Genomic DNA, 57,671 nt, shown 5'->3' with positions numbered 1-57,671 from the left:
CGTGTTCGAGAGCACGGCCGAGGGCGTGCTGATCACCGACACCCAGCAACGCATCAGCATGGTCAACCGCGCCTTCACTGAGATCACCGGTTTTTCCGAACAGGAAGTGCTGGGCGAAACCCCTCGCCTGCTCGCCTCGGGCCAGCACGACAGTGCGTTCTACATTGCCATGTGGCATCGCCTGGCCGCCGAAGGGCATTGGCAGGGCGAGATCTGCAACCGGCGCAAGAACGGCGAGCTGTACCCCAGTTGGTTGACCATCAGCTCGGTACGCAACAGCGAAGAGGCCATCACCCATTTCGTCGCCGTGTTCGCCGACATCTCCAGCCTCAAGCACGCTCAGGCGCGGCTGGACTATCAGGCGCACCACGACCCGCTCACCGGCCTGCCCAACCGAACCCTGTTCGAAAGCCGTCTGGCCGCCGCCCTGGCCAACCAGACCGAAGCCGGTGGCCAAGGCGCGGTGCTGTTCCTGGATCTGGACCGCTTCAAGCACATCAACGACAGCCTCGGCCACCCCGTAGGCGACCTGCTGCTCAAAGGCATCGCCCAGCGCCTCAAGGAACAGGTACGCGACATCGACACCGTGGCGCGCCTGGGCGGCGACGAGTTCATCATTCTGCTGCCGGGCCTGGCCCACGCCAGTGATGCGGAGCACATTGCCGCCAAGGTCTTGGCCTGCTTCGCGGCGCCCTTCCAGGCCGGTGACCATGAGTTCTTCACCAGTGCCAGTATCGGCACCAGCCTGTATCCCCAGGACGGCACCGACGTCGCCACCTTGGTGAAGAACGCCGATGCTGCCATGTACCGCTCCAAGGCCAAGGGCCGCAACCGCGTGGAGAGCTACACCCGCGACCTCACCACTCAGGCGACCATGCGCATCGCGCTGGAGCACGAGCTGCGTCGGGCGATCGAGCGCGACGAACTGAGCCTGAGCTACCAGCCCAAGTTCAGCATCGACTCGGATCTGCTGGTCGGTGCCGAAGCGCTGATCCGCTGGAAGCACCCCAACTTCGGCGACGTGCCGCCCGAGCAATTCATTCCGCTGGCCGAAGAGAACGGCATGATCCTGCAGCTCGGCGATTGGGTGCTGGAGCAGGCCTGTCGGCAGCTGCGCGAGTGGAAACAGCTCTACCACGAGTTCGGCCCGCTGTCGGTCAACCTGGCCGGCGCGCAACTGCGCCAACCCAACCTGCTCAAGCGCATCGAAGGCCTGCTGGCCGACAGCGATCTGCGCCCGCAGTCGCTGCAGCTGGAGATCACCGAAAACTTCATCATGAGCCAGACCGAGGAAGCACTGGTGGTGCTGCATCAGCTCAAGCGCCTGGGTGTGCAACTGGCCATCGACGACTTCGGCACCGGCTACTCGTCGCTGAGCTACCTCAAGCGCCTGCCGCTGGACATCCTCAAGATCGACCAGTCCTTCGTCCGCGGCCTGCCCGACGACCCCCACGACGCCGCCATCGTACGCGCCATCATCGCCCTGGGCCGCAGCATGCAACTGACCGTCATCGCCGAAGGCGTGGAAACCACCGCGCAGCAAGCATTCCTGGCCCGCGAAGGCTGCGAGCAGATCCAGGGCTACCTCGTCAGCCTCCCCCTGCCCCCCGACCGATTCGCCGCGACCTTTCTTCGTATGCGCCTTACAGATTTTTCGGATAGCACTCCCTGCAATCCATCGCTATAATCGGCGGCCTTCTGGGGCCTATAGCTCAGTTGGTTAGAGCAGGGGACTCATAATCCCTTGGTCGCAGGTTCGAGTCCTGCTGGGCCCACCAAGATTTTAGAGCCGCGCTTTGCGCGGCTTTTTTATTTCTGGCGAGATCATTCCAATACGATCCCGTGGTGCAACGCTGCAAGGTGAATTCTCGACCCAGCATGGAGGAGGATTCATGAAAGATTTTCGACTTGTGATCCCTTGATCAAATCGGCGAACGCAGCTTTCGACGCCACTGAAACATCCTGAACCAATTTATCCGTTGACTCCTCTATCTGGACTGTAACGCCAGCGAATGTCCTGTTCTCTCAAGGACGCGGCTGCCGATGCGATCTCATAGACCATTTGGATAAACCCCCATGACACAGACACCTCTGCTCATCGGCTTCGTCATCATGTCGCTTGCCTCCTTGGCTATCTATGCCAAAGGTGCTCACCGCGGGCCGCTGCGCGGCCATACGCTGATCCATGCAGCTGTGCCGTTCATCGCCGCTACGGCGTATCTCGCCATGTACCTGGGTGTCGGCAATCTGATCAAGCCGGACGACAGCATCACTTATGTCGCTCGCTACTTCGATTGGCTTCTGACTACGCCCCTGCTGTTGGCAGGCGTTGTCAGCTCGGCGTATCTGGGGGCTCGCGAGCGTGATGGTCAGGCCGGTTTCGTGGCGTCCATCGTGACCTTGGACGTGATGATGATAGTGACAGGCCTGGTTGCCTCCCTGGCGCTCTATGGCACCATCAAATGGGTCTTCTTCGCCTGGTCATGCGTCGCATTCGTCGGCGTGCTCTATCTGATCTGGAAGCCACTGGCGGCGCTTTCCGAAGCGTCTCCGGCAATCGGCGCGGCCTATCGTAAAAACAGTGGTTTTCTCACCGTGCTCTGGCTGATCTACCCCGTTGTCTTTGCCGTCGGACCGGAAGGCATCTGGGCGATCAGCGATGCAGCGACCCTCTGGATCATTCTGGTACTCGACGTGCTGGCCAAGGTTGTCTACGCCTTTACCTCCGAGCGCAATCTGCGCGCGGCGCTTGTTCATTCCGGCGCCTGAAAATGAACCGGAGCGGCTGGTTGGCATTGCTGTTGACCGCCGCAATGGCCAGCGTAGACGAGGGATTGGGACAGCTGACGTTTGCGCTGGCCGTAGGGCTGGGCTTGGGGCTCCTGCACGGCGTCAGCGACCTACACCTTGTGGCACCAGCCCGGCGCTGGGGTTTTTTGTGCGCTTATCTGGCGGTGGCTCTGGGCTGCCTGGTCTTTTGGCAACTCGCAAGCGGGACGGCACTGCTGCTGTTCTTGCTGCTCTCGGTCTGGCATTTTGTCCACGAGGATGAAGTGTTTTCCGATCGGCTGACTTCGCTGGCATTGGGCGTTTTCATCGTCGGTGGCCCGGCGGTGATGCACGAGGCAGAGGTCACTCGGTTGCTGGCGTTGAGCATGGGCTTGGGCGAATCCAATGCCCTCGCAGAGTGGCTGACGTGGTTACTCGCCGCAGTTGGCAGCATGGCGCTGCCGATACTGCTGCTGGCTTCATGCCGACGACGCTGTCTTTGGTTGGCGATCACCTTACTTGGGGTAGTGCTGGCACCCCCGCTGGTGGGCTTTGCGCTGGGTTTCTATCTACTGCATGCCGCGCCCCAGACCCGGGTTCGTCAACGAATGCTGGGCGTACCTGATTTAGCGGCCTATCTACGGCTCACCTGGCCAATACTATTGGGCGCAGCGCTGTTCACCTTGGGTGGTGGCCTGCTCTTCCTCCTCCAGGAGCACACTGGCATCCGTGCCTTGTTCGCTGTGCTGACTGCCTTTGCAGTGCCGCACATGCTTGTCCTGCCGCGCTTTTTGCCCGCAACTGGCACTGCTGGCCAATCCGGTGAGGGAACTCGACTCGTTGGGAGATAACTTTCCGAGGAGCATTGAAGGCATCATCGACTACTTCGATCACCCCATCAAAACAGCCGATTGGCCTTTTCCCACCCCGCTCCGTAACGTGACCACCCGGTGCGACAGATGCGCGCACCGCCTGAGCTTGTCGTTCCCCCTGCTCAGCCCACGATCACGCACGAGCCCGCCATGTCTTTGAATACCCCGCAGCAAATTGCCGAAATTGCCGTCGAAAGCGGCGTCAAGAAAGCTCACCTGAGCCTCTCTTCGTTGATGATCCTTGGATTTCTGGCGGGCGCTTTCATCGCCTTCGGATTTCTTCTCGACATTCATGTGAGCACCATGATCCCCAGTGATTGGGCGTCGCTGGGTAACCTGCTGGGCGCTGTGGTGTTTCCGGTGGGGTTGATTCTCGTGGTGCTGGCCGGCGGCGAGTTGTTGACCGGCAACATGATGAGCCTGCCCATGGCGCTGTTCGCCGGGCGTATCGGTTTGAGCCAACTGCTGCGCAACTGGGCGCTGGTGACGCTAGCCAACCTGATGGGCGCGCTGTTCGTCGCCTACTGTTTCGGGCACTTGGTCGGGCTGACCGAAGGCGCCTTCATGGGCAAGACCGTGGCTATCGCCAATGCCAAGGTGTCGGCCAGTTTCGAGCAGGCGTTCATTTCCGGTATTGGCTGCAACTGGTTGGTGTGCCTGGCGGTGTGGCTCAGCTACGCGAGCAAGGATGTGGTCGGCAAGGTGGTGGGCATGTGGTTTCCGGTGATGGCTTTTGTCGCGATCGGCTTCCAGCACGTTGTTGCCAACATGTTCGTCATACCGGCGGCGATCTTTGGCGGGGCGTTGAGCTGGGCGCAGTTCGCCGATAATTTCGTGCCGGTATTCCTGGGTAACGCCGTTGGCGGCGCGGTCTTCGTCGGCTTGGCCTATCATGTGGCGTACTTCAAGACGGCAACCGGCTCCGAAGCGTCGTCCACGGCCAGTGGCGCGCAAACGCCGAAATAATCCAGCCAGGCTGGATCAGTACTGTCATCAAGGTTGAGAAATGGACTTCACACCTCTCATCGCCCAGCTCTGGGGAACGCTGAGCTGGGCGCTACCGCTGCTGTTGCTGATCACGCTGTTCAAATCGCCATGGGCCAAGGGTCATATCGGCGAGTTGTTGGTGCGCCTGTTTGCGCACTGGCAACTGGACGGGCAGATCTACCGCCGCTTGCATAACGTCACCTTGAACACGCCTGACGGCACGACGCAGATCGATCATGTGTTTCTCTCGATCCATGGCATTTTCGTGCTGGAAACGAAGAACATGAGCGGCTGGATTTTCGGCACTGAGCAACAAGCGCAGTGGACGCAGAAATTTCCCAGGCGCAGTTTTAAATTCCAGAATCCCCTTCGGCAGAACTACAAACACCTGAAGGCATTGGAAGCTGCTTTGGGTGTCAGCCCTGCACACCTGCATTCGGTCATCACGTTCGTTGGGGGCAGTACGTTCAAGACCCAGATGCCGGCCAACGTGACGCGGGGCATTGGCTTCATCCGCTATATCAAGTCGTTTCGGCAGGCGGTTTTCAGCGAGGCTGAAGTCGATGAGATGTTGCAAGCACTGAAGACCGGGCGTCTGGCACCGAGCCTTGCGACTCATCGCGAACACGTGCAACACCTCAAGCGTCGCAGTGATCCCACCGCTGAACGTTGTTGCCCGAAGTGCGGCAGTGCGCTGGTCATTCGCACGCGGAAAACAGGAGCCAATGCCGGGCAGCAGTTTTGGGGATGTTCGGCGTTTCCCAAGTGTAGAGTCATGCAAAATCTCTAGGGTGCTGCCCTCCACTAGACTCCGCATCGAGAAGCGAACTACCCAAATGTTTGCCTGAAGGGATCGGCACTTTTCTGTATTGCGGTGACCACGTGCTGCGCTTGCTCCGTCACCTCACCCGAGCTCGCCAGCACCTGCTCCAACGCCTGCAGTTGCGTGCGGATAACTTCTTGCGGCTGCTCTACAGCACAGAGCTGGGCGAACTCCAGCAGCCCCTGCCGCGAGGCAAACATGGATTTGTTGCCGATCAGGTCCAGTGCCAATACATCGTCAGGGATATAGGCTGTGGTGTTGACGATGTCGTAGGCGGGTGCAAGTCGTGCATCGCCTAGGGCGGGATTGGCGTAGAGCAGTCCGAAGTTTTTCAGATGAGCATCGCCGTTGCCGACGATGCAGCTGAGAGTCACGATAGCGAATAGCTGAGACAGTGAATGCTCTATCCGGTCAGGGGCGCAGAACATCCGGATAGCTCTGGCAATGGACGAGTAGCTCTTGCTGTACTTCTGTTCGGCAGCCAGGCCCATGAGGGCTGTCATGTCCTCGAAGCCAATGGGGTTGAGCTGCTCGTCCCGATCAAAGCGGCGCATGACGAACAGTTTGGTGTTATCGGACAAGTAGAATTCCGGCACGACGATGCCGGCTGCTTTGGCCACGGACATGCAGAGAAACTCGTTGATCGCCAGGCCAGGGAATTCATCTCGGCCGCTCTTGATGATCAGTTCCGACGTTTTCGAAGTGAATCGCTGCGGAGCGTGGTTTTGATGCTCAGGTACCAGCACCTTGGGTTGCACCCCTGAGATGCCGGCACGCAGGATGTACCGATCAACCAGGCTGGCGAAGATGTCCTCGGCACCATCCCAAGCGAGGATCTCATCCAGCCTTTCTCCGGGGAACTGTTGGCGTTGCAACAGCGCATCGACTTCCGGCGATTTGACTGCGACTCGCCCGATGGGCGAACTGCTGCCTGAAAGTGCCAGGAGTAGCATTGGATCGACGTTTGTCACCTTGGCCAGGCGATTACGCAGTTGCTCCAGCACGTAACCCTCAGGCAGATTCATCTGGAAGATGGGATGAAGTTCGCGATGGCGGTAGTCATCCATACGCGGGGGCATGAGCAAACTGATCGCCCTGTGGGCACTAGCGTCATGGCGATAGCGGAAGATGTAGTCATCTTCGCTGCGCATCACTCTTCCGCTCTCTCCTTCCGGGGTTGAAACCTGCAGTAGGGACGGCATCAGTCGAATATCCCGTGAATTTCATCCAGCGTGGGCAGCACGGCAGGTTTGACCGTGAGTTCGCAATTCAGCGCAGCGAGCACGCGTGCATAGGCAGTCATGCCGACCGAGTGGTCGCCCTTCTCGATCGCAATGACCTTCTGCCGAGTTACAAAAGCCAATGCGGCGAGCCCGGCTTGAGTCATGCCACGATTGAGGCGGCGTTGCCGGATTTGCGCGCCCAGACGGGTAGCAATGAGCTCGTAATCCATGTTCTGTATACGTGACAAATTGAGGTCAATGTAACGTATACCTAACCCTTGTGAAAATAAAGCTTCGCCTGACACAAAGTGCAGCCTTTAGGCTCCCTGGAAACACTCACTTTGCCTGCAGGCGAAACCCCAGCAAATTTTCCTGCAGCCGGTACTGCTCGCCAATGTTCCCGCAAAAGCTGGTGCGTGGCAGGAACGCGCCCGCGCCGTTCAGGTAGGGCGGGATGTCGGTGCTCTGTTCGCAGCCTTGCAGGATGCGGCCGCGTAGCGCGCCGTTGGCCTGGGCCGAGCGCAGGGCGCCCAATGGGGTCGGGTCGGCGACGACCAGGGCGCCGGGGGGCACCAGGGTTTCGTAGGTGCGGGCGAACTGTTCTGCGGAGCGGTCCTGCAAGTAGGGCACCAGGTAGTAGCGGATATCGTTGCGAAACGGCAGCGCTTCGGTGTGAGTCGGCAGCTTGACCCAACCATTGGCGTGCAGCCCCCACATCGACAGCATGGCCGCCGGCCCGGCCACGACCGAAAGGTAGAGCACGGCGACGCCGAAGCGATTGCCAGGCAGGTACCTGGCCAAGTGAACGACGCCCAGGATGCTGGCCAGGGCGATGCCGGGCAGGAACAGGGTGAAGCGGTCGAATACGCCGTAGGACACGGCGAACAGGAAGTTGAGCAGCAGCGCGGCCCACAGCACTTGCAGGGCGCGGGTTTTCGGCCATACGAGCAGGCCAATGAGTTGCGGGCCGATCAGTGACAAACCCAGCAGCACCACGGCGTTTTTTTCGTGCCACATGTCGTCGAAACGCCACAGCGTGTCGTTGCGGCCGCCGGGAATGATCGCCAACTGGTCAGGACCGGCCAGGTAACGGCGAGCGATCTCGAACAGGCTCATGCCGCTGTCCAGGTCGCCGATGACAGCGGGCAAAGCGGGTGCAAACCCCAGCGCAATTGCAGGCAGGACGAGCAGCAGGCGCAGTCTGTGCTGCATGGCCAGATGCACGTACATCGGCAACAGCACCACCAGCGTCAGCGGGTGTATTGCCAGGGCCAGTCCATTGAGCACACCGATGGCCAGCAAGCGAGCGGTGGTACCCAGTCGTGTCGGTGTGGCGAAGCACAGCCAGTAGGCGCCGATGATCAGGACGGCATGCAGCACATAGGGCTCGGCCTTGGTGGACGCCCAGAACACGGCGTGGGCCAATACCGTTGCCGTGGCCGACAGCAGCGCCAGATGGCGGGATGCGCCGACGCTGACCGACAGGCCATGCACGACCAGCACCAGTGGCAGCAACAGGATGGCGTTGAGCAGGCTGAGCAGGTGCATGCCCAGCAGCGCGTGGACGACACGGCTCACCAGGGCGTGGAACGGATGACTGACCGGCCCCAGGGAAGTGCTGAAGAACGAGCCGTGGGCGGCCTCGGCAAGCATCAGGCCGTTGTCCATCCACTGAATCGGACCACTGCTGGCCAAGAAGCTGGCGATCACGGCGCAGGCCAGCATCAGAGCAGCCACTACGGTGGGCAGGTGCATGCCACGGGTTGAACTCATGTTCCTTGCTCTCCATGGCCGCGAGCAGCGGACTGTTTGGTCAGGGGATGAAAGGGGCGTTGTTCGGCAGGCGAACTATAGAGGGATTAATTGTTTTGCCACTTCAATTTAATCAATCCACTGCACTGCGTCTGCCGTTCGCCTGACGCCAGAAACAGCAAGTTGCAGCGGACTTTTCATCCGTTGCGTCAAACTTTCCATTCAACTAACGCAACGAGGAGCAACAGCGGTTGAAAGACCTGAAGGATCGCCCTTGGCAACATTGCTTTGAGCCGGGCGTCGATAAGTGGCCTAATGCGCCGCACTGACTTGCCTATGGAGCCCCCGCCTTGTCCGACCGTCACCCGCTTGCCCTGGATTCCATAGATCGCCAATTGATTGCCGCGCTGCAGCTCAATGCCCGCGAGAGTGTGGCGATGCTCGCGCGCGGATTGGGCATCGCGCGCACGACGGTCACGGCGCGGCTGGCTCGGCTGGAAAGCTCCGGGGTCATCAGCGGGTACGGTGTGCGGCTCGGCCAGCACGCGTTGGACGGCGGGCTGCAGGCCTACGTCGGCATCACCGTGCAGCCACGCTCGGGCAAGGACGTGATACGGCGCCTGAGTGGCATGGCGCAGGTGCAGCAACTGTGCGCCGTGAGTGGCGAGTTCGATTACGTGGCCTGGCTGCGCACCGACTCGCCAGAGCAACTGGACCAACTGCTGGACCAGATCGGCAGCGTCGACGGGGTGGAGAAAACCACGACGTCGATCATCCTCAGCAACAAGGTCGACCGCCGGGATTGACCCCCCCGCTTTGCACAATGCAGCGCCGACACGTCTTTACGACCGATAAAACGTCAGATCGACGACACTTTGTGTCTTATTAACCTCATCACCCTTGCCTAGAATGAACCTGCGTTTTCCTCGTTCAGCCAAGGTCCCGCCATGAGCCCAACTTCGCGTCACCCCGCCGACGGCAAGAAGCCCGTCACCGTATTCGGTCCGGATTTTCCCTTCGCCTTCGACGACTGGATCGAGCATCCGGCCGGGCTGGGGGTGATCCCCGAACACCACCATGGTGCCGAAGTGGCCATCGTCGGCGCCGGGATCGCCGGGCTGGTGGCGGCCTACGAGCTGATGAAGCTGGGGCTGCGGCCCGTGGTCTATGAGGCTTCGAAAATGGGCGGACGGCTGCGTTCGCAGAAGTTCGAAGGCACCGAGGATATCGTCGCCGAACTGGGCGGGATGCGTTTCCCGGTGTCGTCTACCGCGTTCTACCACTACGTCGACAAGCTCGGCCTGCAGACCAAGCCCTTCCCCAACCCGCTGACCCCAGCCTCGGGCAGCACGGTGATCGACCTGGAAGGCGAGACCTACTACGGCCAGACCTTGGCCGATCTGCCGGCGCTGTTTCAGGAGGTCGCGGACGCCTGGGCCGACGCGCTGGAAGAAGGCGCCCGTTTCGGCGATATCCAGCAGGCGATCCGCGACCGCGACGTGCCGCGCCTCAAGGAGCTGTGGAACACCCTGGTGCCGCTGTGGGACGACCGCACCTTCTATGATTTCGTGGCCACGTCCAAGGCTTTTGCCCAGCTGTCGTTTCATCACCGGGAAGTGTTTGGCCAGGTGGGTTTCGGCACCGGCGGCTGGGATTCGGACTTTCCCAATTCGATGCTGGAAATCTTCCGTGTGGTGATGACCAACTGCGACGATCACCAGCATCTGGTGGTCGGTGGCGTCGAGCAGGTGCCATTGGGTTTGTGGAAGCATGTGCCTGAGCGCTGCGCCCACTGGCCTGCCGGCACCAGCCTGGCGTCGCTGCACCGCGGCGCGCCGCGCGGTGGAGTGAAGAAGATCGCCCGGGCCGCAGATGGCCGCTTTGCGGTTACCGATCACTGGGACGACACGCGGCATTACGCGGCGGTGCTGACCACCTGCCAGAGCTGGTTGCTGACCACTCAGATCGAGTGCGAGGAAACGCTGTTTTCGCAGAAGATGTGGATGGCCCTGGACCGTACCCGCTACATGCAGTCCTCGAAGACCTTCGTCATGGTCGACCGGCCGTTCTGGAAGGACAAGGACCCCGAGACCGGCCGCGATCTGATGAGCATGACCCTCACCGACCGCCTGACCCGTGGCACCTACCTGTTCGACCACGGCGACGACAAACCGGGGGTGATCTGCCTGTCGTACGCTTGGATGAGCGATGCCCTGAAGATGCTTCCCCATCCTGTGGAGAAGCGCGTCAAGCTGGCCCTGGATGCCTTGAAGAAGATCTACCCGAAGGTCGACATCGCCGCGCGCATCATCGGTGATCCGATCACCGTGTCGTGGGAAGCCGATCCGTATTTCCTCGGCGCCTTCAAGGGCGCCCTGCCCGGCCACTACCGCTACAACCAGCGCATGTATGCGCACTTTATGCAAAGCGCGTTGCCTGATGCACAACGCGGTATCTTCATCGCCGGTGACGACGTGTCGTGGACGCCGGCCTGGGTCGAAGGCGCGGTGCAGACGTCGCTGAACGCGGTGTGGGGCATCATGACCCACTTCGACGGCTACACTCACCCGGAAAACCCCGGGCCTGGGGATGTTTTCGATGAACTGGGGCCCATTGCCCTGTCGGATTGACCGCTTCCTTGATCGCAACAGGAGCCCGCATGCGCATAGCCTTGTACCAATGCCCGTCCCAACCGCTCGACGTCGAGGGCAACCTTGCCCGCTTGCAGGCGCGCGCCCGTGAAGCTGCACAGTGGGATGTCGAACTCTTGGTACTGCCGGAGATGTTTCTGAGCGGCTACAACATTGGCGCGGGCGTGGCCCGCAACCTGGCCCAGGCCAGCGACGGTGCCAACGCCGAACAGGTCGCGCAGATCGCTCGGCAATTCGGCCTGGCCATTGTGTACGGCTACCCGGAGCTGGATGAACAGGGCAACGTGTACAACTCGGTGCAGTTGATCGACCGCACCGGTGAGCGCCTGGGCAACTACCGCAAGACCCACCTGTTCGGCGACGCCGACCGCGCCATGTTCAGCGCAGGCGAACAGGCACCTGCGGTGCTCGAGCTCAATGGCTGGAAGCTGGGCCTGCTGATCTGCTACGACCTGGAGTTTCCGGAAAACGCGCGTCGATTGGCGGCAGCAGGGGCGGAGCTGATTCTGGTGCCCACCGCCAATATGGTCCCCTACGGATTCATTGCCGAGGTGACCGTGCGCAGCCGGGCATTCGAGAATCAGTGCTACGTGGCGTATGCCAACTATTGCGGCAACGAGATGGAGTTCGAGTACTGCGGGCTGAGCAGCATTGCCGGTGCCGATGGGCAGCAGATTGCCAAGGCAGGTCGGGATGAGGCGTTGATCGTCGGCACGTTGGACAAGGCCTCCCTGGCATCGGCGCGCAGTGCGTTCACCTATCTGAACGACAGGCGGACCGAGCTTTATTGATGTTGCCGATTTGTAGGCGGGGTCCTGGACCCTGAAAGCTTGACTGGGGAGTGTCTGACACACCGGAGTGTCTTTTCGCGGCCGCTAACCGCGCCTACGAGGATGGGGGGTGTGGCGGGACGGGGTGAGTGAGTGAGTGAGTGATGTCAATAAACCATCATGGGCGTGCTTTGTGGCCCATGGTGGTTTTTTTTTGACGACGGTAAATAGTCGTCTTTTGTGTGAATTTTACTGTTCTACCCCGCTTGCGAAATGATCGGGCCCAGTAACTGCGCGGGTTTGCGGTCCACTGACGGGCTCCCCAGCTGGAAAACTTCAAAAACGTCAAAGAAAGCAGCAATATGCCAGCGCCAAAAATAAATTACCTTATAAATCAATGCCATATGTAATTCTTCCAAGGCGATCCCAATCGGCGCGCTATTTTTGACGAAAGCAATTGACAGTCCTCCCGCCAAAGCCGATATATCACCCCATCTGCCGCCAACACAGCAGTTGCAGCGACGCCGAAGAGTGTCGCGCAGACCCGACGACTACCCCATTGCCCTGTAAGCGCTGACCTCAATGAGCGGTCCGCGCCGTGTGCTCTGGCCTATGCAGTCCGTCATGTTCATTGCAGTACGCGAAGTTGGAAGTTGCACATTTCAAGGATCGTCGAGTACGAACCGGGCGGTAGCTTTGCCCAAACACAGAGAACGTTAGTTATGGCGTTCAATCAACCGCGTGTCCAAGGAGGGTTCTTCCTCATGTCACATTTGTTCAACCTGGATGAAAACACGTCGAGCCGCCTGGCGGTCGACATGAATGAACAGGGCTATGCCGTACTGGAAAACGCTTTGGCGCCCTACGTGCTGGAAGAACTTCGTGCTTATGTGGATGACCAGGCCGCGCGCCATAACCATCAGTACTTCGCCTATCACGGCAATGCGCCGCTGGTGGGCAGCCGCTTGGCGGCCACGGCGATGTCGAGCGAGTTTCGCCAGCACCTGGCGCGCCTACATGAGCAGGGCCAGGGCCATGCTGCGCCCAGCGACCAGGTGTTCCCGGTATTGCGTTGCGTGCAAGGCCACAGCGGCCTGAAGGAATCCAACGCGTTTCACTTCGATGCCACCCTGCTGACCATGCTGGTGCCGATCTTCATCCCCGAGCAGGGCAAGGATCGCGGCGACCTGGTGCTGTTTCCCAACCTGCGCAAGGTGCGGGGCAGCGTGCTGTTCAACGCTGCCGAAAAAGTGCTGTATCAGAACCCGCTGTGCCGACGCCTGATGGGTTGGTGCATCGAGCGCGGCTGGCTCAAGCCGCTGTTGCTGCGCATGAAGCCTGGCAACGTGTATTTCTTCTGGGGCTACCGTTCGCTGCATGCCAACCAGCCGTGCGATCCGGCGCACCGGCGTGCCACTGCGCTGTTCCACTACGGTGACCCTCATGCCGGCAGCCTGACCACACGGATGATCCTGCGACTCAACCAGCACCGCGCCCGACGCGCAGTCGCCCGCAGCAAAAGTCAGGCGTCCTGAGCGGACAATAACGTGTTGGATACCACGGGAATGGCGAGCCGCCAGGGAGCAGCGAATGATCAACGTAACCAAGGCCTATCTAGGCGACATCGACAAGTTCAAGGCCTATGTGGACCGTATCTACGCGTCCCACTGGCTGACCAACCACGGTCCGCTGTGCTGCGAGCTGGAGGAGCGCCTCAAGGATTACCTGGGCGTGCGCCACTTGATCCTGACCAATAACGGCACGCTGGCGCTGCAAGTGGCCTACCGCGCCCTGGGCCTTTCCGGTAGCGCCGTGACCACGCCGTTCAGTTTCGTGGCCACCAGCAGCTCGCTGCACTGGGAAGGTATTCGTCCGGTGTTCGCCGACATCGACCCGCATACGTGGAACCTGGACCCGGAGCAGATTCCAGGCAGCCTGCAGGCCGACACCAGTGCCATCGTCGCCACCCACGTGTTCGGCAACCCCTGCGCGGTGGAACGCATCGAAGAGATCGCTCGTCAGTACCGCCTCAAGGTGGTGTACGACGGCGCCCACGCCTTTGCCGTGAAGCACGCCGGTCAGTCCGTGTACCACTGGGGCGATGCCAGCACCCTGAGTTTCCATGCCACCAAGTTGTTCCACACCATCGAGGGTGGCGCGATCGTCACCAACGACGATGAAGTCGCGGCGCGGGTGCGCAAGCTGTGCAACTTCGGCATCACCGACGTGGACAAGATCGAGGGCCTGGGCACCAACGCCAAGCTCAACGAATTCTGCGCCGCCATGGGGTTGAGCGTGCTCGACGACATCGACAACATCCTCGAGCGTCGCGCCGAGATGGGTCATTACTACCGCCAGCGCCTGGGTGGCTATCTGGACCTGCAACGCCAGGCCGACGACAGCCAGGTCAACTACAGCTATTTCCCGGTGGCCTTGCAGAACGAAACTCAGGTGCTGGCCATGCGCACCGAACTGCAAGCCGGCGGCATCAATCCACGGCGTTATTTCTACCCTTCGCTCGACACCCTCGAATATCTGCAGCCGCAAGCGGTCCAGTACCAATCGCGCAGCCTGAGCGAGCGAGTGCTCTGCCTGCCCATCTACCCCGGCCTGGCGCGGGCGACTCAGGACCAGGTCGTCGACACCCTGCTGCGCGGCCACGAACTGAGTTACCCACAATCCGTTTCATGGGCCACCGCTGTATGAAAACAGGCATGAATTCGTTGAACCAGGGCACGCGTCGATGAAGAAGCTTTCGGTCATCCACAACACGGCCCTCAGCTACCTGGGCCAAGCCTATGCGCTGGTGATCGGCATCTTGATCATGCCGTTCTACCTCAGCCATCTGGGCGCCGAGGCCTATGGCTTGATCGGCTTCTATGCCGTGATGCAGGCCTGGCTGCTGCTGCTCGACGCCGGTGTGTCGCCGTCGCTGGTGCGCCAGATCGCTCATCACCAAGGCAGCAGCGACAGCGCAGCGGCCAAGCGTATCGGCGGCTGGTTGATGCGCTCCTTCGAGCTGGTGTTTCTGCCCATGGCACTGATGTGCGCGTTGGGTGTGTACCTGGCCAGCGACTGGATGGCCGCCCATTGGCTGCAGGCCCAGGCACTGGAGCCGCAGACCATCGTCAACTGCGTGATTCTGATGGGGGTGATGGTTGGCCTGCGCCTGTTCGCCACGCTGTACAAGAGCGGCCTGCAAGGCCTGGAGATGCACGCCTGGTTGAACAACGCCAACGTGGTCATCGCCACGCTGCGCTACTTCGGCGGCCTGGTGCTGGTGACCTGGGTGTCGCAGGACGCGCAGGTGTTCTTCGAATTCCAGCTGTTCGTGGCGCTGGTCGAGACCTTGATCTTCGCCGCCAAGGCCTACCGCCACTTGCCCGCACCGACCCCGTTGAGCGGGTTCAACTGGGCGCTGGTCAAGCCGATCCTGCCGTTCGCGGCCAGCGTATCGCTGACCGCCGTGGTGTGGATCGTGCTGACCCAGCTGGACAAGGTGCTGTTGTCCAAAGTGCTGCCGCTGGCCGAATACGGTTACTTCTCGCTGGTCGCCCTGCTGACCACCGGGATCATGATGATGATCAATCCGCTGGTGCAGACCCTGCTGCCGCGCATGACGGTACAGGTCGCCGAAGGCCGTGAAAGCGACATGCATGCCCTGTACCTGGGCGCCAGCCGCTTCGTCAGCACCTTCCTGTTCCCCCTGGCGGCGATCATCGCGTTCCATGCCGAGCCGCTGTTGTTTGCCTGGAGCGGTGATACACAGGCCGCTCAGTGGGGTGCACCGATTCTGTTCTGGTACGCCCTGGGCAGCGCCATCCTGGCGGTCAGCGCGTTCCAGTACCACCTGCAATACGCCTACGGCGAAATGCGCCTGCACATCGGCTACAGCGTGGTGTCGGCCGTGATCAGCGTGCCGGCGATGATCATCGCGGTGTATGGCTGGGGCGCCCTGGGCGCGGCCGTGACCTGGTTCATGCTGCGCCTGGTGTCGTTCGCGCTGTGGCCACAAGTGGTGCATCGGCGCCTGGCGCCGGGCCTGCACCGGCCCTGGTTGCACGACATTCTGCGCATCAGCCTGAGCACCGTGTTCGGCGTGCTGCTGACCCATCCGTTGTTCAAGGCCATTGCCGGCGGCTCCAGCGACCGCCTGGTGATCTTCGTCGCCCTGGCCGTGTGTGGCGTGCTGACCCTGGCCCTGGTGGCCGCCACCTACAAACCACTGGCCCTGCGGGTCTTCCTCAAGTTGAGCAGAGCGAGCGCCGAACGATGAAACGGACCGAACAACAGATCATGCAGGCCTGGCCACAGGGGCAGGAGCCGTTGCTGTCGATCACTTGCCCGGCCTACAACCAGGTCGACTACATCGAGCAGACCCTGGACAGCTTTCTGGCGCAACGCACCACGTTCGCCTTCGAGATCCTGATCAACGACGACGCCTCCAGCGACGGCACGACGCAGATCATCGAGCGCTACGCCGAGCAGTACCCGAACCTAATCAAGCCGGTGATTCATCAGCACAACCAGTACCAGTTGGGGCGCTGGTGCTTTCCGGCGCTGTTCAACCGGGCCCGCGGCAAGTACATCGCCTATTGCGAGGGCGACGATTACTGGATCGACCCGCTCAAGTTGCAGAAGCAGGTGAACTTCCTCGAAGCCAACGCCGATTACGTGCTGACCTACCACGACGCCATGGCGTTCGACAGCGAAGGTGAACGGGGCATCCAGCTGACCGGCAAGTACCAGGCCGATGCCAGCGCCATGGACCTGCTCAAGGCCCGCCCGATCTCGACCCTGACCACCTGCTTTCGCAACGTGCTGCACGAGCTGCCCCGCGAGCTTGCGCAAGCGCCGGTGCTGGATCTGTGCTGGTGGTCGATGCTCGGTGCCCACGGCAAGGGCAAGTACCTGGCTGACATCGCTCCGGCACGCTACCGCCTGCACCCTGGCGGGATCTTTTCCCAGCGCCCGGGCCAGAACAAATTGCAGATGACCCTGCACACCTACGCGTGCCTGGCCAACTACTACTTCCGCCAGGGCGACCGCGTGCTCTACGAGCACTTTCTGGTGCAGGTGTCCGGCATGTGTGTGGCGGCGATCCGTCCGGTACAGAAATTCCGCGCCCTGCTGCATGTGTCGGGCAATGTCAGCCGCAACCTGATACGGCGCCTGACGCCGGCCGCGGCGAGGGGCTGAAGACGACATGATCAACAAGGTTCTGGTGATCTGCATCGGCAACATCTGCCGCAGCCCCATGGCAGTGGCGCTGTTGCGTCACCACGCGCCGCACCTGCAAGTCGAATCGGCGGGCCTGAGGGCCTGTGTCGGCGAAGACATGGACAGCCTGACCGCACAGGTACTGGCCGACAACCAAGTGCCACGGCCGGCGCACGCTGCCTGCCAGCTGACCGACGAGCAGGTGCGTTGGGCCGATCTGATTCTGGTCATGGACCAGCGCCAGTTGCGCAGCATCACCGACACGGCCCCGCATACGCGCGGCAAAACGTTTCTGATCGGCAAGTGGCGCGACGATTTCGAAATCGACGATCCCTATCGCCGCCCCATTGCCGCCTTTCAAAGGACCTACACCGAATTGACTCGGTGTATCGAAGGCTGGCTGCCCTACCTGAGTTCCGAGGATCGACAAAGATGACCGCGATGAACCGTTCAAACCTGGAGTACTACAAGGACACCCAGATCGATCTCGCGACGATTCTTCGGACCTTGTTCGATCACAAGAAACTGATTGCCGGGGTCGTGGCCCTGTTCACGCTGCTGGGTGCTTTCTACGCCGTGGTCGCCACGCCGGTGTACCAGGCCAACGCCATGATCCAGATCGAACCGAAGAAGGTCGGTCTGGATGCGACCCCACAGCTCAACACCAAGCCGTCCTCGGTATCGGAAGCGGTGACCGAGATCGAGCTGATCAAGTCGCGTACCGTGCTGGGCCAGGTGGTCAGCGACCTCAAGCTGGATGTGGTGGCCACGCCGCGCTACTTCCCGGCGATCGGGCGCTACATGGCGCGCGAATTCACCCCGACCGGCAACCAGACACTGGCCGCGCCGCTGTTCGGTCTGGAGGCATTCGCCTGGGGCGGCGAGAAGATCGACGTGTTCAACCTGGACGTACCGGCAAACCTGCTGGGCGAGCGCCTGACCCTGATCGCCGGGCCGAACGGCACGTATCGCCTCGTGGGTACCGACGGCGCGCCACTGCTCAGCGGCCGTGTCGGCGAGGTCAGCCAGGGCAACGGCGTGACCCTGCAACTGGCCGAGCTCACCGCTCGCCCCGGCACTGAATTTCGCCTGGTGAAGAACCGCCTGCTCAACACCTCGCTGGACTATCAGCAGCGTCTGCGCGTGGCCGAGTCGGGCAAGGATTCGGGCATCGTCTACCTGAGCATCAACGACACCGACCCGGTCCAGGCCAACCGCGTGCTGGATGAAGTCAGCCGCCTGTACGTGCGCCAGAACGTGGAACGCAGTTCGGCCGAAGCGGCCCAGCGCCTGGATTTCCTGCGCTCGCAACTGCCCGTGGTGCGCAAGGAACTGGAAAAGTCCGAAGAAGCCCTGCACGCCTTCCAGATGCGTACCAAGTCGGTGGACATCACCCTTGAGACCAAGGCCCTGCTCGACCAGATGGTCGCCTACGACGCCCAACTGTCGGAGCTGCGCCTCAAGCGCACCGACCTGGATCGCCTGTACACCCGTCAGCATCCCGCGTCGGCAGCGTTGAGCCAGCAGATCAGCCAGATCGAGTCGCAGAAGACCTCCCTGCAAGCGCAGATCAAGGGCCTGCCCGAGACTCAGCAGGAATTGCTGCGCCTGACCCGTGACATGCAGGTGACCACCCAGACCTACACCCTGGTCCTGAACAAGAGCCAGGAGCAGGACATCATCCGCGCCGGCAACATCGGCAACGTGCGCATCATCGACAAGGCCGACAGCAACATCGAAGAGCCGGTCAAGCCGATGCGCGCGGTCATCGTTCTGGTGGCGATGCTGTTGGGCACCCTGGTCGCCGTGGCCATCATCTTCATCCGCCAGGCGTTCTATCGCGGCGTGGAAAACCCCGAGGTGATCGAGAGCCTGGGCATGCCGGTGTACGCCTCGCTGCCGCTGTCGCGCCAGCAGGAACGTTTGCAGAAGAAACGTGGCAAGGGTGTGACCAACCGCGAATCGCGCTTGCTCAGCGTGGCCGCGCCGAGCGAGCTGGCCATCGAGTCGCTGCGCAGCCTGCGCACCAGCCTGCACTTCGCGATGATGGAAGCACGCAACAACGTGCTGATGATCACCAGCCCCATGCCCGGCGTGGGCAAGTCGTTCGTCAGCGCCAACCTGGCGGTGATCATTGCCCAGGCCGGCAAGCGCGTGCTGCTGATCGACGGCGACATGCGCAAGGGCTACCTGCACCGATCCTTCGGCCTGCAGCCCAAGCACGGGCTGTCCGACGCCCTGGCCGCGCGCCTGGGCAACACCGAGGTGATCAATGCCACCGAAGTGGACAACCTGCACCTGATCGCCTGCGGCTTTGCCGCGCCCAACCCTTCCGAACTGTTGATGCATGACAACTTCAGCAAGCTGCTGCGCGAGCTGTCGCCGCATTACGACCTGGTGATCATCGACACTCCGCCGGTGATTGCCGTGACCGACGCCAGCCTGATCGGACGCCAGGCCGGGACCACCCTGCTGGTCGCTCGCTTCGGCCAGAGTTCGGTCAAGGAGATCGAGGTCAGCAAGCGTCGTCTTGCGCAGAACGGCGTGCTGGTCAAGGGCGCGATATTCAACGGCGTGATCCGCAAGGCGTCCACCGCCGAGTACGACTGCGCTGCCTACGGCTACGACTATTCGCCGAGCAAGAAGTGATCGCCGATCCAGGCAGGAGTCTCCCGATGCCCCGCACCGTTGCAATGATGCAGCCTTACTGGTTTCCCTATTTCGGCTATTTCCAGCTGATCGCCGGCGCCGATGCCTTTGTGCTCGGCGACAACCTGCAGTACGTACATCCGGGTTGGGTCAACCGCAACCGGCTGCTCAGCTGTGGAGCACCGGCCTTGTTCACCTTGCCGCTGAAGAAGGACCGCTCGGACCTGGCGATCAACCAGCGCGAGCTCAGCGACAGCGCCCCGCAGGTGCTGGGCAAGCTGCTCAAGACGATTGCCATGAGCTACTCCCGGGCGCCTTACCGCGACGACGTGCTGGCGCTGCTCAAGCCGCTGATGACCTGCCCGGAACGCAACCTGGCGCTGTACCTGGAGTACTCGCTGCGCAAGGTCTGCGAATACCTGCAGATCGACACGCCGATCCACGTCGCCTCCACCCTGCCGGTGGACGAGCGCCAGGTGCAGGACAAGCAGGACCGCGTGGTGAAGCTGGCCCGCCACTTCGGCGCGCAGCGCTACCTCAATCCTATCGGCGGCACGGCGCTGTACGACGAAGAGTACTTCGCCCGCCACGACCTGGAGCTGCGTTTCCACCGCATGGACGAGCTTTGCTACACGCAGTTCAAAGACCCGTTCGTGCCCAACCTGTCGATCATCGACGTGCTGATGTTCAACCCCGTATCACGGATTCGCCAATGGCTGCCGTGCTACAGCACGCTCAAGCCGAGCGCTGCACAGGACACCCGCAGGGTGGCCACCAGTCCTTCCGTCCACGCCATCGAGATGCGCTCATGAACGACTTCGACAGCAATGCCAACTGGTACCTGATCCAGACCAAACCGCGGCAGGAAGCCCGTGCCGAAGAACATCTGCTGCGTCAGCAATACGAGTGCTTTCGCCCGTTGCGCGCCGCCCCTGCCCTGACCCGCAGCCGCCGCGTGGCCGACGAGGACTTGTTCCCCGGCTACCTGTTCATTCGCCTGGACTGCAACGACAACTGGTACCCGATCCGCTCCACCCGTGGCGTGTGCCGCGTCGTCGCCTTCGGCGGCATGCCGTGCCCGGTACCGGACAGCCTGATCGCCAGCATTCGCCAGCGCACCCAGGCAAGCGCCGCGAACGCGGTGCGTTTCACCGAAGGTGAAGCGGTGCGAGTGCGCACCGGCGACAGTGAAGTGCAGGCCATTTTCCTCTGCGAGGACGGCGACGAACGCGCCGTGATCCTGCTCAACCTGCTGCAACGCGAGCAGCGTATCAGCCTGCCGCGCAGCAGCCTGCAGCGGCTTACCGCGCACGCCTGCTGAGCGGCGCACCGACATACGATGCTTCAGGAGAGCAGTTCGATGAATGCCAAGACCACCCTGGTGACACTGACGTACGGCGACCGCCTTTGTTACCTCGAAGCGCTGATCGAGCGTTCGCTGGCCTCCGCACACATCGAACGGGTGGTGGTGGTGAGCAACGCGTCACGCGCCGATCTGAACTCGCTGCGCACGCAATGGCCGACCCAGATCACCGTGATCGAGCTGCCCAGCAACACCGGTTCGGCCAATGGCTACAAGGTCGGTATCGAGGCGGCGTTGCAACAGGGCGCTGAATACCTGTGGCTGATGGACGACGACAATGCACCTACCCTCGGCGCTGTCGAGACCCTGCACCAGCGGCTGCACGAGTGCGAGCGCATCGTGGGCGTGGACAAGGCGGCCGTGATCGGTTTTCGCCCCAACCACCAGGCCGACATCGCCGCCGGGGTGCCGCATCGCTATGCGATCCAGTTGCGCTCCAGCTGCTTCGGTTTCCACATTGCCCAATTGCCCTACAAGCTGTGGCGGCGTACGCCCTGGGGAAAACCGGCCGGGCGCAAGGCGGCCAGCAAGCCCTTGGTGCAACTGCCCTTCACCACCTATGGCGGTCTGCTCGCGCACCGCAGCGTGTTCCAGCGCATCGGCCTGCCGCTCGAAGACCTGCTGCTGTATGCCGACGACACCGAATACACCTGGCGCATCACCGCCAGCGGCGGGCAGATATTCCTGGTGACCGAGGCGCTGCTCGACGACCTGGAAGAGTCGTGGAATGCCAAGGCCCGCACCAACAACATTTTCGAGAGCTTCCTGCTCGGCAACTCGGACCTGCGCGCCTATTACACCGCGCGCAATCAGGCCTGGTTCGACAAGCACGTGTGGGCTGGCTCGACGCTGCTGTATCGGCTCAATCGCTCGGTGTTTCTGCTGTTGCTGCGCTATTTCGCAAAAAGGAGCGGTTCGGACCGACGCCTGGGCTTGCTCGAACAAGCCATGCGTGACGGGGAATCGGGTCGTCTGGGCATTCATGAATCCTACCCACTATGAAGATACTGTTCCTAAGCAGCCTGTACTCGCCGCACGTCGGCGGCGGTGCTGAAATCGTTCTGCAACGCACGGTCGAGGGCATGCAGCAGCGTGGCCATCAGGTCTGCGTGCTGAGCACCGGCCCCGATGCGGGCCTCAAGCATGAATACGTCAAGGGCGTGAAGGTCTACCGCGCCGGGCTGCTCAACACCTACTGGCACTTCAGCGAGCAGCGCCCCGGCGCATTGGCCCGGCTGGGCTGGCATCTGCGCGACAAGTACAACATGGGCATGCGCACCTACCTGCGCGAAGTGCTGGCCGCCGAGCACGTCGACCTGGTGGTGTGCCACAACCTCAGTGGTTGGTCGGTGTCGGCCTGGGACGAGATTTCCGCCTCCGGTTTGCCGCTGGTGCAGGTGCTGCACGACATGTACCTGATGTGCCCCAGCAGCAACATGTTCAAGAAGAACGCCGCCTGCAAGGTGCCCTGCACGCTGTGCAGGCACTTCCGCCAGGGCCATGCCGAACGCTCGGCCCAGGTTGACGCGGTGGTGGGGGTCAGCCAGCACCTGCTGGGCAAGCTCACCGACGCACGCTTCTTCCGCAACGCTTCGCAGCAGGTGATCTACAACGCCAGCCCGAAGATCGACCCTGCACCGTCGCGTTTCACCCGCATGGCCCAAGGCGAACCGTTGCGCTTCGGTTACCTGGGCACCTTGTCCGAGCCCAAGGGCCTGCGCTGGCTGATCGATCAGTTCAAGCGATTGCCGTTCAACGCCACCTTGCAGATCGCCGGGCGCGGGCAGCTGGACTACGAGCAGGTGCTGAAGCTTGAGGCCAGCGGCGAAAACATCCACTTCGTCGGCTATCAGTCGCCGGAGACCTTCTATCGGCAGATCGACGTGGCCATCGTGCCTTCGATCTGGAACGAGCCGTTCGGCCTGGTGGCGGTGGAAGCCTGCGCCCACTCGGTGCCGGTGATCGCCAGTGCCCGCGGCGGCCTGCCGGAGATCATCCAGGACGGCGTCAACGGCCTGCTGTGCAACCCCGACGAGCCACAGACCCTGGGTCTGGCGATGCTGCAGCTGTACCGCGACCCCGAGCTGCGCGAACGCCTGGGCGCCCAGGCGCGAAACAGCGTCGAGCACCTGCTCGACCAGGAACGGATGCTCGACAGTTATCAACAGCTGTTCCTCGATGTTCTGCAAAGAAGAAATGTCCATCATGAAATCAGCCCTGTCACTCAGTCGCTTTGAGGCACCGGCGACACGACTTGCGATGAACAAGTCGACGCTGGTGGTCTGGACCGCGATCGCCCTGCTGCTGGTCGAGACGTTTTCCGGTGCGCTGCGCTATTACTTCGACCAGGCCGGCATCTCGGCCTTGCTGTACCTGCCCAAGGTGCTGTGCGTGGGCTTGTTCGCCCTGGAATTGACCACGCTCAAGACCCACCGCCTGTTCTGGATCCTGTTGCTGGGCCTGGTCGTCTCGGCCGGGTTGGGCATGCTGCACGGCGCGGCCCTGGTGAACCCGCTGTTCGCCCTGTTCGGCTACATTCCGCTGCTGTTCGGGCTGGTCTGCGGGGAGCATCTGGAACAGCGCCGCAAGCTGCTGGGCTGGGCGATCGGCCTGTGCCTGCTGGCGACCATCGTCGGCGTGTACGCCGACAGCCTGTTTTCGGTGCCCTGGAAAGGCTACAGCTACAACCTGGGCGACCAGGAGCTGACCGGCAACATGACCTGGGCAGCCGACGGTATCGACCGCCCGGCAGGTTTCGCCCGGATGTCGACCACAGCTGCCACCCTGACCGCGGTCTTCACCCTGTATCTGTGCGCCTTCACCCGCTCCAAGGTGCTGCTGCTCGCTTTGCTGGGCGTGGCGTTCGTGACCATTCTGGTGACCACCAACAAGTCCACCGCCGTGGCGCTCATCGCCGTGTTGCTGGTGATGCCGTTCTACAACCAGCGCCTGCTCTGCCGAGTGGCCTTCGTCGTACTGATTGGCATGGGCGCCGTGCTGCCGCTGGTTGGCCTGTGGACGCCGCTGGATCCGAGCCTGGCCGCCAGTGGCGCCGAAGGCAGCCTGGTGTCGCTGTACGACCGCATGATCAACACCTGGCCGCGCCTGGCCGATGAAGTGGCCCGCCGCGACTGGAGCTGGACGGGCGGCGGCCTGGGCATGGTCGGCAGCGCGGTGAACATGTTTCCCGTGGACAACGTCAAGTACCCGGCCGTGGCCGACAGTCTGTTCATGTACCTGTGGGCCAGTTTCGGCGTCATGGGCCCGGTGCTCTACGCGCTGCTCCTGCCGCTGCTGATGACACTGCGCAGCAAGAACAGCTGGATGGCTCGCGCCCTGTTGAGCATTTCCCTGTGCGTGGTGGTGGTGGGCTGGACGACTGACGTGCTGGAAGTGCCGGTCTGCGGGATCTTTCTGGGCATGGCCATCGCCCATGCCCTGCGCCGCAAGGCCATGCCTGTGCAGTGGTTGATTACCGAGCGACGTCGCAGCAACCGTGATGACTACCCCGATGGCCTTCAACTGACGTGAACCTTTTTATGCCCAGATTGCTGCAACGTATGGTTTGGTTACTGCTGGGGCTGTTCACCCATGCGAACACCAAGGCCGCCGACACTTTCATCGTCGGGGTCGGTACCCATCTGCTTCATTCGAGCGCGCCGGTGGCACGGCCGACCTTGCTCATGAAAGAGGCTGGCATCACCTCGGCCCGCGATGACCTGTTCTGGTCAACAGTAGAACTGGAGCCCAAGCGCCTGAACTTTCCGATGGGCTGGCAGCGCTATCTGCAGGCCCTGCGCGAACGGCAGATCGGCAACATGCTCATCCTGGGCTACGGCAACCAGTGGTATGAAAAAGATGCGAAACCGCGCAGCCCGTTCGTGCGTGATGCCTTCGCCAATTACGTGAACTTCATCAGCCGGCGCCTGCGTGGCAAGGTGGACTTCTACGAGATCTGGAACGAATGGGACCTGGAAGACCCGACCAGCGAAGCCTTCAGCCAGGACTACGCCACGCTGATCAAGGAAACCAGCGTGCTGGTGCGCAGCAACGACCCAGACGTGCGTCTGGTGGCCGGCGCGGTGACCACACAGGGCCTGCAGGAAGGCTTCGCCGACCGGCTGGTAGAGGCCGGTGTGATGGACGATCTGGACGGCTTATCGCTGCACCCGTATGTCCACTGCCGCAAGGACCATGCAGGCAACACCCCGGAAAGCTGGATCAAGTGGCTGAGCGACATCTCCAGCCGCCTCGACGCCCTGGCCGAGCGCCCAGTGCCGTTGTACCTCACGGAAATGAGCTGGCCCAGCGCCGACGAGCCTTGCGGGGTCAGCGAAACCACCCAGGCCGCGTACCTGGCGCGAGGATTTTTCCTGGCACGCATTCATCCGGCGATCCAGGGCATGTGGTGGTACGACCTGCTCAACGACGGCCGCGATCCCAAGGAGCGCGAACACAACTTCGGCCTGCTCGACAACGATCTGAACCCCAAGCCGGCGTACACCACGCTCAAGGCGATTGCACCGTACCTGACCCAGTACCGCTACGACGCCAAGCACAGCGTGATCAGCGACACGCTGTACCAACTGCGCTTCGCCAAGGGTGATGAACAGGTGCTGGTGGTCTGGGCGGTGGGTCAGTCGCGGCCGGTACGGATCCAGTCCAGCGCCCTGCTGCAGGGCGGCGCGCGGCTGATCGACACACGCCAGGCCGGGGTGGGCATGCGCGAAAGCGAGAACCCGTGGGATTGCGGTGAGCACTACTGCACCACCGTGGTGACCGCCTCCGAGTTCCCCAAGATCATTAGCCTGGGCAAAGCCAATTGGTTGTTCACCCAGTAGAAAACGCGACGCCCGCAGGAGCGGGCCTTAATTGCGGTGCACCTTGCGCCGCCTTCGACCGCGACCGTTGGACGCGGCACTACCTCTAGCAAGCGCGTGAGCCAAGGATGTTCCGATGATTGTCATCAATGCACGTTTTCTGACCCAGGAGCTGCGCGGGGTGCAACGGTTCGCCGAGCAGACCTGCCTTGCCCTCAAGCGTCAACGTGACGACCTGGTGTTCGTCACCTCGCCGGGTGTGCGCATGCACGAGACCGCTCGGCTGCTGGATGCCCAGGTCGTAGGGACGCGTACCGGCCACCTGTGGGAGCAGCTCGACCTGCCGCGCTACCTGCGCAGCCAGGGCAACCCCTTGTTGCTGTCGTTGTGCGCCACCGCGCCGCTGTTCTATGGCAATCAGATCGCCACGCACCACGACATCACCTACGTGCGTCATCCACAGAGCTACACCTGGCAGTTCCGCACGGCCTATCGGCTGATGACACCGCTGCTGCTCAAGCGTTTGAAGACACTGATCACCGTCAGCCAGTTTTCCAAGCGCGAGATCGGCGAGTTCTACGATTTTCCGGCGCAGAAGATCCTCGTGGTGCCCAATGCCGTGGGCGAAGAATTTCAACCCGGTGAACCACTGCAGGCCGGTCCGCGCTATCTACTGGCAGTGTCCTCGCCCAGCGCGCACAAGAACTTCAGCCGCATGATCCAGGCGTTCCTGCAGCTCAAGGGCTTCGAGCAGGTGGAATTGCGCATCGTCGGTGGCGGCGGCGCGGTGTTTTCCGACCCGAACCTGGAAGCCCTGGCCAACAGCGATCCACGGGTGCGCTTTCTCGGGCGCCTGACCGACACCCAGTTGATCGAGCAATACCAGGGCGCGGCGGCCTTCGTGTTTCCTTCGCTGTACGAAGGCTTCGGCATTCCGCCGCTCGAAGCGCAGGCTTGCGGTTGCCCGGTGCTGGCGGCCAATGCCGCCTCGATCCCCGAGGTGCTGCAGTCCAGCGCGCTGTACTTCGATCCACTGGACGTCGAACACATCAGCCGGGCCATGGCGCTGGCCTTGAACAGCCTGACCATCCGCCAGCACCTGCGCACCCTGGGCCTGCAGAACGTGTCGCGGTTCAGTTGGGACGCATCGGCACGGCTGATCAGCGACCGAATCGACACGGTCCAGACGCGACGTCCGCGCAGTGCCGCATTGACCCAGCCGTCGCCCGGCAAGGAGCACTCATGACTCGCCTGGGGTATCTGGATGCCTTGCGCGGCATCGCCGCCCTGCTGGTGGTGGTCTGTCACTTGTGGCAGCCGTTGCTGGGCCCCGGTGCGCTGCCGTATTTCTGGCTGGACATCGGCAAGCTGGGCGTCATCTGGTTCTTTCTGCTCAGCGGTGTGGTGATCCCGTTCAGCCTGCAACCTGGCCCCGGCGGCGCACGTCGCTTCATCGTCTCGCGGGTGCTGCGCCTGTACCCGGCCTATTGGCTGTCGCTGGCGCTGTACATCGGCATGCTGGCACTGACCGGTGAAACCCTGCCGACTTGGCAGCGTGTGGTGGCCAACGTCACCATGCTGCAAGCGGCCATGGGCGTCGAAGACGTGATGGGGTTGTACTGGACGCTGTTCATCGAGTGGCTGTTCTACGCACTGTGCCTGGGCCTGATGCTGATCGGCCGCCTGCGCAGCACCGGCTTCCGCACCGCCTGCGCCCTGGTCCTGCTGGCCGCTGCGGTGGGCATGGGCATGATGCGCATGCTGCTCGAACGCAAGCTGCCGGTGGCCTTGCCGCTGGGCCTGTCGCTGATGCTGTTCGGTTCGATCTGGCGCGACTGCCTGCTCGGCCAGGCCGATGCCCAGGTGCGGCGCTGCGTGAAAGGCCTGCTGCTGGCCTATGCCGTGGCCCTGCCGCCGACCTTCTACGCCGCCTACGGCTTCGATGCCGGCAACGGCGAGTACTGGTTTCGCTACTGCTTCACCTACCTGTTGGCCATCAGCAGCTTCATGCTGCTGACCCAGCGTATCCGCCTGCATCAACCGTTGTTGCTGTGGCTGGGCACCATCAGTTATTCGCTGTACCTGCTGCACCCGAGCATGGAGCTGTTGTGCCGTTACCTGCTGGGCGTTCCCGGTCGTTCGTTGTCGGTCACCTTGCTTGCCACCGCGCTGTCACTGCTGGCCGCGCACGTGAGCTATCGCCTCGTCGAACTGCCTTTTATCCAGTTGAGCAAACGACTCAACACCCGTGCTCGTCCCAGAGCGCCCCTCATTCCCGAACTGCAGGTGCCCTATGAAAATAGCAATCGTCCATGATTGGCTTGTCACCTACGCCGGTGCCGAAAAGGTCCTGGCCTCGATGCTCAAGATCTGGCCCGACGCCGACCTGTTCTCGGTCATCGACTTTCTCAGCGACGAAGATCGCGTGCACCTGGGCGGCAAGCGTGCCACCACCACTTTCATCCAGCGCCTGCCCAAGGCCCGCACGCGCTACCAGAAATACCTGCCCTTGATGCCCATGGCCATCGAGCAACTGGACCTGTCCGGCTACGACCTGATCCTGTCGAGCAGCCACGCGGTGGCCAAGGGCGTGCTGACCGGCCCCAACCAGTTGCACATCAGCTACGTGCATTCGCCCATCCGCTATGCGTGGGACCTGCAGCACCAGTACCTGCGCGAGGCCAATCTGCTGGCCGGTATCAAGAGCAAGGTGGCACGGATGATCCTGCATTACATGCGCATGTGGGACCAGCGCACCGCCGCCGGTGTCGACGAGTTCATCAGCAACTCGCAGTTCATCGGCCGACGCATCGACAAGGCCTATCGCCGTCCTTCGACCGTGATCTATCCGCCGGTCGATACCACCGGTTTCAACCTGCAGACCGAGAAGCAGGACTTCTACCTGACCGCCCAGCGCATGGTGCCGTACAAGAAGGTGCCGATGATGGTCGAGGCGTTCAGCGCCATGCCCGACAAGCGCCTGATCGTCATCGGCGACGGCCCGGAAATGGACAAGTGCCGTGCGGTGTGCGGCCCCAACGTCACGCTGATGGGCTACCAGTCGTTCGAAGTGCTGCGCGAGCACATGCAGAACGCCCGCGGTTTCGTCTTCGCTGCCGAAGAGGATTTCGGCATCAGCCCGGTGGAAGCCCAGGCCTGCGGCACGCCGGTGATCGCCTTCGGCCGCGGCGGCACCCTGGAAACCGTACGCGGGCTCAACGAGGACAACCCGACCGGGGTGTTCTATTACCAGCAGACCGTGGCGGCGCTCACCGCCGCCATCGAGACGTTCGAAAGCCAGGCATCGCGTTTCAACCCCCGCGCCTGCCGCGAGAACGCCCTGCAATTCGCGGAAAAGCGCTTCGAACGGGAAATGCGCCAGTTCGTCGAGAACCGCTGGAACGAGGCGCGCCTGGGTGACGCCTTCGATTGCAACCCCGTATTGGGCCTGGCCGACGCCGGTCTGCTGCTCGCCGCGGCCCAGAAGCTCTAGGCCACACGAAAAGACTTCACCGCCACACCGCTGTTCCGAACCTCCCAAATACCGTGTGAGAAGTCCGATTCTCCAAGGAAGATTGCAATGAAACGAACTGTATTCGTAGTCGCGTTGTTCGCCGTGCTGCTGCAAGGATGTGTGTTTTCCCCAGGGCAACACATGACGCCCGAGGATGCCGCCGATGACATCGGCGAAACCGGACCGGTCACGGTCCTGCCGATCAACGCGCAGACCGTCGCCCAGCATCAGAACCAGTACCGGCCCGAACCCGTACCGGCCGCGCTGTATGCCTACAAGCCAGGCGACTATCGCATCGGCGCCGGCGATGGTCTGCAGATCACCGTCTGGGACCACGTCGAGCTGAACTCGCCGACCAACCAGGAACCGCGCGCCCAGGGCACGCAGATCGTACGCAACGACGGCACCGTGTACTACCCGTTCATCAACTCCATCCAGGCCGAAGGCAAGACCGTCAGCGAACTGCGCAATGACTTGCAACGCGCCCTCTCGCGCTACCTGACCGACACCCAGGTGGACGTCAACGTGCAGAACTACGCCAGCCAGCGCGTGGTGTTTTCCGGCTCGTTCAAGAACGCAGGTCCCCAGGTGCTGAACAACGTGCCGTTGTCGCTGATCGAAGCGGTCAGCCGTGCCGGTGGCGACGATGGCAGCGGCAACCTGGCCGGGCTGATCCTCAAGCGCGACGGTCACGAGTACCTGCTCGACATCGACACCCTGAACCGCAAGGATTCCAAGCTCAACGGCATCTACCTGAAGAACGGCGACCAGTTGCACCTGGGCAACAACCGGGCGAACAAGGTCTACGTGCTCGGCGAAGTCAATTCGCCCCAGGTGATGACCTACGGCACCAGCACCTTCACCCTGCTCGAAGCGCTGGGCAACGCCGGCGGCCTGTCCCAGGAAACCGCCAACGCCGAGGCCATCTACGTGATCCGCGGCGCCCAGGAGCGCGCCCAGCAACCCGCCACGGTGTTCTACCTCAACGCCAAGAAGCCAACCGCTTTCCTGCTCGCCCGCCAGTTCGACCTGCAAGCCTCGGACGTCGTCTTCGTCGGCCCTTCGGACATCACCCGCTGGAACCGCTTCATCAGCCAACTGCTGCCCTCGGCGTCCGTGGTCGCTACTGGCAATGCGCTGAGTCAGTGATCGGGCGAGAAACCACTATGAAGTACGTGCACAACGGTTGATTTCTGGCTGGGTACGTCCAGAGTGCTGAATGGCTTGTGTACGCTTGCCGATCCTTGCATACTTATTTTGCGACCTGGTCGCGCTCAGGGTGGTTACAGGGATCTTCGGATCGCACCCCGCTGCTGCTGCAAAGCAGTTCGTCCATGACGAGGCGACAGCGACCTGCCCTACCGCAACGCACGCTGTTCGGTAGCTGAGATCCCCTCCTCGAGAGGGGATCGCTGTTTCTGGCCTGGTCATTTCTTGTGTCGATTTCTGACCTCTTTGGGACACAGCCCCTTAGGTTTGCTTCTGGTCTGCATTGCGATCTTGAAGATATTGAAACCCTTCCTGTTGACTGGGAAGTCGACGCCTTCACCCCTACGGGCGAAAAATGCACTGGTCACGTGCATTCTCAATAGCCGGTGCTCGTGAAAAAAAGCCAGACAGATCTTGTAGAGCTCAAGCTTGCCGGTAGCACTGTTGAGCATCTTCATCGTAAAGAAGCGCTCATCCCTGGTTTGATGAATAAGGGCGCCTTGATCAAGCTTTTCCAGTAAGCCCCTGAGTTTCTTGGACGCTTCATAGCGTTCCAGACATACCCTGCGTTCGTGCCGACCATCGGGGTATGCAAAGGCTATGGCGTACTCGCTGTTGTCATCGGTGAAGCAATGCAGTCCGTAGGTAACCACAAATTCCGGCGAAAGCTTTTCGCCTTTGAACATTACCGCATGGCATGACAAATGGCCCATGGCGTAACGTGTTCCCGCGTGCTCGAGGTCGTCCCAGACCTGAATCGAATCTACCTGATATTTTTTCAAGCTCGCTCCTGGAGCAGTGTCAAACCTTGATGCTAACCGAATCCAATCCTGAAATTTGCGCGCAAGGGGGACTCTGAACCCTCCAGCTTGAGCTCGCTCATCGTTCGGGCCAGCGTCGTTCCTGGCCTGCAGGTCGGTAACGTTTTGAATCAGCCTGCTACTAGCGATCAGACGCACTGAACGCTTGGGCAAGCGCTCCACTCCAAGTCTTGCCCGGGCGCTCATTGCCAGCGTTTCGCGTCGACGGGTATTCGAATCATCTGCCCACACCAGGAATCCCCATGACTGACCCACGCAACGTTGCCCACGACAAGAAAGTCCAGCAGGAAAAGAAGAACCACGGCGAAGAGATCGCACCCAACGCCGAGCACGCGCCACAGCCAGGCATGAAGCCGGCGCTCAAGCACGACGATGAGCAGCAGGACGAGCAGGATGACAAGGCTTGAGCCTGTCTGTGAGCTGAGTTGAAGACCGTGGTCTGGCGGTGCCGGTTCATGTCGGCGGCCGCCACATCGCCTCCCGAGATGTGCATTTCTCCGCAATCCGCAAAAAAGCTCGTTTTGTCTGGAAAATCCCAGTGCGAACGGCTCCCCCGCCCACCCCCAAATCCGCTACGATTACGCCCTACAGCCTGACCGCTCAAAGGGAATTGACATGCCTCAACCTTCACTGCCGGCCGCCGAACACGTGGTGCTGGACAACGGCCTGCACGTGCGCCTGCATCATGAGCCCCGTCTAAAGCGTGCCGCCGCCTTCATGCGCGTTGCCGCAGGCAGCCACGACGTACCTGCCGCCTGGCCGGGTCTGGCCCATTTCCTTGAACACCTGTTCTTTCTCGGCACCGAACGCCACAGCGGCGACCACGGGCTGATGGCCTTCGTGCAGAATCACGGCGGGCAGATCAATGCCAGCACCCGCGAGCGCTGCACCGACTATTTCTTCGAAGTGCCGGTGAATGCCTTCGCCGGTGCGCTGGAACGTCTCTGCGACATGCTCGGTCATCCGCGCATGACCCAGGCCGAGCAACTGCGCGAACGCGAAGTGCTGCACGCCGAATTCGTTGCCTGGTCGCGCGATCCCGAGGCACGCCACCAGCAGTGGTTGACCAGCGCGCTGGACGCCGAGCATCCGCTGCGGGCCTTCCACGCCGGCAATCGCTACAGCCTGCCGGTGCCGCGCGATTCGTTCCAACAAGACCTGCGCAGCTTCTACCGGCGCTTCTACCAGACCGGACAGATGACCCTGTGCCTGGTCGGCCCGCAACCGCTGGAGCAGCTGCGTCCCATGGCAGAAAAGGCGGCCGGTGCGCTGCGTTCCGGCGACACTGCTGAACAGATCGCCCCACCACCGCTGGTGGGCATGCCGAGCGAAGCGGTCGAGCCGCCGGACAAAGGCCGTTTCAACCTGCTGTTCGCCTGCGAAAACCTGCCCCGCGGCGCCACCCAGGCCCTGGAGTTCCTCGCCACCTGGCTGGGCGCCAGCCAGCACGGCGGCTTGTTGGCCGAGCTGCGCCGTCGGCAACTGGTGCAGACCCTGGAACTGAGCACGTTCTATACCTTCGCCGACCAGGCCCTGATCAATATCGAATTCAAGCTCACGCCGGCAGGCGAAACGGCGACCGCGCTGATCGGCCAGCTGTGCTTCGATTGGCTGGAGTTCTTCCAGGCCCACGACGACTGGCAAGGCCTGCGCGAGGAATTCCGCCTGCTCAACGAGCGCCGCTTGCAGGTCGCCAGCGCCTTGGAGCTGGCTCGCCATCACAGCGATGAAACGCCGTGCGAGTTGAGCCGACAGGCCTTGCAGGCGTTGCGCGAGATTCTCGAACACCTGCGTCCCGAGCATCTGTTGCATCCACTGGCAGCCGGTCCGGAACGCGACCTGGCCGGTCGCTGGCGACTGCCGCCGCGCAACCGCTTTCTGCGCCCCAGCCGCCGCCCGGACCATCCCGTACCGGATCCGCAAGGTCTGGCCTATCGGGACGGCGCTTCGGCGCACAGCCATGAAGCCGCTCTGTACCTGCGCTGGCGGGTCAATGCCTCGCGCCATCAGGGACTGTTCCGTACGTTGCGGGACAGCCTGCGCAAACTCACCGAAGAAGCACGCCAGGCCGGTGTGCAGATGGCCTTCAGCAGCCTGGGCGACGACTGGCAACTCAAGCTGAGCGGCGTGCAGGCGCCCATCCCGGCGCTGCTGGAGCAAGCCCTGGAGCTGCTGGCCATACCGGCCCCGGAGGTCTGGCACCAGGCCGGGCAGGAATCCGCCAGTACCACCCTGACCCCCATCAAGGAACTGCTCAAGCGCCTGCCCGACCACAGTCTGGGCTATTTCCATAGCCGCACCTCCGACGAAGACCTGCGCCCCCTGGCCTTGCAGAAGCTGTGGGGCGCGGCGCGCTGGGATGGCCTGGCCGTCGGCATGAACGACGGTGAACGCAGCGCCCTGAACAATGCGTTGCGCAAGATGCCCGGCACCGCCAGCCCGCAGCGGGCTCAACCGCATCCGGCTCAATCGGGGCGTAGCTGGAGTCATGTGCCCTGCCAGTCGAGCGAACAGGCGCTGCTGTTGTTCTGCCCGGTGCCGAGCCAGAGCATCGCCGACGAAGCCGCCTGGCGCCTGCTGGCGCAGCTGTGCCAGACCTCGTTCTACCAGCGCATGCGCGTCGAGCTGCAATTGGGCTACGCCGTGTTCAGTGGCCTGCGCCAGATGGCTGGCCGTACGGGTCTGGTGTTCGGTGTCCAGTCGCCCCAGGCACCGCTGGCCGATATCCTGGGCCATGTGCAGACCTTCATCGAAACCCTGCCAACCCTGATCGATACCCTGAAACCCGCTGCGCTGGACACTCAGCGCGAAGAGCTCGCCAGTCGCCACGAGCGCTCGCAGATGGACCTGCTGCCCTTGGCCGAGCTGCTCTGGCAAGCCTGTCAGGCCGGCCATGGTGCCGACTACCTGAGTGCCCTGCAGCGAGCCGTGCGCGAACTGCGCCCGGACGACCTGCACCACGCGGCGCAGCAACTGGCCAGCGGCACCGGTGGTTGGCTGTGCCTGGCGACGGGACCTGCGCTGGAGCCTTCGTGGGTGCCGGCCCAGCGATCGTTACCGGGCAGGTAACGGACTTTATCGAATAAATACCCATAGGCGGCTTTCTTATTTAGTAACATAGCGCCCCAAGGAGCATTGAACGTCCTACGGTCGGGGCGGACTAATGCTACAAGCCCATCAACCCAGAAGGAGATCTCTTATGTGGACCAAACCTGCTTACACTGATCTGCGCATCGGCTTCGAAGTCACCATGTACTTCGCCAGCCGCTAAGCTTCAGTTGCAACGCAACGCCTCGGCCAGCCACTGACCGGGGCGTTTTCATTTCCAGGCTTGACGCTGCGAGTTCTCCATGCATATCCAGATTCTCGGCTCCGCCGCCGGCGGCGGCTTTCCCCAGTGGAACTGCAACTGCACCAATTGCAGTGGCTTTCGCGATGGCAGCCTGCGTGCCCATGCGCGCACGCAATCGTCCATTGCCCTGTCCGACGACGGGGTGAACTGGGTGCTGTGCAACGCCTCGCCGGACATCCGTGCGCAATTGCAGAGCTTTGCGCCCATGCAGCCGGGCCGTGCCCTGCGTGACACCGGGATACAAGCCATCGTCCTGCTCGACAGCCAGATCGATCACACCACCGGCCTGCTCAGCCTGCGCGAAGGCTGCCCACATCAGGTCTGGTGTACCGACATGGTGCATCAGGACCTGAGCACCGGTTTTCCGCTGTTCAACATGCTCAGCCACTGGAATGGCGGACTGGACTGGCAACGCATCGAACTGACAGGCAGCTTCGTGATTCCGGCCTGCCCGAACCTGCGTTTTACCCCTCTGCCGTTGCGCAGCGCCGCGCCGCCCTACTCGCCCCACCGTTTCGACCCGCATCCGGGTGACAACCTGGGTTTGATCGTGGAAGACACCCGTACCGGTGGCACGTTGTTCTATGCGCCGGGTCTGGGCCAGGTGGACGATGCCCTGCTCGAACGCATGGCGGGCGCGGACTGTCTATTGGTAGACGGCACCCTCTGGGATGACGACGAAATGCAGCGACGCGGTGTTGGCACCCGCACCGGACGCGAAATGGGCCATCTGGCGCAGAACGGCCCGGGCGGCATGCTCGAAGTGCTCGAAGGGCTGCCGCGCCAGCGCAAGGTGCTGATCCACATCAACAACACCAACCCGATCCTGGACGAAGACTCGCCACAGCGGGCCGAACTGGCCCGGCGCGGTGTCGAAGTGGCGTTCGATGGGATGAGCATCGAGTTGTAGTGGCGTGTCAGGGAGGGCCTCTTCGCGGGCAGAGACCCGCTCCCACAGGGTTCAATGCAGCCCTTGTGGGAGCGGGGCGGGCGGCGAGCCCTCTGCCCGCGAAGAGGCCCTCACCTACAACACATTCCCCACAAGGATCGATGCAATCCCTGTGGGAGCGGGGCGGGCGGCGAGCCCTCTGCCCGCGAAGAGGCCGGCACTGACAACACATTCCCCGGGAGAACCACAATGTCCGACACCCCCATGACCCCCGCCGAGTTCGAGCAGGCCTTGCGTGCCAAGGGTGCGTATTACCACATCTACCACCCCTATCACGTGGCGATGTACGAAGGCCGCGCGACCCGTGAGCAGATTCAGGGCTGGGTTGCCAACCGCTTCTACTATCAGGTCAACATCCCCCTCAAGGATGCCGCCATCCTGGCCAATTGCCCGGACCGCGAGATTCGTCGCGAGTGGATCCAGCGCCTGCTCGACCACGACGGTGCCCCCGGCGAAGACGGCGGCATCGAAGCCTGGCTGCGCCTGGGCCAGGCCGTGGGCCTGGATCCCGACCAGTTGCGCTCCCAGGAGTTGGTCCTGCCCGGCGTGCGTTTCGCTGTGGACGCCTACGTCAACTTCGCGCGGCGGGCCAACTGGCAGGAAGCGGCGAGCAGCTCGTTGACCGAACTGTTCGCACCACAGATCCATCAGTCGCGCCTGGACAGCTGGCCCGCCCACTACCCGTGGATCGACCCGGCCGGCTACGAATACTTCCGCACTCGCCTGGGCCAGGCCCGGCGCGATGTGGAGCACGGCTTGAGCATCACCCTGCAGCACTACACGACGGTCGAAGGCCAGCAGCGTATGCTGGAAATCCTGCAGTTCAAGCTCGACATCCTGTGGAGCATGCTCGATGCCATGAGCATGGCCTACGAGTTGAACCGTCCGCCCTATCACAGCGTCACCGACCAGCGCGTCTGGCATAAGGGGATCGCCCTATGAGCTTCGACCGTCAAAGCACGCCGAAATGGCGCCAAGGCTACCGCTTCCAGTACGAGCCCGCGCAGAAAGGCCATGTGCTGCTCTACCCCGAAGGCATGATCAAACTCAACGAGAGTGCCAGCGCCATCGGCGGGCTGATCGATGGTCAGCGCAGTGTGGCCACTATCATCGCCCAGCTCGAAGAACAGTTTCCCGGCGTGCCCGAACTGGCCGAGGACATCGAGCAATTCATGGAGGTCGCCCGTGCACAGCACTGGATCGAACTTGCCCAGCCTGCCACCCACGCCTGAAGTCGGCCTGCCGCTTTGGCTGCTGGCGGAGCTGACCTACCGGTGCCCGCTGCAATGCCCGTACTGCTCCAACCCCCTGGACTTCGCAGCCCAGGGCAAGGAATTGAGTACCGAGCAGTGGTTCAAGGTGATGGCCGAAGCCCGCGAGATGGGCGCGGCCCAGATCGGTTTCTCCGGCGGTGAACCGCTGGTGCGTCAGGATCTTGCACAACTGATCGGCGAAGCCCGGCGCCTGGGGTTCTACACCAACCTGATCACCTCGGGCATCGGCCTGACCGAGCAGAAGATCGCCGACTTCAAGACCGCTGGCCTGGATCACATCCAGATCAGCTTTCAGGCGAGCGACGAGCAGGTCAATAACCTCTTGGCCGGCTCGAAGAAAGCTTTCGCGCAGAAGCTGGAAATGGCCCGTGCGGTGAAGGCCCATGGCTATCCGATGGTGCTCAACTTCGTCACCCATCGGCACAACATCGACAAGATCGACCGCATCATCGAGCTGTGTGTGGCTCTTGAGGCCGACTTCGTCGAACTCGCCACCTGCCAGTTCTACGGCTGGGCCGAGCTGAACCGTGCGGGCCTGCTGCCTACCCGTGAGCAACTGGTACGCGCCGAGCGCATCACCAACGAGTACCGCGCCAAGCTGGAAGCGGCCGGCAGCGCCTGCAAGCTGATCTTCGTCACGCCCGACTACTACGAAGAGCGCCCCAAGGGCTGCATGAACGGTTGGGGCAGCATTTTCCTCACCGTGACCCCCGACGGCACCGCGCTGCCCTGTCACGGCGCGCGTCAGTTGCCTGTGGAATTCCCCAACGTTCGCGATCACAGCTTGCAACACATCTGGTACGACTCTTTTGGCTTCAATCGCTTCCGCGGCTATGCTTGGATGCCCGAGCCCTGCCGCTCGTGCGACGAGAAAGAGAAGGACTTCGGCGGCTGCCGCTGCCAGGCCTTCATGCTGACCGGGGATGCTGCCAATGCCGACCCGGTGTGCAGCAAGTCACCCCACCATGGCGTGATTCTGCGCGCTCGCGAAGAAGCGGAACACGCCACCCAGACGATCGAACAACTGGCCTTCCGCAATGAACGAAACTCTCGCATCATCGCCAAAGCATGACCGCTTCAGCGCCTCCCAGGCCGTCGCCGCCGGGACCGATTTCGCCGAACTTCGGGTCGGCCCCGCCGGCGTGTTCTGGAACGAGTTCCGCCCCCAGGATGGCGCTTGCCGTGTGTGGACCGAGCGCGACGGCGTGGCAACGTGCCTGACACCCGACGGTTACAGCGTGCGCAGCCGCGTCTACGAGTACGGTGGTGGCTCGTTCTGCCTGGCGAATGACGAACTGGTGTTCGTCAACGAGGCCGACCAGCAGCTGTACCGTCAGCCGGTGACCGGTGGCCTGCCGCAGCCTTTGAGCTTCGGCCAGATGCGCTACGGGGGGCTGGAATATGCCGCAGGCCAGGTATTGGCGGTGGAGGAAGACGGCGACACGCATCGTCTGGTGGCCATCGACCTGGCCAGCGAGCGCCATCGCGTGCTGGCCGAAGGCGCCGATTTCTACGCATCACCGGCGCTGAGCCCGGACGGCACCCGCCTGGCCTGGATCGAATGGGATCGGCCCCATCAACCCTGGACGCAAACGCGCCTGATGTGCAGCGAACTGGCGGCTGTCCCGGAGTGCGTGGCCAGTGGTTTCAGCCTGCAGCAGCCGCGCTTCGATGAACAGGGGCGGCTGTACTGCCTGTCCGACGCGCAGGGCTTCTGGCAACCCTGGGCCGAGGTCGGCGACGACTGGGCGCCATTGCCCGCCGCCAAGGCCGATCACGCCGCGGCCCCTTGGCAACTGGGTGCCTGCACCTGGTTGCCGACGAGCGACCAAGGCTACCTGAGCAGCTGGTTCGAAGCAGGCTTCGGACGTCTAGGCCTGTGCGATGGGCAAGGCCAGTGTGTGGACTACACCGGCGAGTACACCCGCTTTCGCGCGCTGGCCATGGACGCCGATCACCTCTACGCCATCGCTGGCTCGCCGGTGCAGCCATCGGCGGTGATCGCCATCGACCGCCATGACCACAGCGTACGCACCCTGGCGGGCGGCTATTCGCCTTTGCCGGCCGAGCAGGTCAGCCTGCCGCACCCGCTCAGCTACCCCAGCGGCGGCGAACAGGCACACGGCTTCTTCTACGCGGCACAGAGCGACGAGCGGCATCCGCCTCTGGTGGTGTTCATTCACGGCGGGCCGACGTCGGCGTGCTATCCGGTGTTCGATCCGCGCATTCAATACTGGACTCAACGCGGCTTTGCCGTCGCCGACCTCAACTATCGCGGCAGCAGCAACCATGGCCGCGCCTATCGCCACGCCCTGCATCTGCGCTGGGGCGAAACCGACGTGCAGGATGCCTGCGCTGTGGTCGAGTACCTGGCCGCTCAAGGCCGCATCGATCCGCACCGTGCGTTCGTGCGTGGCGGCAGCGCGGGTGGCTATACGGTCTTGTGCGCTCTGGCGTTCGCCAAGGTGTTCCGCGCCGGCGCCAGCCAGTACGGGGTCAGCGATCCGGCTGCCCTGGGGCGCGTCACCCACAAGTTCGAGAACGATTACCTGGACTGGCTGATCGGCGACCCGGACGTCGACCACCAGCGCTACGCCGACCGCACGCCGCTGCTGCATGCGGACCGAATCACCGCACCGGTGATCTTCTTTCAGGGAGAGCTGGACGTAGTGGTCGTGCCGCAACAGACCCGCGACATGGTGGCTGCGTTGGAGGCCAACGGCATACCCGTCGAGGCGCACTACTACGCCGAAGAACGGCATGGCTTTCGCAACGCCGCGAACCTTGCACATGCGCTGGAGCATGAGTGGCGGTTCTATCTGCAGGTGATGCAGGAGGACGACCGCGGACTGGTCGACCTGCTCTGAACGGGTGCCGGTGCGGTCGTCGAGTGGACGAACGCACCGGCAACAACGTCGTTACTTTCTGCTGGCGATGATGTACACCGCGTGGATGATGCCGGGGATGTAGCCCAGCAACGTGAGCAGGATGTTCAGCCAGAAAGCGCCACCGAAGCCCACTTGCATGAACACGCCGACAGGCGGCAGGAGGATGGCGAAAATGATGCGAATGATGTCCATGGTGCAGCTCCTTGAGGTCGATGCATAACAGACCTCGGGCCGCCCTCGGCGTTCCGCGGGGCGCTAAAGCTTGGCGTCGAGGGCATCGAGCAGGCGCTTCAACGCGCCTTGGTTGGCGCGCATCACGGCCAGCCCGGCCTCTCCGCTGCGCACCGCATCACGCGGCAGCTCTATCCACTGTCGCACTGCCGTTGCCAGACCCTGTGCGTCGTCGACCTCGACCAATGCACCAGCCTCGCGCAGCATCGCGCCGATCTCGAGAAAGTTGAACATGTGCGGCCCGCTCAGCACCGGCTTGGCCAGCGCGGCAGGCTCCAGCGGGTTGTGCCCTCCATTGGCCACCAGACTGCCGCCGACGAACGCGATGTCCGCCAGGGCATAGAGGAACAGCAACTCGCCCATGGTATCGCCCAGCAGCACTTGGGTTGCCGCCGTGACCGGCTGATCGAGCGAGCGCTGCACCGTGGTGAAACCCTGGGCCTTGCACAACGCATGAACTGAAGCGAAACGCTCCTGGTGCCGCGGGACCAGAATCAGCAAGGCATCGGCGTGGCTGGCGAGCAACTGACGATGGGCGGCCAGGATCACCTCATCTTCACCCTCGTGAGTGCTGGCGGCGATCCAGACCGGGCGTTCGCTGGCCTGCCACTGTTCGCGCAACCGAGCGGCGCGGACAGGCACGGTAGGGTCGACGTTGAGATCGAACTTGATCGAGCCGGTCACCTGCACACACTCGGGGCGTGCGCCCAACGCCAGAAAACGCTCTGCCTCGACTTGTGTCTGCACCGCCAGCAGGCTCATTTCCGCCAGCATTGGCGCGGTCAACCGAGAGAAACGTGCATAGCCCCTGGCCGAACGCTCGGAGAGCCGGCCATTGGCCAATGCGACCGGAATGCCGCGCCGGGCGCACTGATGAATGTGGTTGGGCCACAGTTCGGTTTCGATGATCACGGCCAGCCGCGGACGTACGTGGTCAAGAAAGCGGCCAGATGCCCAGGGCAGATCGTACGGCAGGTAGCAATGCTGGATGCGCGGCTCGCCAGCGAACAGTGCCTGGATGCGCTCCGACCCGGTCGGGGTCATGCAGGTCACGGTGATGGGCAGCTCGGGATGGCGCAGCAGCAACTGGCGGATCATGGGTGCGGCGGCAATGCTTTCGCCCACCGACACGGCATGCACCCAGATACCCCCCGGCTGCATCGGCGGCAAGCGGTAGGCGAAACGCTCGCTCAGGCGTTGCCCGTAGGCCGGCGCCTTGCGCGCGCGCAACCACAGACGCACGGCCAGCAACGGCAGCGCCAGGTGAAACAGCAAGGTATAGAGAGTTCTGTTCATGGCGGCGAAGTGTACTCAGGTCATGATCCTTGACCAAGTGCCCGCCGCAACCCTGCGAACCGATTGCCCGGCGATCACTCGAAATGGACGAACCCGCGCCGGCCGTGCATCGCCTAGAATGCCTGCATCGAACAGGAGCCCCACCATGAACGCCTACGCTTTTCTTGCCATCGCCATCTGCGCCGAAGTGATCGCCACTGTCTCCATGAAGGCGGTCAAAGGGCTCAGTACACCGCTGCCGCTGTTTCTGGTGGTGGCCGGCTATGGCATCGCGTTCTGGATGCTGACCCTGGTGGTGCGCACGGTGCCGGTGGGCATCGCCTACGCCATCTGGGCGGGCATGGGCATCGTCATGGTCAGCATCGCCGCCCTGTTCATCTACGGGCAGAAGCTCGACCTGCCGGCCATGCTCGGCATGGCGCTGATCGTGCTGGGCGTGGTGGTGATCCAGCTGTTCTCGAAAACCACCGGGCACTGAGGCTGTATACTCCCCCGCCTGTCCTAGCCTGCGAGGTCTGCAATGCCGTCTGAACTGTCCACTGATATCGTCATCGTCGGCGCCGGTGTCGCCGGGCTCTGGCTCAACGCGCGGCTGCGCGCCCTGGGCTATTCGACGGTGCTGGTGGAGAACGCGCGCCTGGGCGGCGGGCAGACCTTCAAGGCCCAGGGGATCATTCACGGCGGTGCCAAATACGCCCTGCACGGCGCGCTGACCGGCGCCTCCGAAGCCATCGCCGACATGCCGCGGCGCTGGCGGGAAGCGCTGGCTGGCCAGGGCGAACTGGACCTTTCGGGCGTGCGCCTGCTGTCCGAGGCGCATTATCTGTGGTCGCCGGGCACGCTGGCGGGCAACCTCACCAGCTTCTTCGCCAGCAAGGCCGTGCGCGGCCGGGTCGATCAGGTCAAGGGCGAGCAGCTGCCGCCCGCGCTGCAGGACCGCGCGTTCAAGGGCAAGGTCTATCGCTTGGCCGAGCTGGTGGTGGATGTGCCTAGCCTGGTCGCTCGGCTCGCCGAGCTGGCCGGCGATGGGCTGCTGGCGGGCGAGCGGATCGAGCCACTGTATGACCAGAACCGGCTGGCCGGACTGATCGTCGACGGCCGGGTGATTCGCGCCCAGCGCGTGGTGCTCAGCGCCGGCGAAGGCATCCAGGCCCTGCTGTCGGAACTGGGCGTCGAACAACCCACGATGCAGCGGCGGCCACTGCACATGGTGCTGGCCAAGGGCGCCAACCTGAAACCCTTGTACGCCCATTGCCTGGGCGGCGGGCCGAAGCCGCGCATCACCGTCACCACCCATCCGGGGGCCGACGGCCAATGGGTCTGGTACCTGGGTGGCGAGATCGCCGAAGCCGACGGTGTGGCTCGCGATCCGGCCCAGCAGATCGCCGCTGCCCAGAAGGAAATCGGCCAGTTGCTGCCGTGGGTCGATCAAAGCCAACTGCGCTGGGCCACCTTGCGGGTCAATCGCGCCGAGCCCGCTCAATCCGGGCTAGTGCGCCCGGACAATGCGTTTCTGGCAGATCAACCCGGCTTGCTGGTGGGTTGGCCGACCAAGCTGGCCCTGGCGCCGGATTTCGCCGACCGCGTCATCGCTGCCCTGCAGCGCGATGGCATTGCACCGCACAGCCATGCTCCCCTGCCAGAGCTGCCCAAGCCGGCCCTGGCCACACCTGTCTGGGATGAACTGCTGCCATGAGCCTGCCCACCCTGCACGACCTGCACCGCCCGCTGGGCGACACCGGCCTACGGGTTTCCCCCCTGGGCCTGGGTACGGTGAAACTGGGCCGCGACCAAGGGGTGAAATACCCCAACGGCTTCACCATTCCCGATGACAGCGCCGCGCGCATGTTGCTGGGCCAGGCACGTCAGCTGGGCATCAACCTGATCGACACCGCGCCGGCCTATGGCATCAGCGAAGAACGCCTGGGGCCGCTGCTGCGGGGTCAGCGACAGGACTGGGTGATCGTCAGCAAAGTCGGTGAAGAATTCGAAGGGGGTCAATCACGCTTCGACTTCAGCGCCGAGCACACGCGGTTCTCGGTGGAGCGCAGTTTGAAACGCCTGGAAACAGACTTCATCGATCTGCTGCTGGTGCATTCGGACGGCAACGATCTGGATATTCTCCAGAGCTGTGAGGTGTACGAAACGTTGGCGACGCTGAAGGCCGAAGGCAAGATTCGCGGCTTCGGCTTTTCCGGCAAAACCGTGCAGGGCGGGCTCAAAGCCCTGGAAACCGGGGACTGCGCCATGGTCACCTACAACCTGAACGAGCAATCCGAGCGCCCGGTGCTCGACTACGCGGCCGCCCACGGCAAGGCCATTCTGGTGAAAAAAGCGTTGGCCAGCGGTCATGCCTGCCTGGCTCCGGGTGTGGATCCGGTGCGCGCCAGCTTCGAGCTGCTGTTTGCTCACCCTGGGGTGGCCAGTGCTATTGTCGGAACGATAAATCCGCTGCACCTGTCCCACAACGTAGCGACAGCCGCTGCCGTGCTACTCAGGAATTGACGCCGCCGACGCGGCCGACCCCGACGCAAGAAGGAGCCGTAATGCCGCGTACCCTGACCCGAAAGAATCCAGGCAATTTCAAGACCCTGCCCCTTGCCGTCGATGCCACGCCCGAAGCCCTGAGCTATGAAGCCGTGGGCATGCCGTTGAATTTCGCCCAGACCCTGGAGCGGCGCAAACCGGTCGAGGTGAATGACAGCGAACGCTTTCGCGTGGAACTGGCCAACCTCGGCGTGTCGGTCCGGCTGACCCTGAACTGGCGTGGGCGCGACTACTGGGTGCTGGTGCGCCAGCGCCGCGAAGACCGCGGCGACGTCGTGCTCAAGCTGATCTCTGGCTATGTGCCGGCTCATGAAGTGAACCTGCCGCTGCACACGGCCATTCAGGAAATTGCCGAAGAATGCCTGCTGGAGACGTCGGAAGGCTGGCTGGGTGGGCGTTTCAACGACACTTGGCTGCCGACACCGTATGACCAGGTCTTGCGCTATCAGGAGAAATTGCCCTTTCGCTTGAGCACCCGCTCTGGTGCAGCGCGGCCGGTGAAGTGTGGCAGCCTGAACCTGATCGAACGGCCACGAGCGTATGTGCATGTACCGACGGCTTCGTTGCAGTTGGTGTACGACCTGCGTCTGGAAGTGCCGCCGCAGGCCAAGGGGCTGAGCCTGTTCCACGTCGAGGAGCGGCTGGAAAAGGGTGAATTGATCACCCGCCTGAGCCGCAGCAAGCCTGACCTGTACCTGATTCCTTTGAAGGACGGGCAGCCGGTCGCCGAGCTGTACACGTTGAAGAAGGACAAGCTGCACGCGGCGGGCACACGCGGGGTTTATCTGGCCGAGAGCTTCGCCGCACAGGATGGCTGGCTGGTACGCGACGAACGTGTGCGGTGGCGTGACTGGGTGGCGGAAAAAGGCCTCGCCATCCCGAAGAAGCCCCGCACCAGCCTGGAGAAATTCAAGGTCAAGGCGCGAGTATTGGTGCGCAAGGTGCGCAGCGGTCTGCACAAGTAATCCCATTGTCCCGACCGGCTACCGTCGTGCGGTGTGCCTGGGAAACCGCGGTGTGGCCGGACGCGGCTTGCGCCGCTGCTACAGGGGTGTGGGCCGGAACCGGGGGGTGGCACTTGCGGTGTGCCTGGGAAACCTCGGTGTAGCCGGACGCGGCTTGCGCCGCTGCTACAGGGGGTGGGCGGTGGATGCGGTCTCTGTAGCAGCGGCGCGAGCCGCGTCGGCGGTGGACGCGGTGCATTTGCGGGAACGCGGTAAAACCCGACGCTTCAACGGCTGCGGATTTTCTCGACGATGGCGGTGGTCGAGCTGTTTTCCACCAGGCCCAGCACTTTCACCGTGCCGCCATAAGCACTGACGATGTCGGCGCCTACCACCTGATCCACCGAATAATCACCGCCTTTGACCAATACATCCGGACGCACATGGGTCAGCAGGTTCTCCGGTGTACCTTCGGCGAAACTGATCACCCAGTCCACGGCCCCCAGCCCCGCCAACACCGCCATGCGCCGGTCGACGCTGTTGATCGGTCGCCCCGGCCCTTTCAAGCGGCTTACCGAAGCATCATCGTTGACTGCCACGATCAGACGATCACCCTGGGCACGGGCCTGCTCCAGGTACGTCACATGACCGGCGTGGAGAATATCGAAACACCCATTGGTGAACACGATGCGCTCGTTGTGCGCCCGCGCATCGTCGATCGCCAGCAGCAACTGCTCCAGGCTCAACACGCCACGCTCCGAACCTTCTTCGCGCTGGATCGCCCGGCGCAATTCAGGCGCGCTGATCGCCGCGGTCCCCAGCTTGCCGACCACGATACCCGCCGCCAGGTTGGCCAGCGCCACGGCATGGGGCAGTTCTTCGCCCGCCGCGATGGCCGCCGCCAGCGTGGAAATCACCGTATCGCCGGCGCCGGTCACATCGAACACTTCACGGGCCCGCGCAGGCAAGTGCAAGGCCGGATGCTCGGGGCGCAACAGGGTCATGCCGTGCTCGCCGCGGGTCACCAGCAAGGCGCCCAAGTCGAGGTCGCGCATCAGCGTGGCGCCCTTGGCCACCAGGTCCGCTTCATCGGCACAGCCGCCGACGATGGTTTCGAATTCACTGAGGTTGGGCGTGATCAGGCTGGCCCCGCGATAGATCGAAAAGTCCTTGCCCTTGGGGTCGGCCAGCACCGGGATATCGCGTGCACGCGCCGCCTGGATCAACGCCTGGTGATTCCTCAGGGCGCCTTTGCCGTAGTCCGACAGGACCAGCACCTTGACGCCGTCGAGCAACGCGTCGACCTCAGCGGCCAGCGCCGCTGGGTCGGTGGCGAACGCTTCTTCGAAATCGATGCGCAGCAATTGTTGATGGCGGCTCATGACCCGCAGCTTGACGATGGTCGGCTGGTGGGCAATGCGCTGGAACACCGCGGTCACGCCGGCGGCCTTGAGGCTGTCGCTCAGGCTGTCGGCGGCTTCGTCGGTCCCGGTCACGCCGACCAGCGAAGCCGGCGCGCCCAAGGCTGCGATGTTCAACGCGACGTTGGCGGCACCACCAGGACGGTCTTCGATCTGCTCGACCTTGACCACCGGCACCGGTGCCTCCGGGGAAATGCGCGAAGTACCGCCATGCCAGTAACGGTCGAGCATGACATCGCCGACCACCAATACAGGGGCCGATTCGAATCGCGGCATGGATAACTTCATGGGCAACCCACATACAAAATGAACAGGGCGGCGATATTAACACGCAAGCACCCGATAGGCCCGCCCCTGCCCTTACTGTGGGAGCAGGGCGGGCGGCCGAGCCCTCTGCCCGCCAAGAAGGCGACGCGGTAGGGCAGGCAGATCGCGGTGAAGCCTTCGCGGGCAGAGACCCGCTCCCACAGTCCCACTCCCACAGCCCAACTCCCACAGTTCCGCGCTCACAGTTCCGCTCTCACAGACCACGTGCCGTGCCCTGCCCCGCAGAGCAAACAGGGGGTCAGGTGATGTCGGTTTTCGCCGGTTCGTCCAGGCCCATGGCGTGAAGGCGAGCGTAATAGCCGTTCTGCGCGAGCAACTGGGCGTGGGTGCCGCGCTCGACGATGCGGCCCTGGTCCATCACCAGAATCTGGTCGGCCTTCTCGATGGTCGACAAGCGGTGGGCGATCACCAAGGTGGTTCGCCCCTTCATGACGTGGTCCAACGCTGCCTGGATATGCCGCTCCGACTCGGTGTCCAGCGCCGAGGTCGCTTCGTCGAGAATCAACACGGGTGCATTCTTGAGCAGCGCCCGAGCGATCGCCAGGCGCTGGCGTTGGCCACCGGACAACAGCACGCCGTTCTCGCCGACCTGCGTGTCGAACCCTTCAGGCAGGCGATCGACGAACTCCTTGGCATAGGCATCGGCCGCGGCCGCCACCACGTCCTCGCGCGGCGCGTCGGCCAGATCACCGTAGGCGATGTTGTTGGCGATGCTGTCGTTGAACAGCGTCACGCTCTGGGTCACCAGCGCAATGTGTCGACGCAGATTGCGCAACTGATAATCGGCGATCTCCACACCATCGAGCAGCACTTCGCCTTCGTTGTGATGATAGAAGCGTGGGATCAGCCCGGCCAAGGTCGACTTGCCACTGCCCGACCGCCCTACCAAAGCGATCATCTGCCCTGGTTTGGCAGTGAAATTGATGTCGTTGAGCACCTGCCGATCAGTGCCGGGGTAGGTGAAGTTGAGGTTGCGCACTTCCAGCAGGCCACTGACGCGCTCGCGTTCCACCGTGCCGGTGTCCAGCTCGGGGGCAACGTCCAATTGCTCGAAGATGCTTTCTGCACCGGCAACGCCCTTCTGCACCGTGGAACTGACTTCGGACAGCTGGCGTATCGGCTTGGGCAGTAAACCGGCTGCAGTGATGTAGGCCACCAGATCACCGGCGGTGGCGTCGCCACGCATGTACAGCACCAGAAACATCAGCACGGCCATCGCGGTGTAGATCACCAGCTGCAGCATCGGTGTGTAGATCGCGCCGGTCTTGGTCATGCGCAGTTGCTTGTCGGTGTTGCCCTGGCTGGCCTTGGCGAAACGGGTCTGTTCGTAGCCTTCGCCGCCGAAGCTGCGGACCACCCGGTAGCCCTGGATGGTTTCGGATGCCACGTGGGTCACGTCACCCATGGCGACTTGAATCTTCTTGCTCTGCTTGCGAAATTTCTTGCTCGTGCTGCCGACCATGACCGCAATCAGCGGCAGGATGGCAAGCATCACCAGGGTCAGTTGCCAGTTCATCCAGATCAGGTAGATGAACAGGAACACCACCGTCAGGCCTTCGCGGATCACCACCTTGATGGCATCGGTCGCAGCGCCCGTGACCATGGTCACGTTGAAGGTGATGCGCGAGATCAGGTGGCCGGAGTTGTGCGTGTCGAAGTAGCGGTTGGGCAGCACCAGCAGTTTGTTGAACAGCTCCACGCGCAGGTCGTGGACCAGCCCCAGCGATACCTTGGCCAGGAAGTAGTTGCCCAGGTAGGAACCCAGGCCCTGCCAGGCGGCGATCAGCACGATCAGGATCGGCACCGCCTGCAGCAGTTGCAGGTCGCGCAGGTAGGGCACGTTGGGAAACAGCACCGCTTCGGGATTGCTCAGGCCGTCGACGAAGTACTTCAGGATTCCGGCCAGCATGGGCTGGGTCGAGGCGAAGATCACGAAACCTAGGATACTGATCAGGAACATGCCCACGTAGGGGCGAACGTAGCTGAGCAGTCGCAAATAGATTTTCAGGCTTGAATCCTGTTCCGCTGGGCGCGGTGAATCACTCATCGTCTAACTCACTGTTGGCGTAGAACGGGAACTTTATCACAGGGGCGGATCAGGGATCGCAGTGCAGCAGGAACACAGCGCCGCGCCTTTCGCGGGCAGAGCCCACTCCCACAGCACAGTCCCTTGTGGTATCAGGCTCTGCCCGCAAAGGGCTCCCTGCACCGTCCCCTGTGGGAGCGGGGCGGGCGGCCGAGCCCTCTGCCCGCGAAGGGCGCGCTGCGGTAGGCTTGGCGGTAGAACATGCCGCCGCTTTTGGGCATCATGCCAACCGCCCTCTTCAATCAAGGCTTTATCACGATGCAATGCACCCGCCTTCCTCAGGCCGCTTTTGACACGCTGACCGCTGGCGCCAAGGTGTTGGAGGCCGACAGCCATGGCGCGAAAGTGTACCTGCTCGCGGACGGGAACATCCTCAAGCTGTTCCGTCGCAAACGCCTGTTTTCCTCGGCGCTGTTGCGTCCTTATTCGGCACGTTTCATCGCCAACGCCCAGCGTCTTCAGCAACTGGGCGTGCCCACCTTGAAGGTGCTGCAGCACTACCGTCTGGACAAGCCCGGCATGACGGCCGTGCTGTACGAGCCCTTGCCCGGCAGGAACCTGCGCCAGTTGATGGACACTGCCGAGTTCACCTGGCAGGAGAGCCTTGAGCCACTGATCGCCCTGGTCCGCCAGTTGCACCGCTGCGGGGTGTATTTCCGCTCACTGCACCTGGGCAATGTGATCGTCACGCCCGAAGGGGCATTGGGCTTGATCGACATGGCCGACATGAGCTTCACCCGTGGGCCTTTGTCCAGGCGCTTGATCAAGCGCAATCTGGAGCATTTCTCCCGCTATCTGGAGCGCGAGCGATTGACCGCGTGTTTCCCGTTGGCAGAGCTGAACAAAGCCGTTCTGAAATAACACCAGGCCCAACGCAGTATGGCCGGACGCGGCTTGCACCGCTGCTACAGGGGATCGCGGTGCCCGCCAGAAATCCGCACCACCCGCATCAGCGGCGCACGCGGTGTCCCCGCAACAACACAACCCCTGTAGCAGCGGCGCAAGCCGCGTCGGCGGCCCACGCGGTGTACCTGCAAGAACACCGCCTTGCTCAACGTAACGACCCCGCCCTACACGTCCCTGCGCCAGAACAACTCATGACTGCGCACTGCCTTGCGGAAGAATTCGTTCTCACCGGTGGCCGGCCAACGTCGACCCGCCAGCAACCACTGCAGCCAGCGCCGCACGCGACGTTTGAACGGGGCCGGCGGTTGCAGGTCGTGCATCATGCCAAGCGCCATGGCCTTGTCCATCTGCACCGTGGTGCTGACCGGCAGGCTGCACGGCACCAGCCGCTCGCGGGCATCGAAGAACGGCGGCAGGGCCACGCCCTCGCCTGCACTGCCCATGGGCCAGCGGTCGTTGTCATGCAAATGATTGGCATAGCCCAGCAGATGGCGTGGCGGGTGTGCCAGCCCTTCCAGTGCCTGCAACACCGCCGCCTGCGCGCAGATGTGGTCGGGGTGCGGATCGATGCTCGCGTGCGGCATCACCAGCACCTCCGGTTGCGCACGCTGCAACAGCTCGCGCAGGTCCGCCACCAGATTGTTCCAGGTCGGCGCGCCGTCGGCGTCCGCTGGCAAGGCGAAAGGGTTGAGCTGGCGGAACGGGCGGATATCGTTCATGTCCGCCTCACGCGAACCACACGGCTGCTCGGGCGCCGCCTGCATGGCTGGCAGTTGCAGACAGAAATACCCCAACTGCACGCACTGATCGGCCGGTACCCCAGCCCAGCGCGGTACGGCCAGACTGTCCCAGGCGCGTAGCCGTCCCTTCAGGCGCGCTGCATCAGCCGACGCCAGACCCATCGCCTGATAGTACTCGGCTTCGATCTCCCCTGCCGTCACGGTCACGATCCAACTGCTCGCCGCCCGGCTGTACAAACCATAAGCCGCCAACTCGGCGTCGTCGGCATGGGGTGCGATGACCATGACCCGCTGCTGGGTGAAATCCGGATGCTGGAAGCGCCACAACCGCGGTTCCCCGACGATCCGACAGAAACGCCCACGCACCCGCAGGCGGCCCTGGTTCAGTTCGTCAGCAAAGCCGCTCAGGTTCAGATAGCGCAAACCATCGACACCACGCTCGAACGTCTGCCGGTCCGCCAGCTCGACGCCCTGCAGTTGCAGGCACGGATCCAGGAATCGACCCAGCCAGGACGCTTTCACATCCACGGCCAGAATCAAGGTATCCGCCGCTTCCAGACGCTCCGTGACCTGCAGCAGGTCGCCGTTCAGGCTGACCCCGGCCAGCTCCGCGGTGCTGTCGAAGCTGTAGGCGTAATCGTCGCCGGGGGAATAGAACAAATGATCGGCAAACCACGCCTCATGGGCCACCCAGGCCAGCACCAGCAGGGGCAGCGGCAACCACCAGGCGATCAGTACCCCCGCCAGCAGCATTACCGCCAGCCCAGCCAGCAGCACACGCCGCTTGTTGCGCCGATGCCGGGCGAGCAACGCCTGCTTGCGGCTCATGCCTGAAACACCGGAACGGGGTTGCACCAGCGGTCCTTGTATTCACGATCGGCCCGGCCGAACGAGAAACGCAGCGGCTTGTTCACCGCGCGGGCCTGTTCCCAGGCACTCTGGGTATTGAGATAACTGAGCACACTGCCCGGGCTGAACGCACGGGACTGCGGATCCACACCACCATTGATGTACTCCACACTGACCCATTCCGGAGCCTCGACGCGGTACACCAACTGGATGGCGATGGGCGCATCGTCCAGCAGCAGCACCGACCCGATCATCAGCTCGCGCAGCAACTCGATGACCTCGCCCATGCGCTCGGCACCGGTCGCGGCAAAACCCCAGCGCCGCTGGAACAAATCACAGTAGATCGCCGCCAGCTCGCCACTGCTGAACTCGGCGACCGGCTTCACCACCCCGCCCGCCTCTTCCAGCAGACGCAGTTCACGGCGCTGGTTGTAGCGAAACTTCTTCGACAAGTCTTCCGGCGTGCGCGCCATGGCCAGGCTTTCGGCCTGCGCCTTCAAGCCGCTGAAACGCCCCTGGTTCAGTTCGGACAGGTAACGGCCATGGTGGCGCAGCGGCGCCTGAGCATCCTTGGCTGCCGGCAGGATCAACTCGGCATTGCCCAGATCGTACAAGCCCTTCTTGCCGTGCTGCTTGAGCACGTCCTTGGACAACGCCAGGTGACGACCCCAGGTGGGTATTGCCGCGACCAGTTCACCCGCGTGTTCCCAGCCCAGATAGCGCACCGGGATGCCGGCCAGCGCGGCCAGGCGCTCGACCACCAGTGGATGAGTGGCCACACTGCCGCCGAACTGTGTCCAGGCGTGGGCGTAGCTGGACGCATCCAGCGTTTGCCAGCCCCGCTCGCGCACGCTTTGCAATCTGTTGAGCATCATGTTTGCGCCGTCAGTGCCGTGACCATCGGCAGTTGCCAGAAAGCCCTGCGCACCGCGCGCTCGCAGAAGCGGGCGTCCAGGCGTTCGGCCATGAGCATTTCGTACCGCGCACGCTGGTAGCGATCCATTGTGGCCATGTGCTCCAGGCCCTGGGCCAGACGTTCGGCATCACCCTGCGGGAACAGGATACCGGCACCTTCGACGATCTCCGGCGCAGCGCCGCAGGCCGCCGCCAGGAGCGGCACATGGGCGACCATGGCTTCGAGCAGGACCATGCCCGAAGGCTCGTTAGTGGAACTCGAGGCGAACACATCGAACGCCTTGAAACACAGCCGGGCCTGCGGCACTTGGCCAAGCAACCGCACTCGCTCGGCGATACCCAGCTCCACGGCCAGGTCCTTGAGGTGCTGTTCCTGTTCCCCGGAGCCGATGATCACCAGCAGCGCTCGCTCAGACAGCTTTGCCAAGGCCAGGGCAAAACCGCGCAGCAAGGTGGCCTGGTCCTTGTCCGAATGCAGACGGCCCACGTTGCCAACGATCCAGGCATCGGGCGCAAGGCCCAGGGCCTGGCGGGCTTCGGCCGCCGGCAGCAATCGCTTCTGCAGGGTGAAGGTATTCATGCGGGTATGGAGCGTGGCAATACGCTCCGATGCCCAGCCAGGCAGGCAGCGGCGAATGTCGTCGCGTATCACATCGGACACACCCAACAGCCCCAGGCGTCTGCGGAACAACTGCACAAACAGCCGGCGCGAACGGCGCTGATAGGCACCAAACGCATGATGCACGCCAATCACCCGCAGCGAAGTGCCCAACAGGGCAACGTAGACAGGCTCGAACTGGTGCGCGATGCAGAAAGCAAATGTTCGCGCAGCGGCAATCTTGCGCAGCTCGCCGATGGCACCGCGCTTCAGACCGGCCAAGGCCTCGGCGCTGCAGGCCATGAACAGCACTTCATCGCTCTCGCAGTCGGCGGCCACCCGAGCATCGGCTGCGCCGGTCAAAAACACGGTGGTGACCCGATAGCCACGGCCCACCAACACGCCGGCGTATTGACGGGCGCCTTCGAGAAGCAGCCCGTCATAGCCGTGGCAGATTTGCAGTACATGACGCTCAGTCGAGCGTGTCATAGGCTTTGGCGCCCTCTTTGACCACCAGAATGTCTTCCATGATCAGGTACTGCAGGTCCGAGCCGTAGAACATGTTCAACGCATCGGTCGGCGAGCAGATCATCGGCTCGCCACGACGGTTGAGCGAGGTGTTGAGTGACACACCGTTACCGGTCAGCTCTTCCAGGGCCTTCATCATGTCGTAGTAGCGCGGGTTGTATTCGCGCTTGAGCACCTGGGCGCGCGAGGTGCCATCTTCATGGACCACTTCCGGCACACGGGTCTTCCATTCTTCGGCCACCTCGAAGGTGAACGTCATGAACGGCGCCGGGTGATCGATCTTGATCATCTGCGGCGCGACGGTGTCGAGCATCGAGGGGCAGAAAGGCCTCCAGCGCTCGCGGAACTTGATCTGATGGTTGATGCGGTCGGCCACGCCCGGCACGCTCGGGCAACCAATGATCGAACGACCACCCAACGCGCGTGGGCCGAACTCCATGCGCCCCTGGAACCAGGCCACCGGGTTGCCGTCGACCATGATCTGGGCGATCTGCTTGGGCATGTTGCCGAGCATGCGGCCCTTGGGCTTGTTCGGATGGCGCGCGCAGGCGGCGATCACGTCTTCGTTGGTGTAGGACGGGCCCAGGTACACATGCTCCATTTTCTCCACGGGCACACCGCGGGCATGGGACACATAGGCCGCCGCACCCACCGCCGTACCGGCGTCGCCGGAAGCAGGCTGCACGAACAGCTCCTTCACGTCCGGGCGGGCGATGATCTTCTGGTTCAGCTTGACGTTCAGCGCACAGCCGCCGGCGAAAGCCAGCTTGCCGGTCTGCTTGAGCACATCGCCCAGGTAGTGGTCGATCATTTGCAACGCGAGCTTCTCGAACAGCGCCTGCATGCTCGCCGCGTAGTGGATGTACGGCTCGTCGGCGATGTCGCCTTCGCGTTTCGGGCCCAGCCACTCGATCAGCTTGGGCGAGAAATAGAAGCCCTTGCCCTTCTCTTTATAGCGGCGCAGGCCGATGACGTTGGCGTAGTCGGTGTTGATCACCAACTCGCCGCTCTCGAACGAAGCCAGACGCGAGAAATCGTACTTACTGGCGTCGCCATAGGGCGCCATGCCCATGACCTTGAACTCGCCGTCGAGCATCTCGAAACCGAGGAATTCGGTGATCGCGCCGTACAGGCCGCCCAGCGAATCCGGGTCGAAGAACTCCTTGATCTTGTGGATCTTGCCGTTCTCGCCGTAGCCGAAGAACGTGGTGGCGTACTCACCCTTGCCGTCGATACCCAGGATCGCGGTTTTTTCCTGAAAACCCGAGCAGTGGTAGGCGCTGGAGGCGTGAGCCAGATGGTGCTCGACCGGCTCGATCTTGATCTTCTTCGCGTCGAAGCCCAGTTGCTCCAGGCAGAAGACGATCTTGTTGCGGTAGCGCTTGTAGCGACGGTCACCCATCAACAGCGCATCGAGGGCGCGGTCCGGGGCGTACCAATAGCGCTTGGCGTAGTGCCAGCGGGCCTTGCCGAACAGGCTGATGGGCGCAAAAGGAATGGCCACCACATCGACGTCCGACGGCTTGATGCCGGCTTGTTCCAGGCAGAACTTGGCCGATTCGTAGGGCATGCGGTTCTTTGCATGTTTGTCGCGCACGAAGCGCTCTTCTTCGGCGGCGGCAATCAGCTTGCCGTCGATGTACAGGGCCGCGGAAGGGTCATGGCTAAGGGCGCCGGACAGGCCAAGAATCGTCAATGCCAAGGGTCTAGCCTCTTTGAACGGAAGTAGATGCGCGGGCGGCCATCGAGGGCGGCGGGCGGCGAAAGGCGGGGATTATAACGTAATAACCCCACACCCAGCACGCCCCCGCCAATCCCGATGCGCGCGGCAACACGCAAACTCATTGCTTGATGCGATAGCACATTGCACGCGCCTTGGTGTTCCAGTCGAAAGGGCCTTCCTGGTTGGGAGCTTCGGAAGTTTTACTGACGGTCAGGTTAGTGGTCTGCGAGCCTGGATTAGGCGTTCCCGTATGGTGCTTGAACGTACCGCTGGATACGAACTGCGTGGACATGGCCGACAGCATGTCGCGACCCAAGGTGGTGCCGTTGTGGGGAATGGCACGGTTTTCGGGCGAGCCTTTGATCCAGTCCAGCGCCCCTTGGTAAGTCATCTCAGACTCACTCGACTGGTAGAGGTTGTAGTTGTTGCTGCACGTCACTGCATAGCTTGCACTGCTTCCCAGTGCGTCGGTGGCAGTGATACGAGTGCTGCCATTGGCCTGACTGATCACATGACCTTTATCGTCCACGGTAGCCACACGGGTATTGGCCGAGCTGTAGCGAATGGGAGGGGTGCCACCCGTGGCCTTGCGTGTTGATGTGACCTTGGCCATGTAGCTGCCCGTTTCTCGCCACCAGGCAGGCGAAGAAGCTTGGTGTAAATGCACACCATCCAGAACCATCGTGCCCGTCTTGATCGTGAGGTTGGTAGCCCTTGTCACCGCTCTGGCCGGTGAAGTCAGGCCGCCACCATAGAGGGCCGTCACGGCCAGCGTATGCGCGCCGACGGGCAGATCGGCAATTCGATGCGTCCAGTTGCCATTACTGTCTACGGTCGCCTTGCCTACCGAGATGCCGTCACGGAAAATCTCGACCTGCATGCCCGGGCTCGCCATTCCCTCGATGTTGAGGACGGCATCGAAGGTCGAGCCGCCGTCTCCGACATTCCCGCGCGTGTCCCACGCTCGTGTAATGAATGGCTTGATTTCCACGGGTACGGGGCGAAGGCTGCCCACAGCGAGCGTGATCTCGTCGGAAACCCATTGTTCGTCCCCGCGCACCACGGCCGAGACGATTTTGACCATCCCACCGTCGTTGGGCACCAATGCGGAAGCAGGTACCGTAAAATCGACATGCCCGACAGCATTGCCCGACACCGGATCGATGTCTGGCGTCCCTGCCCCTGGCGTGCCGAACAAGACAATCGCCACCAGGTCGCTGGGCAGTAGGCCGCAAAAGTACACCCGTACCGTAGCGCCGTTTGGCACCGACGTTAAGTCAAGCGTGGGAACGGCTTCCAGTACCACCGGTACCATCAGCCCCATGCTGCGCGTGTTCGCTACCGATCCGCCGGCGGAACGCAGGCCGGCAAGTACCTCGGTCATTCTTTGGATAGACGTAGTCATGTTCAGTCCTCGATGGCGTGCCACAGTGGGCAGGGTCTATTTGCTTTCTTTCGCTCGGCATGCAGACGTACTGGGTGTGTCGGTATCCTTGACCGCCTGGTCGGCGGCCGCGAAGCTGAACGCCGACGCCTGCCCATCGCGCAGAGAAAGACGAACCAGCGGCAGGAACTTTGCGGTGCAGTTGAAAAAGTCGCGTTGGATGACTCGCGCACTGGCCAGGCCAGAGCTGGCGTTGCGCTCCACGTGGTAAAACACGGCTTCCAGCGGCAGTTGTTCGTGCAGGTTCTGCCCCCATAACTGCAGCATCAACTCATTGTGATAAGGCCGTTCCTCGCCAGGTCGCACGAAATTGGCGCGTGCCGTCAGGCTCAAGGCGAACGTCGCTTGACTGGATCCCAAGAACGAGCATTGATGCTCGTTACGTGCGGAGAACGATCCAGATCCACCGGCGGCCTGATAGTGTCGCTTCCAGGCATCCAGCGAAGTGACCCCCTGGCTGGAGCAGTAGCCGCTTTGCGAGGGGTAGCTGGGGTGGGCGCCACATCCCTGATTGGCACGATGCCAACTGGCGGCGTCGCTTGGAAAAGCACACAGGACCCGGATGTACTGCCTGGCGGCTGCGCTTGCACTGTCGGGGTTTTGAAAGATGATGCCCTGCACGTTGTTCCAGGCCAGGTAGGTAATGCCAAGGTCTTTGCGCACGAAGGAGAACGATACGGCGTTCTTGGAGATGGCGGTGGCACTGGGGTTCCAGGAAAGGAAGCTCCCGCTGTCCACGGTGCGAAGCAGCACGCCGTTACAGTTGTAGGCGGGGCGTCCGCCACAATCGTTGCGCGTGTCCTTGTAGCGCGCGTCGAGCTGAGCGGCAGTTGCCTGCCCGCTCCCGGCGAAGTTCGAGGTCACTCGTATTTGAATCGGAGCTGACGGCACAGGAGTGCCGACTCCGGCTTTTTTATACGTGTACAGCACCGGCACCGTCTTGCCGCTGTTCTCCGTCACCCAGGACTTGGGTATGGCGAAGTCCACCGGCGTGGCGCGATCGACCACTGGCTTGATCTCGGTATTGCGTGAGGGCGAGCCGCCCCAGGTCACGCGCACGGTATCGCCCGGCAACATGCCCGAGTGCACCACTCGAACCGTGGCACTGGCGCCTAGGGTAGCGGGGTCGAGCGTGCCATTCGCCTTCGCTTCCAGGACCCTGAACACTGGACTGACCACGGGCGCGCTGGATGTGATGCGCAATGACATC

51 protein-coding genes, 1 tRNA gene and 1 pseudogene (1 of these 53 running past the window's edge) are annotated in these 57,671 nt (G+C 62.8%); 39 read left to right on the top strand and 14 right to left on the bottom strand.

Annotated elements, in window-relative coordinates; all coding sequences use genetic code 11:
* The 6 genes and pseudogenes from ASF66_RS21495 to ASF66_RS21470 form a co-directional block, all read left to right on the top strand.
* Positions 1-1,687 (top strand): annotated as a pseudogene (locus tag ASF66_RS21495) (sensor domain-containing protein) (its annotated part extends 1,262 nt beyond the left edge of the window); the annotation flags it as partial.
* Positions 1,688-1,701: 14 nt separating this feature from the next.
* Positions 1,702-1,778: transfer RNA gene (locus ASF66_RS21490), tRNA-Ile, on the top strand.
* Between the two features lie 298 nt (positions 1,779-2,076).
* Positions 2,077-2,769: a bacteriorhodopsin gene (locus tag ASF66_RS21485; RefSeq protein ID WP_056845308.1), complete on the top strand. Its 693-nt coding sequence runs from the start codon at positions 2,077-2,079 to the stop codon at positions 2,767-2,769.
* A gap of 20 nt (positions 2,770-2,789) precedes the next feature.
* Positions 2,790-3,620 (top strand): Brp/Blh family beta-carotene 15,15'-dioxygenase, encoded by an 831-nt coding sequence (locus tag ASF66_RS21480; protein ID WP_177331317.1) that lies wholly within the window; start codon positions 2,790-2,792, stop codon positions 3,618-3,620.
* 171 nt (positions 3,621-3,791) lie between these two features.
* Positions 3,792-4,607, top strand: coding sequence for a formate/nitrite transporter family protein (locus tag ASF66_RS21475; protein WP_056845306.1), 816 nt, complete (start codon positions 3,792-3,794; stop codon positions 4,605-4,607).
* Positions 4,608-4,647: 40 nt separating this feature from the next.
* Positions 4,648-5,418: a nuclease-related domain-containing protein gene (locus ASF66_RS21470; protein ID WP_056845305.1), complete on the top strand. Its 771-nt coding sequence runs from the start codon at positions 4,648-4,650 to the stop codon at positions 5,416-5,418.
* A gap of 38 nt (positions 5,419-5,456) precedes the next feature.
* On the opposite strand, the gene ASF66_RS21465 is transcribed toward ASF66_RS21470, so the two are convergent.
* The 3 genes from ASF66_RS21465 to ASF66_RS21455 all read right to left on the bottom strand — a co-directional run bounded on the left by ASF66_RS21465 (position 5,457) and on the right by ASF66_RS21455 (position 8,447).
* Positions 5,457-6,653: a type II toxin-antitoxin system HipA family toxin gene (locus tag ASF66_RS21465; protein ID WP_056845304.1), complete on the bottom strand. Its 1,197-nt coding sequence runs from the start codon at positions 6,651-6,653 to the stop codon at positions 5,457-5,459.
* Positions 6,653-6,904, bottom strand: coding sequence for a helix-turn-helix transcriptional regulator (locus ASF66_RS21460; protein ID WP_056845303.1), 252 nt, complete (start codon positions 6,902-6,904; stop codon positions 6,653-6,655). The genes ASF66_RS21465 and ASF66_RS21460 overlap by 1 nt, the downstream gene beginning before the upstream one ends.
* Before the next feature lie 106 nt (positions 6,905-7,010).
* On the bottom strand, positions 7,011-8,447 hold the full coding sequence (locus ASF66_RS21455; protein ID WP_056845302.1) for a hypothetical protein: 1,437 nt from the start codon (positions 8,445-8,447) through the stop codon (positions 7,011-7,013).
* 329 nt (positions 8,448-8,776) lie between these two features.
* Here ASF66_RS21455 and ASF66_RS21450 point away from each other — a divergent pair, with 329 nt between their 5' ends.
* The 19 genes from ASF66_RS21450 to ASF66_RS21360 all read left to right on the top strand — a co-directional run bounded on the left by ASF66_RS21450 (position 8,777) and on the right by ASF66_RS21360 (position 30,562).
* Positions 8,777-9,232: an Lrp/AsnC family transcriptional regulator gene (locus ASF66_RS21450; RefSeq protein WP_056845301.1), complete on the top strand. Its 456-nt coding sequence runs from the start codon at positions 8,777-8,779 to the stop codon at positions 9,230-9,232.
* Positions 9,233-9,373: 141 nt separating this feature from the next.
* Complete coding sequence (locus ASF66_RS21445) at positions 9,374-11,056, top strand: flavin monoamine oxidase family protein (RefSeq protein WP_056845300.1); 1,683 nt, start codon at positions 9,374-9,376, stop codon at positions 11,054-11,056.
* Positions 11,057-11,085: 29 nt separating this feature from the next.
* Entirely contained in the window at positions 11,086-11,868 is a 783-nt protein-coding gene (locus ASF66_RS21440; protein ID WP_049862432.1) for a carbon-nitrogen hydrolase family protein, read from the top strand.
* Between the two features lie 743 nt (positions 11,869-12,611).
* A complete protein-coding gene (locus tag ASF66_RS21435; RefSeq protein ID WP_056845299.1) occupies positions 12,612-13,382 on the top strand; it encodes a hypothetical protein in 771 nt (256 codons plus the stop codon).
* A 55-nt stretch (positions 13,383-13,437) separates the two neighbouring features.
* Positions 13,438-14,553, top strand: a complete 1,116-nt coding sequence (locus tag ASF66_RS21430) for a DegT/DnrJ/EryC1/StrS family aminotransferase (RefSeq protein WP_056845298.1) — start codon at positions 13,438-13,440, stop codon at positions 14,551-14,553.
* A gap of 37 nt (positions 14,554-14,590) precedes the next feature.
* Positions 14,591-16,123, top strand: a complete 1,533-nt coding sequence (locus ASF66_RS21425; protein WP_056845297.1) for a lipopolysaccharide biosynthesis protein — start codon at positions 14,591-14,593, stop codon at positions 16,121-16,123.
* Complete coding sequence (locus tag ASF66_RS21420; RefSeq protein ID WP_056845296.1) at positions 16,120-17,046, top strand: glycosyltransferase family 2 protein; 927 nt, start codon at positions 16,120-16,122, stop codon at positions 17,044-17,046. The genes ASF66_RS21425 and ASF66_RS21420 overlap by 4 nt, the downstream gene beginning before the upstream one ends.
* Positions 17,047-17,053: 7 nt before the next feature.
* Positions 17,054-17,503: a low molecular weight protein-tyrosine-phosphatase gene (locus ASF66_RS21415; protein WP_049862437.1), complete on the top strand. Its 450-nt coding sequence runs from the start codon at positions 17,054-17,056 to the stop codon at positions 17,501-17,503.
* Positions 17,500-19,716 (top strand): polysaccharide biosynthesis tyrosine autokinase, encoded by a 2,217-nt coding sequence (locus ASF66_RS21410; protein ID WP_049862438.1) that lies wholly within the window; start codon positions 17,500-17,502, stop codon positions 19,714-19,716. Before ASF66_RS21415 ends, ASF66_RS21410 begins: the two co-directional genes overlap by 4 nt.
* Before the next feature lie 26 nt (positions 19,717-19,742).
* Positions 19,743-20,528: a WbqC family protein gene (locus tag ASF66_RS21405; protein ID WP_082484745.1), complete on the top strand. Its 786-nt coding sequence runs from the start codon at positions 19,743-19,745 to the stop codon at positions 20,526-20,528.
* Positions 20,525-21,037 carry a transcription/translation regulatory transformer protein RfaH gene (rfaH, locus tag ASF66_RS21400; protein WP_056845295.1) on the top strand — a complete coding sequence of 171 codons (513 nt, stop codon included), beginning with the start codon at positions 20,525-20,527 and terminating at the stop codon, positions 21,035-21,037. The genes ASF66_RS21405 and rfaH overlap by 4 nt, the downstream gene beginning before the upstream one ends.
* Before the next feature lie 39 nt (positions 21,038-21,076).
* Entirely contained in the window at positions 21,077-22,081 is a 1,005-nt protein-coding gene (locus tag ASF66_RS21395) for a glycosyltransferase (protein WP_056845294.1), read from the top strand.
* Positions 22,078-23,316, top strand: a complete 1,239-nt coding sequence (locus tag ASF66_RS21390; RefSeq protein ID WP_056845293.1) for a glycosyltransferase family 4 protein — start codon at positions 22,078-22,080, stop codon at positions 23,314-23,316. The genes ASF66_RS21395 and ASF66_RS21390 overlap by 4 nt, the downstream gene beginning before the upstream one ends.
* A gap of 22 nt (positions 23,317-23,338) precedes the next feature.
* Positions 23,339-24,610 carry a hypothetical protein gene (locus ASF66_RS21385; protein ID WP_056845292.1) on the top strand — a complete coding sequence of 424 codons (1,272 nt, stop codon included), beginning with the start codon at positions 23,339-23,341 and terminating at the stop codon, positions 24,608-24,610.
* 29 nt (positions 24,611-24,639) lie between these two features.
* Entirely contained in the window at positions 24,640-25,920 is a 1,281-nt protein-coding gene (locus tag ASF66_RS21380) for a hypothetical protein (protein WP_236707145.1), read from the top strand.
* A gap of 115 nt (positions 25,921-26,035) precedes the next feature.
* Positions 26,036-27,145, top strand: a complete 1,110-nt coding sequence (locus ASF66_RS21375) for a glycosyltransferase family 4 protein (protein ID WP_056845290.1) — start codon at positions 26,036-26,038, stop codon at positions 27,143-27,145.
* Entirely contained in the window at positions 27,142-28,215 is a 1,074-nt protein-coding gene (locus ASF66_RS21370) for an acyltransferase family protein (protein WP_056845289.1), read from the top strand. Before ASF66_RS21375 ends, ASF66_RS21370 begins: the two co-directional genes overlap by 4 nt.
* Positions 28,193-29,392 carry a glycosyltransferase family 4 protein gene (locus ASF66_RS21365; RefSeq protein WP_056845288.1) on the top strand — a complete coding sequence of 400 codons (1,200 nt, stop codon included), beginning with the start codon at positions 28,193-28,195 and terminating at the stop codon, positions 29,390-29,392. The genes ASF66_RS21370 and ASF66_RS21365 overlap by 23 nt, the downstream gene beginning before the upstream one ends.
* Positions 29,393-29,479: 87 nt before the next feature.
* Positions 29,480-30,562: a polysaccharide biosynthesis/export family protein gene (locus tag ASF66_RS21360; RefSeq protein ID WP_049862447.1), complete on the top strand. Its 1,083-nt coding sequence runs from the start codon at positions 29,480-29,482 to the stop codon at positions 30,560-30,562.
* 278 nt (positions 30,563-30,840) lie between these two features.
* Here ASF66_RS21360 and ASF66_RS21355 read toward each other — a convergent pair whose 3' ends face one another.
* Positions 30,841-31,404 carry a hypothetical protein gene (locus ASF66_RS21355; protein ID WP_056845287.1) on the bottom strand — a complete coding sequence of 188 codons (564 nt, stop codon included), beginning with the start codon at positions 31,402-31,404 and terminating at the stop codon, positions 30,841-30,843.
* Between the two features lie 281 nt (positions 31,405-31,685).
* Here ASF66_RS21355 and ASF66_RS22760 point away from each other — a divergent pair, with 281 nt between their 5' ends.
* The 8 genes from ASF66_RS22760 to ASF66_RS21325 all read left to right on the top strand — a co-directional run bounded on the left by ASF66_RS22760 (position 31,686) and on the right by ASF66_RS21325 (position 39,885).
* A complete protein-coding gene (locus ASF66_RS22760; protein ID WP_090360818.1) occupies positions 31,686-31,850 on the top strand; it encodes a hypothetical protein in 165 nt (54 codons plus the stop codon).
* A 208-nt stretch (positions 31,851-32,058) separates the two neighbouring features.
* Positions 32,059-34,512, top strand: coding sequence for a pyrroloquinoline quinone biosynthesis protein PqqF (gene pqqF / locus ASF66_RS21350; RefSeq protein WP_056845286.1), 2,454 nt, complete (start codon positions 32,059-32,061; stop codon positions 34,510-34,512).
* Between the two features lie 130 nt (positions 34,513-34,642).
* Positions 34,643-34,714 carry a pyrroloquinoline quinone precursor peptide PqqA gene (gene pqqA, locus ASF66_RS22315; protein ID WP_008365141.1) on the top strand — a complete coding sequence of 24 codons (72 nt, stop codon included), beginning with the start codon at positions 34,643-34,645 and terminating at the stop codon, positions 34,712-34,714.
* Positions 34,715-34,793: 79 nt separating this feature from the next.
* Positions 34,794-35,705 carry a pyrroloquinoline quinone biosynthesis protein PqqB gene (pqqB, locus tag ASF66_RS21345; protein WP_056845285.1) on the top strand — a complete coding sequence of 304 codons (912 nt, stop codon included), beginning with the start codon at positions 34,794-34,796 and terminating at the stop codon, positions 35,703-35,705.
* A gap of 228 nt (positions 35,706-35,933) precedes the next feature.
* Positions 35,934-36,686: a pyrroloquinoline-quinone synthase PqqC gene (gene pqqC, locus ASF66_RS21340; RefSeq protein ID WP_049862450.1), complete on the top strand. Its 753-nt coding sequence runs from the start codon at positions 35,934-35,936 to the stop codon at positions 36,684-36,686.
* Entirely contained in the window at positions 36,683-36,976 is a 294-nt protein-coding gene (pqqD, locus tag ASF66_RS21335; RefSeq protein ID WP_049862451.1) for a pyrroloquinoline quinone biosynthesis peptide chaperone PqqD, read from the top strand. Before pqqC ends, pqqD begins: the two co-directional genes overlap by 4 nt.
* On the top strand, positions 36,930-38,090 hold the full coding sequence (gene pqqE / locus ASF66_RS21330; protein WP_056845284.1) for a pyrroloquinoline quinone biosynthesis protein PqqE: 1,161 nt from the start codon (positions 36,930-36,932) through the stop codon (positions 38,088-38,090). The genes pqqD and pqqE overlap by 47 nt, the downstream gene beginning before the upstream one ends.
* Positions 38,056-39,885, top strand: a complete 1,830-nt coding sequence (locus ASF66_RS21325) for a S9 family peptidase (protein WP_056845283.1) — start codon at positions 38,056-38,058, stop codon at positions 39,883-39,885. Before pqqE ends, ASF66_RS21325 begins: the two co-directional genes overlap by 35 nt.
* A gap of 51 nt (positions 39,886-39,936) precedes the next feature.
* Here the strand turns inward: ASF66_RS21325 and ASF66_RS22310 are convergent, their stop codons facing one another.
* Together ASF66_RS22310 and waaA are read right to left on the bottom strand one after the other, a co-directional pair.
* On the bottom strand, positions 39,937-40,098 hold the full coding sequence (locus ASF66_RS22310; RefSeq protein ID WP_082223739.1) for a YqaE/Pmp3 family membrane protein: 162 nt from the start codon (positions 40,096-40,098) through the stop codon (positions 39,937-39,939).
* A gap of 63 nt (positions 40,099-40,161) precedes the next feature.
* Positions 40,162-41,433, bottom strand: coding sequence for a lipid IV(A) 3-deoxy-D-manno-octulosonic acid transferase (waaA, locus tag ASF66_RS21320; RefSeq protein WP_056845282.1), 1,272 nt, complete (start codon positions 41,431-41,433; stop codon positions 40,162-40,164).
* Positions 41,434-41,578: 145 nt separating this feature from the next.
* Between waaA and ASF66_RS21315 the strand changes: the two genes are divergently transcribed.
* The 4 genes from ASF66_RS21315 to ASF66_RS21300 are packed head-to-tail and all read left to right on the top strand — an operon-like array spanning position 41,579 to position 44,945.
* Entirely contained in the window at positions 41,579-41,911 is a 333-nt protein-coding gene (locus tag ASF66_RS21315) for a DMT family transporter (RefSeq protein ID WP_049862455.1), read from the top strand.
* 42 nt (positions 41,912-41,953) lie between these two features.
* The gene (locus ASF66_RS21310; RefSeq protein WP_056845281.1) at positions 41,954-43,129 is read left to right on the top strand and encodes an NAD(P)/FAD-dependent oxidoreductase; all 1,176 of its coding nucleotides are present in this window, start codon (positions 41,954-41,956) and stop codon (positions 43,127-43,129) included.
* The gene (locus ASF66_RS21305; RefSeq protein ID WP_056845280.1) at positions 43,126-43,938 is read left to right on the top strand and encodes an aldo/keto reductase; all 813 of its coding nucleotides are present in this window, start codon (positions 43,126-43,128) and stop codon (positions 43,936-43,938) included. The genes ASF66_RS21310 and ASF66_RS21305 overlap by 4 nt, the downstream gene beginning before the upstream one ends.
* A gap of 41 nt (positions 43,939-43,979) precedes the next feature.
* Positions 43,980-44,945 (top strand): hypothetical protein, encoded by a 966-nt coding sequence (locus ASF66_RS21300; protein ID WP_056845279.1) that lies wholly within the window; start codon positions 43,980-43,982, stop codon positions 44,943-44,945.
* 266 nt (positions 44,946-45,211) lie between these two features.
* Here ASF66_RS21300 and hldE read toward each other — a convergent pair whose 3' ends face one another.
* A complete protein-coding gene (gene hldE, locus ASF66_RS21295) occupies positions 45,212-46,633 on the bottom strand; it encodes a bifunctional D-glycero-beta-D-manno-heptose-7-phosphate kinase/D-glycero-beta-D-manno-heptose 1-phosphate adenylyltransferase HldE (protein ID WP_056845278.1) in 1,422 nt (473 codons plus the stop codon).
* A 277-nt stretch (positions 46,634-46,910) separates the two neighbouring features.
* Positions 46,911-48,719 (bottom strand): lipid A export permease/ATP-binding protein MsbA, encoded by a 1,809-nt coding sequence (gene msbA, locus ASF66_RS21290; protein WP_049862460.1) that lies wholly within the window; start codon positions 48,717-48,719, stop codon positions 46,911-46,913.
* A gap of 297 nt (positions 48,720-49,016) precedes the next feature.
* On the opposite strand from msbA, the gene ASF66_RS21285 reads away from it, so the two are divergent.
* Entirely contained in the window at positions 49,017-49,619 is a 603-nt protein-coding gene (locus ASF66_RS21285) for a lipopolysaccharide kinase InaA family protein (protein WP_056845335.1), read from the top strand.
* 209 nt (positions 49,620-49,828) lie between these two features.
* On the opposite strand, the gene ASF66_RS21280 is transcribed toward ASF66_RS21285, so the two are convergent.
* From ASF66_RS21280 to ASF66_RS21255, 6 genes are all read right to left on the bottom strand, one after another.
* Entirely contained in the window at positions 49,829-51,232 is a 1,404-nt protein-coding gene (locus tag ASF66_RS21280) for a PIG-L deacetylase family protein (RefSeq protein ID WP_056845277.1), read from the bottom strand.
* Entirely contained in the window at positions 51,229-52,125 is an 897-nt protein-coding gene (locus tag ASF66_RS21275; protein WP_056845334.1) for an antimicrobial resistance protein Mig-14, read from the bottom strand. The genes ASF66_RS21280 and ASF66_RS21275 overlap by 4 nt, the downstream gene beginning before the upstream one ends.
* The gene (locus tag ASF66_RS21270; RefSeq protein WP_056845276.1) at positions 52,125-53,255 is read right to left on the bottom strand and encodes a glycosyltransferase; all 1,131 of its coding nucleotides are present in this window, start codon (positions 53,253-53,255) and stop codon (positions 52,125-52,127) included. Before ASF66_RS21270 ends, ASF66_RS21275 begins: the two co-directional genes overlap by 1 nt.
* Positions 53,239-54,996, bottom strand: a complete 1,758-nt coding sequence (locus tag ASF66_RS21265; RefSeq protein ID WP_056845275.1) for a carbamoyltransferase family protein — start codon at positions 54,994-54,996, stop codon at positions 53,239-53,241. The genes ASF66_RS21270 and ASF66_RS21265 overlap by 17 nt, the downstream gene beginning before the upstream one ends.
* A 139-nt stretch (positions 54,997-55,135) precedes the next feature.
* On the bottom strand, positions 55,136-56,422 hold the full coding sequence (locus ASF66_RS21260) for an Ig-like domain-containing protein (protein ID WP_156463248.1): 1,287 nt from the start codon (positions 56,420-56,422) through the stop codon (positions 55,136-55,138).
* Between the two features lie 36 nt (positions 56,423-56,458).
* Positions 56,459-57,469, bottom strand: a complete 1,011-nt coding sequence (locus ASF66_RS21255; RefSeq protein WP_236707144.1) for a hypothetical protein — start codon at positions 57,467-57,469, stop codon at positions 56,459-56,461.
* On the opposite strand from ASF66_RS21255, the gene ASF66_RS23020 reads away from it, so the two are divergent.
* On the top strand, positions 57,435-57,671 hold a 237-nt coding region (locus ASF66_RS23020; RefSeq protein WP_236707143.1), incomplete at its 3' end, for a hypothetical protein. The two genes, ASF66_RS21255 and ASF66_RS23020, sit on opposite strands and share 35 nt — an antisense overlap.

The organism is Pseudomonas sp. Leaf129 (genome assembly GCF_001423465.1).
Taxonomy (GTDB): Bacteria; Pseudomonadota; Gammaproteobacteria; order Pseudomonadales; family Pseudomonadaceae; genus Aquipseudomonas; species Aquipseudomonas coleopterorum.
This window is presented reverse-complemented; position numbering and strand designations above follow the sequence as displayed.

Excerpts from the sequence above, each read along its gene's own strand:
- ASF66_RS21485 (WP_056845308.1), top strand. The coding sequence starts at position 2,077 with ATGACACAGACACCTCTGCTCATCGGCTTCGTCATCATGTCGCTTGCC.
- ASF66_RS21475 (WP_056845306.1), top strand. The coding sequence starts at position 3,792 with ATGTCTTTGAATACCCCGCAGCAAATTGCCGAAATTGCCGTCGAAAGC.
- ASF66_RS21470 (WP_056845305.1), top strand. The coding sequence starts at position 4,648 with ATGGACTTCACACCTCTCATCGCCCAGCTCTGGGGAACGCTGAGCTGG.
- ASF66_RS21465 (WP_056845304.1), bottom strand. The coding sequence starts at position 6,653 with ATGCCGTCCCTACTGCAGGTTTCAACCCCGGAAGGAGAGAGCGGAAGA.
- ASF66_RS21460 (WP_056845303.1), bottom strand. The coding sequence starts at position 6,904 with ATGGATTACGAGCTCATTGCTACCCGTCTGGGCGCGCAAATCCGGCAA.
- ASF66_RS21455 (WP_056845302.1), bottom strand. The coding sequence starts at position 8,447 with ATGAGTTCAACCCGTGGCATGCACCTGCCCACCGTAGTGGCTGCTCTG.
- ASF66_RS21445 (WP_056845300.1), top strand. The coding sequence starts at position 9,374 with ATGAGCCCAACTTCGCGTCACCCCGCCGACGGCAAGAAGCCCGTCACC.
- ASF66_RS21440 (WP_049862432.1), top strand. The coding sequence starts at position 11,086 with ATGCGCATAGCCTTGTACCAATGCCCGTCCCAACCGCTCGACGTCGAG.
- ASF66_RS21435 (WP_056845299.1), top strand. The coding sequence starts at position 12,612 with ATGTCACATTTGTTCAACCTGGATGAAAACACGTCGAGCCGCCTGGCG.
- ASF66_RS21430 (WP_056845298.1), top strand. The coding sequence starts at position 13,438 with ATGATCAACGTAACCAAGGCCTATCTAGGCGACATCGACAAGTTCAAG.
- ASF66_RS21425 (WP_056845297.1), top strand. The coding sequence starts at position 14,591 with ATGAAGAAGCTTTCGGTCATCCACAACACGGCCCTCAGCTACCTGGGC.
- ASF66_RS21420 (WP_056845296.1), top strand. The coding sequence starts at position 16,120 with ATGAAACGGACCGAACAACAGATCATGCAGGCCTGGCCACAGGGGCAG.
- ASF66_RS21415 (WP_049862437.1), top strand. The coding sequence starts at position 17,054 with ATGATCAACAAGGTTCTGGTGATCTGCATCGGCAACATCTGCCGCAGC.
- ASF66_RS21410 (WP_049862438.1), top strand. The coding sequence starts at position 17,500 with ATGACCGCGATGAACCGTTCAAACCTGGAGTACTACAAGGACACCCAG.
- ASF66_RS21405 (WP_082484745.1), top strand. The coding sequence starts at position 19,743 with ATGCCCCGCACCGTTGCAATGATGCAGCCTTACTGGTTTCCCTATTTC.
- rfaH (WP_056845295.1), top strand. The coding sequence starts at position 20,525 with ATGAACGACTTCGACAGCAATGCCAACTGGTACCTGATCCAGACCAAA.
- ASF66_RS21395 (WP_056845294.1), top strand. The coding sequence starts at position 21,077 with ATGAATGCCAAGACCACCCTGGTGACACTGACGTACGGCGACCGCCTT.
- ASF66_RS21390 (WP_056845293.1), top strand. The coding sequence starts at position 22,078 with ATGAAGATACTGTTCCTAAGCAGCCTGTACTCGCCGCACGTCGGCGGC.
- ASF66_RS21385 (WP_056845292.1), top strand. The coding sequence starts at position 23,339 with ATGAACAAGTCGACGCTGGTGGTCTGGACCGCGATCGCCCTGCTGCTG.
- ASF66_RS21380 (WP_236707145.1), top strand. The coding sequence starts at position 24,640 with ATGGTTTGGTTACTGCTGGGGCTGTTCACCCATGCGAACACCAAGGCC.
- ASF66_RS21375 (WP_056845290.1), top strand. The coding sequence starts at position 26,036 with ATGATTGTCATCAATGCACGTTTTCTGACCCAGGAGCTGCGCGGGGTG.
- ASF66_RS21370 (WP_056845289.1), top strand. The coding sequence starts at position 27,142 with ATGACTCGCCTGGGGTATCTGGATGCCTTGCGCGGCATCGCCGCCCTG.
- ASF66_RS21365 (WP_056845288.1), top strand. The coding sequence starts at position 28,193 with ATGAAAATAGCAATCGTCCATGATTGGCTTGTCACCTACGCCGGTGCC.
- ASF66_RS21360 (WP_049862447.1), top strand. The coding sequence starts at position 29,480 with ATGAAACGAACTGTATTCGTAGTCGCGTTGTTCGCCGTGCTGCTGCAA.
- ASF66_RS22760 (WP_090360818.1), top strand. The coding sequence starts at position 31,686 with ATGACTGACCCACGCAACGTTGCCCACGACAAGAAAGTCCAGCAGGAA.
- pqqF (WP_056845286.1), top strand. The coding sequence starts at position 32,059 with ATGCCTCAACCTTCACTGCCGGCCGCCGAACACGTGGTGCTGGACAAC.
- pqqB (WP_056845285.1), top strand. The coding sequence starts at position 34,794 with ATGCATATCCAGATTCTCGGCTCCGCCGCCGGCGGCGGCTTTCCCCAG.
- pqqC (WP_049862450.1), top strand. The coding sequence starts at position 35,934 with ATGTCCGACACCCCCATGACCCCCGCCGAGTTCGAGCAGGCCTTGCGT.
- pqqD (WP_049862451.1), top strand. The coding sequence starts at position 36,683 with ATGAGCTTCGACCGTCAAAGCACGCCGAAATGGCGCCAAGGCTACCGC.
- ASF66_RS21325 (WP_056845283.1), top strand. The coding sequence starts at position 38,056 with ATGAACGAAACTCTCGCATCATCGCCAAAGCATGACCGCTTCAGCGCC.
- ASF66_RS22310 (WP_082223739.1), bottom strand. The coding sequence starts at position 40,098 with ATGGACATCATTCGCATCATTTTCGCCATCCTCCTGCCGCCTGTCGGC.
- waaA (WP_056845282.1), bottom strand. The coding sequence starts at position 41,433 with ATGAACAGAACTCTCTATACCTTGCTGTTTCACCTGGCGCTGCCGTTG.
- ASF66_RS21315 (WP_049862455.1), top strand. The coding sequence starts at position 41,579 with ATGAACGCCTACGCTTTTCTTGCCATCGCCATCTGCGCCGAAGTGATC.
- ASF66_RS21310 (WP_056845281.1), top strand. The coding sequence starts at position 41,954 with ATGCCGTCTGAACTGTCCACTGATATCGTCATCGTCGGCGCCGGTGTC.
- ASF66_RS21305 (WP_056845280.1), top strand. The coding sequence starts at position 43,126 with ATGAGCCTGCCCACCCTGCACGACCTGCACCGCCCGCTGGGCGACACC.
- ASF66_RS21300 (WP_056845279.1), top strand. The coding sequence starts at position 43,980 with ATGCCGCGTACCCTGACCCGAAAGAATCCAGGCAATTTCAAGACCCTG.
- hldE (WP_056845278.1), bottom strand. The coding sequence starts at position 46,633 with ATGAAGTTATCCATGCCGCGATTCGAATCGGCCCCTGTATTGGTGGTC.
- msbA (WP_049862460.1), bottom strand. The coding sequence starts at position 48,719 with ATGAGTGATTCACCGCGCCCAGCGGAACAGGATTCAAGCCTGAAAATC.
- ASF66_RS21285 (WP_056845335.1), top strand. The coding sequence starts at position 49,017 with ATGCAATGCACCCGCCTTCCTCAGGCCGCTTTTGACACGCTGACCGCT.
- ASF66_RS21280 (WP_056845277.1), bottom strand. The coding sequence starts at position 51,232 with ATGAGCCGCAAGCAGGCGTTGCTCGCCCGGCATCGGCGCAACAAGCGG.
- ASF66_RS21275 (WP_056845334.1), bottom strand. The coding sequence starts at position 52,125 with ATGCTCAACAGATTGCAAAGCGTGCGCGAGCGGGGCTGGCAAACGCTG.
- ASF66_RS21270 (WP_056845276.1), bottom strand. The coding sequence starts at position 53,255 with ATGACACGCTCGACTGAGCGTCATGTACTGCAAATCTGCCACGGCTAT.
- ASF66_RS21260 (WP_156463248.1), bottom strand. The coding sequence starts at position 56,422 with ATGACTACGTCTATCCAAAGAATGACCGAGGTACTTGCCGGCCTGCGT.